This window comes from Spirosoma spitsbergense DSM 19989, assembly GCF_000374085.1.
Lineage (GTDB): Bacteria > Bacteroidota > Bacteroidia > Cytophagales > Spirosomataceae > Spirosoma > Spirosoma spitsbergense.
Genome location: NZ_KB893567.1, coordinates 1 through 56,531, shown reverse-complemented (window position 1 = coordinate 56,531; position 56,531 = coordinate 1). Strand labels below are relative to the sequence as shown.

Here is a 56,531-nt window from a genome sequence, read left to right as displayed (position 1 = left end):
CCCCGCCAGGGTATGCAGCCATCCACTTTACCTTTGGAAGCGAAACGGTGGGCCAAAAAGCGGGGCTTAATTGAAACCGTTATTGGTCAAAATAAGCAAGTTTGCAATCTGGATCACACGCGCCATCGGTCGGTCAGCAACTCATTTGTCAACATGTATGGCGCGCTAATCGCCTATTCATTTTACGAACGCAAGCCAACAGCACACGTCGACATAAGTAACCGTCTGCTCGCTTCCGGTGAATCTGAATGGGCCTTAGCTGCTTAAAAGATCTCATAGTTCGCGTTAATTTTAATTATTATACATCCATGGGCCTTAACTACACGTTTGGCTCAATTAATAACTCGGTCATCAACCCACGGTTTTCCAACGTGGATTAATGACTGATACATGTCGCTACAGAAGGGCATGACACCCTGATTAAAACAAATCAAAAATAAGAAGTGTCCTCTATAGACCATTGCTTTTTGCGCGTCAAATAAATACCTTTCTTCCCTAAAGAAAATCAACAGACAGGTATGAAAAAGCACTCTACTTTACTCAGTTTCGGGCTGGCGATGCTGGCCATATCCACGCAGGCGCAGGACATTACATCCAGTTTACCCACTGCGAAAAAGCCGCGCTCAACTGAGTCGACGCTCACATACCGGCTGGGTAGGCAGGGTGTCTCTATGGGGGGACTAAACCAACTTCTCGACCAGACGGGTTACCCTAACCTGGCCAATCAGTTCACGGTACTCGGTATTGCTCAGGAAATGAGCCGGGGGGATAAACCACTGACGTTTATAACGCAATTCGATTTTGGGCTGAAATCGGGTAATGCCGCCAATCAGACGGTAACGAACGGTGCCAATACCGTTCGGGCTACCTACTTTCAATACGGCATTGGCGTTGGGTACCGGCTGATACATACCACTAAGTTTACGCTTACGCCCAAAGTAATGATATCGCCGACGTTCTTCAGCCTGAACATCACCAGCAACGATGCGCCGACTCCATCCGTAGCAGCCGCTTTAGTCAATCCGGGCAGTCAGCAAACGGCTACGTTCAGAAGTAGCACCTTTGCCGGAGACCTCGGCCTGAGTGGGCAGTACCGGTTTCCGTACAGTTCCCGAACGAGGCAGATTGTCAGCGACTGTGGCACAACAACAATCACCCGCGAGCGGTCGCTGGTGCTGGGTTTCGACGCAGGGTACCGTCTTAGTGCCAACGCCCGGTTAAATCAATCAGTTAACGATCAGACAAGGAACGGTAGCGACAATCCTACCATCAACCTGTCGGGCTGGTATGTAACCGCCCGGTTCGGGTTCGGAACCCGCTACAGTCGTTAAACTCCTACGCCACAGAAAAGCCCGGCGCAGAAGTTGAACCGGGCTTTTTTTATTAAAAATAGACGCGCCTAAATAGCTGGGTCAGCGGGCGTACTGGTGTTGTTATTCCGCTCCGTTAGCGGATAGGGGAAGAAATTACGGTTACGTTCCGCATTGGCCGCACCCGGCCCCGGCCGATTGAACCGGCGACTGTCTTCCAGCCGGAATCCCTGATAGGCCAGTTCGATCTGGCGGTTTCGGTAAATTTCCGTCAGGATCGCATCAGCCGTCTGGGCACCGGCATAGGCGGGTAAACCAGCACCAACCCCAAACGCATCCTGAGCCGCTGTTTTAGTCAGCACTTTATTGAGGGCCGTTACCGCATTGACCAGATCTCCTTTTCGGGCGTAGGCTTCCGCCTGAATCAGCAGCATTTCGCCCGGCAGATAGACCGGAACAGGCGCACTGTTTGCCGTATAAAAAGCTGTAGCAATAACGGGAGCCACAGCCACGTTGGTGCTGGGCCTGGTCAGAAAACCGATTCGCTTGTCAGCCGCATCGGGTGCCAGTGCGCCCATCAGGCCGAGACTGGCGTTAGTCGGTTGAAATACGTTCAGGTTACCAAACGTAACTTCGAATAGGGGATTCCGGGTGTTGTCGTCAAAGTTAAAGACCGACTTTTTCGTCAGGTCAACCTTAGCGGTAGCCGCCAGGGCCTTATCATAATCGCCCGAAAACAGCGCATAGCGGGCAATCAATGCCTGAATGGTATTGGGAATGTCGATACCCGGCACGACTTTGCCCGTGAAGTTAGCCGACACTGGTGCGGCTGTTACCTGTGTTGCGGCAGATTCGAGCGTGCTGATGGCTTCTTTGAATACCTGTACTCTGGGTACAAACGGAACATTATCGCCGGTTGTAATGGGCGACTGTTCGAAAAACAAGCCTAACGTACCGAGTGCCAAGCCCCGAAAAATGGACGCGTAGCCAACAATCCCGCTTTTAGTACCGGCTTCGGCCACAACGCCCGTATTCGCCAGAATCAATTCAGCATTGGACCGCACCAGATGGCTCTGCGTCCACAGATTGCGGACCACGCTATTGATATTACTGACATTTGACGCCCCGAGGGCCAGATTGGCTTCGTCGAGGTTACCCACGTTGAGCACGAATTCTTCGCGGGTAGTCAGGCCCGCTCCTGCCGTTCGGGCGTAGAGTACGCTTAAGGCACCATTAGTTGTGTACCGGTACTGCAACCCGTTCGACAGGGTCATCAACCCATCCGGCGAGCTAACAGCCTGCGACTGACTGATGGTACTGGGGTTCAGGTATTCCTTGTTGCTACAGGCAATCTGCGTCAGTAGCAGGCCTGCTATGATGGCTATTGGTAGTTTTTTCATGGGTTCAGTTTTAGAAGGTGGCCGACAGTTTAAACTGGTAGGTGCGGGGGATGGGAACATTACCAAAGTCGATACCACGCAGCAGGTCATTATTACCACCCGCGTTTGTTTCCGGATCGAAACCGGTGTATTTATCCCACGAATACAGGTTGCGCCCTACCACGCCTACCGTCAGACGGCTGATGGCTTTAATGAATGTGGGCAAGGTATAATTCAGCGATACTTCGCGCAGTTTGGTGTACGAACCCGGATCGACGCGAAACTCCTGTGTGTTGTAAATACCGAAGATATACCCGCGTTTTAGTTCGCCCCGCAACTCCTGTTCAGCATAATCGCCCAGACCAACTCCCTGCCGGGTACGCTTATCGGCGTTGAACACGTCCGAGCCCTGGACCATATCCAGCAACACATGAAATGCCAGTTTTTTATACGTCAGATTCGTACTGAACGATCCCGTCCATTTCGGGTTTGGGTTACCGATAATGACGTTGGCCGTTGGCTTGGTTACGTCTACGGTACCATCCGAACTGCGTGCCGGCACGTAGTCGATAGCCCCGTTGGCCTGCGACGACGCGCGCTCGGACTGCGGAAAACCGGACGTTGTCAGCAGTAATGATCCATCTGGGTTACGGGCGTACGCGGTGCCATAGAAAACGCCTACCGGTTGCCCCACGATCAGATTGACCGGTGTGCCAGAGGCCGAAGAAGCATCGGGACTAATAATAGGCTGGCCACCCAGGTCAAGCACTTTGTTCCGGTTTTGGTTGTAAATGAAGGTAACATCCCAGCTCAGGTCATTGGTTTTGATGGGCGTTGCGTCAAGCACAACCTCAAATCCTTTGTTTTCCATCGCTCCCACGTTGTTTACGATGCTGGTTCCTCCGGTTGTGGGGGCCACCGTCCGGTTTACAACCAGGTTACTGATCTGCTGATTGTAGGTGGTTACACCCAGGCTTATCCGACCGTTCAGAAAGGCTAAATCGACACCGCCCTCCAGTTCGCGCATCCGTTCGGGCTGCACGTTGGGATTTGCCAGCTGCGTACCCGGCACGACCGTGTTTCTGCCCAGGAAGCCGACTGGACTGAACTGATAAAAACGGGCGTATGAACCAATACCGGACAGGTTACCCGCTTCGCCATAACTGGCCCGTAGTTTCAGGCTGTTAAATGCGTTACTGAACGAGAGATTTTTCCAGAAATCAAGATCCGATACGATGAATGACCCGCTTACTTTGGGGTAGTACTGGTTGGTTTGGGTAGGGGAGAATTTAGAGGACTGATCCCGCCGAACGGCACCCGTAAGGAAGGCCAGATTCTTATAGCCGAGGGTTGCCTGCGCAAATAGTCCACTCAGGCTAAAGCGGTCCAGATCATAGCGGACCTGATAGGTCGTGTTGCTGGTTCCGTTAACGGTTTCAATAAACGGCGACAGATTCTGCCCACTATTAGCCGAATAATCGGACTGGAAATATTGGTAGCTGTACCCGATAGCGGCATTCAGTTTGAATTTCTCACTAAACTGCCGCTCATACTGGGCATTCAGGTCATTGTTGAACTGCAACACCTGATTGGTGGCCGTAGCCGCAAATCCACCCGGATAGCGGGCTGCGGGCAAACCGGCAACCGCCTGATAGGGATAAGGCCGGATGTAGTTCTTACCAAACTGCGAGTACGCATCCACGCCTACGATGTAGTCAACTGTCAGCCCGCTGATTGGGGTCAGGTTCAACTGGAAACTGTTGATGGTGCGGCTCACCGACTGCGAAAACTTCATGTCTTCGATGGTGGATAGCGGATTCACCCGCGTTGGTTCCACCGCCTGTAAATTGCCTGCCGCATCGCGCTGGGTAATATCGTAGATGTTGTTGGTGATATTGACCGAGTTGATCGGGCTGTAGAACACGTTTCCGTTGGCTTTCTCGTTCGATAAACTATTCGAATAGCTCAATCCTACCGACAGTTTGGCCCAGTTCGTCAACCGCTGATCGACGCGGGCGCGGATGTTGTAGCGGGTAAAATCAGTATCTTTAATGATACCCTGATTTTTGAGGTAGCCGAGTGACACGTAATACTGCGTATTGTCGCGACCGCCCGAAATAGACAGGTTATTGTCCGTCCCATAGCTCGTTCTGAAAATCTGATCGAAGTAATTGTACCGCTGCACGTCCACCAGATTTGTGGCTAACGGTGTAGTAGCCCCATCCCGATAAATACCCGTTGTTGTCACGCCGGGATTAGCCGCAATCTGAGCCGCCGAGATACCGCCAATGGGATAAAGTCGAAGGGCGGCAAAGCCAAACTGTTTGCCATAGGTATTGACCGGTACGCCTTTCCGCAACTCATTGATGTTGAACGAGGTAGTGAAGGTGACCTGTGGCTTGCCGGTTTGCCCCCGTTTGGTGGTGATAATAACCACCCCGTTGGCCGCCCGCGACCCATATTGAGCAGCCGCAGCCGCCCCGTTCACTACGTTTATGGTAGCAATATCGTCCGGGTTAATATCCGACAAACGATTCTGACCTACGTTGGCATTACCTACATCGTTAGCCAGCGCAATCTGTGATACGTTAGTACTGGCATTACTCACAATCACCCCATCTATGACATACAGCGGGTCCGACGAACCCACGAGCGACTTAATACCCCGAAGCCGAATACTGATCCCTCCTGCCGGGTCGCCGGAGTTTTGGGTGATCTGCGCGCCCGGCACTTTGCCCTGCAACGAGTTAATCAGGTTACCGGAGCCTGTCTGTTTCAGAGCATCCGCTTTTATGGTGCTGATCGCGTTTCCTAGTTCACGTTTGGGAGCGGACAATGTGGACCCGGTTATAACCACCTCGTCAAGGTTAGTCGTTGCCGCCACCATTTCGGCATTAACGACGAGTTGTTCCACAGTACCAACGGTAATCACTTTTCGCAGCGTTTCGTACCCGATAGCCGTAAAGACTAGTGTAACCGGGCCGGGTTTGACCGAGAGTGGCAGTGTGTAGCTGCCATCGGCATCAGTAGTGGTACCGATCGTAGTGCCAACAACCACAACCGTAGTGCCCGGCAGGGACTGTTTTTCCGGGTCTGTCACTTGCCCCTTAATGATGTACTGGGTGCCTTGTGCCAGTACATCGGGGGTCAATATACATATCGACCAAAAAAGGCACAATTTCCGAATAATGAGTAAGTATTTATTTGACATAGGAGATAAAATTTTGTAAAAACCAGCAATAACTAACTTTCTCAATAATCGAAAGTTACGATTAAAACAGAAATAATTGTTGGGTCTTTGGCTGAGTTAGCCAGTAATAGAGAAACAGCAGCCAGAAACCGGCAGGCCTTGCTAGTCTAAATACGTTGGGTCTGATAACCAACAAATAAATAGGTATGAAGAATTGCCCAAAAGTAAGCGAAGTGACTAACCTCCTCACTTAACCTGTTGATAGATAAGCGATTTCACATAATCGCCCTATCTTTCAACAGGCAAACGGCGAAATCGAAAGAGCGTGATTTACGTAAATAGAAAGCAGATAGACCAGGATAGGCATCCACTAGCCCTGGAAAGCGTGTATGCAGACTACATTGAAAAATGAAGAAGAACAACCCCTTATCCATAAAGCCGCCATGCGTTACAGTTCAACCATGGCTTTGATAACACCATTGGCCGGGTCGAGCCAGCCCGCAAACTCGTCGCGTACCTGTCCAAAAGCTACCCGGTGAGTAATGTAGGTGGCTGGATCTATTTCACCACGCTTTATGGCCGCAATGACGTGGTCAAAATCAGCCCGTGTGGCGTTCCGGCTGCTCATCAGTGTCCCTTCCCGCTTGTGAAAATCGGGGTGACTAAACGAAACATCGCCTTTTTGCAAACCCACCAGAACATACCGCGCTCCGTGGGCCATGTACTGAAATGCCTTGTTGATGGCCCGCTGACTGCCCGTTGCGTCAATGACAACAGTGGGCATATCGCCACCGGTAATAGCAGCCAGTTGCTCGGCTACATCCGGAGCTATGGCTAAAACCGTATGCCTGACGTTTAGTTTATTTCGGCAGAAAGCTAACCGTGCTTCATTAATATCCAGCGCGATGACGTTTCCCCCGGCAATGCGGGCCAATTCCATTACCCCCAAACCAATTGGTCCTGCCCCCACAACAAGTACCCACTCGCCCGGTTGCACATTGGCCCGACGAACGCCGTGGGCACCAATGGATAACGGCTCTATCAGGGCTAGTTCATCAACGCTCAGCCCATTGCCATGCACCAGCGAGTAAGTGGGCACCGACAGATACTCCACCATCCCCCCGTCCATATGAATGCCGGACACCTGCAGGCTGACGCAGCAGTTTGTTTTGCCTGCCCGGCAGGCAACGCAGTGGCCGCAGTTGAAATACGGAATAAACGTTACCACTTCTCCGGGCTTGAAATCCGGAGCCGCAGCTTCATCAATTTCCACAATTTCACCCGCCAGCTCATGCCCCAGAATGCGGGGGTAGGTGAAGAAGGGTTGCGTTCCCTCGAATGCGTGGAGATCGGTGCCGCAAATGCCAATGCGCCGGATGCGCAGGATGGCATGGTTGGGCGTTAGCTCCGGTTTTATACCAGACTGATAATCGAACTGGCCCGGCGTTGTGCAGACTAACGTTTTCATAAATTTTGCGATAGGAAGGGTCAGGACGCGTTGGCTAAAGCGCGGTCGAGGTGTACGTAGCCACCATCCACATACAGGAGCTGGCCGGTAGTATGACTAGAGCGATCAGACAGTAAAAAGGCCGTAGTATTGGCAATTTCCTCCGCCGTTGTCATTCGGTTTTCGAGGGGAATGTGTGCCTCAATAGATGCCAGTTTTTCGTCTGGATTAGGTAACGTTTTAATCCAGCGTTCGTAGAGTGGTGTCCAGCACTCGGCCACCACAATGGCATTGACCCGAATACCGTATTTCAGTAACTCAACGGCCCACTCCCGGGTCAGGGCGTTGCGCCCGCCGTTGGCCGCTGCGTAGGCAGATGTGCCGCCCTGTCCGGTATCGGCAGTCTTGGAGGTTATATTGACAATAGCCCCTTTTGATTCTTTCAACGCGGGTAGTGCATAATGAACCATCAGGTAATAGTGGACCAGATTTTTATGCAGAGACGCGATAAACGCATCATAAGTACCTGTTTCAAGCCCTACCCCATCGTTCACTCCCGCGTTGTTCACAACCCCGTCAATCCGGCCATACTGCTGAAGTACAGCTTGAACAGCCTTTTCCGATTCTTCGGGTTGGGTGAGCTCCGCTACTACCTGAAATGCCTGTTGCCCGGCTGCTTTAATTTCATCGACAACTTTCTGATTATCGGCTTCATTTCGCCCGACAATGACGGGAATAGCGCCTTCGGCGGCCAGTACGTTCACGATACCTTCGCCAATTCCTTTGGCTCCACCAGTCACAATGATGACTTTATTCTGCAAGTGTAAATCCATACCTGTTTGTAACAAATTAGCCTCTGATAAAGAATAAAAAGCCCCCGCTCAAGCCGACGAGGGCTTTCCTAACTACTAACCTATGATAAAAATCATTATCTGTGTCCGTTAATTGCCTGTGCTGAACAAAACGATATTAATGAGAGGCCGTTAGCTGCACGTTTTTGACCGCGAAGTTCTTAACGGCAAAGTACAAAATCGGTAAAAAACAAATGGCGGGTACCAGGTAGGCCGTTTGCATGCTGCTCAGGTCAGATACCCGCCCCATAATCACCGGAAACACAGCCCCCCCAGCAATGGCCATAATAACCAGCGAAGAACCCAGCTTAGTTTTGGACCCCAACCCCCTAATGCTCAATGCGAAGATAGTGGGAAACATAATGGACATGAAAAACTCGACACCAATCAGCGCGTAAACCGGCACCATACCCTGTCCGAATACCGCTATAGCCAACAGGCCAATATTCATCAGGCTATACAGGGCCAAAAGCCGGGGTGGCGATACGTATTTCATCAAAAACGTACCGAAGAAGCGTCCAATCATAAAGCCCAGCAACGCACCAGACAACATATTGGCTGCGTCTTTCTCACCAATGTCGGCCACCTGCTCCAGAAAACGGATAAAGAAACTGCTTATGCAGACCTGAGCACCCACATAAAAAAACTGTGCCACTACGCCCACAACAAGATTCGTTTCCTTAAGAATAGAACCTGATGATTTGGTCGTCAGATTCAGATCCTCTTTTTCAATAATGGGCAGGGCCGTTCGGCTGATGAGCAGGGCTACCAACAGCACAATGCCCCCGATAATCAGAAAAGGAACCTGTACCGAAGAGGCTTCTTCCTGTAGATAGGCCTGGAATTGCCCGGTCGACATGGCTTGTTGCTCCGTAGCAGACACGTTCCGGCCCGACAATATGAAAGCCCCACCAGCAAGGGGGGCCAGAAACGCGGCCAGCCCATTGAACGACTGGGCAAAGTTGAGCCGTTGCGTAGCTGATTCCTCATCGCCCAGGACCGTGATGTACGGATTCGCGGCTGTTTCGAGTAATGTTAAACCCGTGGCAATAATGAACAGGGCTACCAGGAAAAAGTTGAACTGCCGTGTTTCAGCAGCCGGATAGAATAGAAAGGTGCCGCCCGCAAACAGGAGCAGCCCCAGCGTAATACCAGCTTTGTAGCCGTACCGCTTCATAAACAGTCCGGCCGGAAGGGCCATCAGGAAATAAGCAATGTAGGAAGCCGAATCAATCAGGGCAGATTGTACATCACTCAGTTGGCAAGCTTTTTTCAGGTGGGGAATCAGGATAGGGTTCAGATTCAGTGCAAATCCCCAAAGAAAAAATAGTACCGTAATTAAAATGACGGCGTATCGGGTAGTTGGTTTAGACACGTAAAGAAGTACAGTTTAGGAAGATAGTTTGCCAGTTGATGCAACCGTAACCAAGAAGTAAAACTTCGTCCTTATTTACCCGGCAACAGTATAATCTCCCAATCGTTCATCAATACCTGATCGATTATAATGGGATAGATAACCGACAAAAACCACTGGTGGATCTTGCGGACCGTTCCTCTATTTTGGGAATACCTGATTTAGCTGTTCACTATCATTGTGCTATCAAAATGATAGTGAATGACTGACAATAAACGTCTACGAACATGAAAGAAAAACCGCTTACTTCAATATCTGGCTATGGCGTTTTGTCTATGGCTGTCATATGCCTGTTACTAGCCGGTGGGGTGGCTGCTGCCCGATTTGGGATAGTGTTAGCCGTCTTACTTCTGTTGATATCGATTGTGCTGTTTATCGGCATAACTGTTATCAATCCAAATGAAGCCATAGTGTGTACGCTTTTTGGGGACTACGTTGGCACCATGAAGCAGGGTGGCCTACGCTGGGTAAATCCACTTTATAGCAAAGCCAGAATTAGTTTGCGTGCCCGTAACCTGAATGGGCAAACTATTAAAGTGAACGACAAAATGGGTAACCCCATCGAGATTGCAGCTGTGGTGGTTTGGCAGGTAACCGATACGGCCAAAGCGTTGTTTGATGTGGATAACTACGTAAATTTTGTGCAAATCCAGTCCGAGGCAGCCGTGCGTTTTCTGACCAGCTCCCATTCCTACGACAACATGGAAGATGAACATGAAGCCGTAACACTACGGGATAATACGGGCCAGATTAATAAGTTTCTGGAACAGGAACTGGACGAACGCCTTGGGCAGGCGGGGGTTCGGGTTATGGAGGCCCGCATCAGTCACCTGGCGTATGCGCCCGAAATTGCGGGAGCCATGCTACAGCGTCAGCAGGCAACGGCGGTTGTTTCGGCCCGAAAGCAGATTGTGGAGGGGGCCGTTGGCATGGTAGAGATGGCCCTGGCCCGACTGGCCGAGAAAGACGTGGTGCAACTGGATGAGGAACGAAAAGCCGCCATGGTCAGCAATCTGCTGGTTGTATTATGCGGAGAAAAATCCGTTAGCCCCGTAGTCAATGCCGGCACCTTGTATAATTAGTATTGGGAGTGGGGAGCGATTCGCTCCTCACTCCTCACTCCTTACAAAAATATGGCTGTTGAAAAAAAGGCATTTGCCTTGCGTATCCAACCCGAAACGCTGAAAGAACTGGAACGCTGGGCGCAGGAGGAATTTCGGAGTGTGAATGGGCAAATTGAATTTTTGCTCAACGACGCCCTTCGAAAACGAAAAAAACGCGGACAGGCTTCCAACTATGAGTCTCCTGAAAGCCCAGACATGGTATAACGAAAAATAAGAATCAGGGCGAAGGAACAAGGCCTTTAGCAGAAGCTGTCCTGGCATCCTGCTGAACCATCGTGTTATACCGGTCAATTAACACCAAACGTCCTAATAGTGTCCGGTCGTTTATATTATGTACCTGAGTATAGAGGTCCAGTTGCGTCTTATAAGCGGTCATCAGCGGTTCATACACATCGGTATAAAACTGGTCTATTGCCCGCAAACGCCCAGCGTCATACACGAAGTAGTCGAAGAAATCGATGTTTTGTGATAGAACTGGCTCATCCGTAAAATAAGCAGGATGGCTAAACAGGTGCTTCTGCAAGCCGCGTAATGGTTTAAGCTGCCTGACCACCGTTAGCGGACCATCCATACAGACCTCAAAAAATCCCGGGCTTGACCGGTTATCGGAATCTTGATGACTTAGTACCCGAAAGTCCCGATACGTGTTAGTTGAAAAATCGAACCAGCCAAACTGGCTAACCTGATTAGCGGAGAAAGACCGTATTCGTCCATCCGTCTGGCGAAATAATACGGTTTCCATTAACCAGTTGTAACACAGGTCTCCAGTCAAAATTGTTTTATCCCAGCCTGTTATCTGCCCCGACTGCCAGTTATGTTTGGGTAAAGCGGCTAAAACGGGAGAAACGTAAAAAAAGACAATTAAGCTCGAAAAAATAACTATAAAACGAAGTTTCATACCAATTGATGTAAAGTGAGAAACAGAACTTTAGGCATACCGGGTTCATAAAAACCAATAGCTTAACAGCACTAATACATCAATTTACAAACTGCATAATCAGCTTGTTTTCAGCGAATTCAGAGTCCTATTTATCGAATTTTGATTATAGGTAGAACAAATTGAACAAGCGCTGGAAAAGAACAGAAATTGTCTATTTTTTAACGGATAGATTAAATAGGACTTCCTCTAACTATTTATTAAACGGTCATAAAATTATTTGAACCAATCGGGGAAACTTGAAATAATACAACACAAATACTGAGTGGCCTGTATAATCTACTGGCTACCCGGCATTTTTCGATAGAAAATAAGGCATTAACTGATTAGGGGGTATTTAGCTGGCTCGTAACGAATTCGCCAATCAGGCGAACGCCTTCCAGTGTTAGCGATGGAACAATATCGACAAATATATTCCGCAGGGCTGGAATCCGACCCGATAAGCCACCTGTAGCCACAGCAATGCAGTCACCGCCCAATTCAGACTGAATCCGGTTAACCAGCGAGCGGACCAACCCTTCATAACCCAGAATTACCCCGGCCTGAATGGCATGCGTTGTACTCGTGCCAAGGGCCGACGCAGGAACCTCAATGGGTACTTCGGGTAGTTGGGCTGTGTTGGCAAACAGCGAACGAATAGCTGTTTTAAGGCCCGGTGCAATGGCAATACCCAGAATTTTACCCTCGGCAGAAACGGTTGTAAACGTGAGGGCGGTACCAAAATCCACCACCACGCAGGTTTGTTTGTAGCGCGTATGGGCAGCCAGAGCATTGGCAACCAGATCGGCCCCAATCTCGTGCGGACGCAGTACTTCGATGGGTAGCAACGGGTAAACACCCGGACCAACAACAATGGATTCGAAGCCAAATAGTTCGTTCAGCATCGCCCGCATAGTAGGCGTAAGATCAGGAACAACGCTGCTAAGAACCGTTGTATTAACGTCACTTAACGAAATATTGGCTTCCAGTAGCCAGAGCCTCAGTTTTCCTTCATACGACTCAGCGTGTTCATCTTTTCGGGCGGGAGTGCGCCAGATGTGTTGCCAGGTGTTTTGGTTGTAAAGCCCAAAAACGGCGTCTGTATTACCAATATCAACGATTATCTGCACAGTAGCAAGAATAGACGGTTGCCGGGGCGAAGTAAGGAGAAAAACCGCAGATTCCCGTATAATTACGCTTACTCAGCGAGACTTTTGACAGATATAACAATTACGGCTGCCATTTTTATGACACGTTCAAACCAGCTTCCTGGGTTGCGTGGTCATAAAATCTTTCAGATAGAAGGGTTCAAACGTAGCCAGATTCTCAAACTGCCCTTCGTTAAAGGCCAATGTCGCCAACTGCCCGATAGTGCGGGCCGAAGGAACTACGTTCTTACCGGGAAACAACGCGTTCTGGTGCCTGCCCAGCAAGACCTGGCATTTAGCGGCCCCATCGCCGAAGAAAACCACCGGCCCCCGTTCCAGCCAGTTACTGAATGAGTTTTCGTCGATAATCTGGGCCGACGTGGGCTGAACTTCCCGGCCGTCAGGCTGATAAAGAGCACAATACACTTCCATTCGGCGGGCATCGATCATGGGGCAAAGGAGGTACTCATCCGAAAAGAAAGCCTGTAGCTGGGCCGCCATTGCCTGTAGTGTATTGACGGCCAGCAGTGGCTTATCCAGGGCAAAACACAGCCCCTTGGCGGTCGAGACAGCAATACGCAGGCCCGTGTACGATCCCGGCCCTTTGGCTACAGCAATGGCATCGAGTTGTGTGAGCTCGGAACCCGCATGGGTAACAACATCCCGAATGAGTGTTGTGAGCATAGCCGCCGAGGTGCGCTCTGTAAAGAGTTCATAACAGCCTAGCAAAAGGCCATCCTGATGTAGCGCAACGGAACAACAGGCAGTAGAGGTGTCTATGGAGAGAATAAGCATTTTAATGATGAATGAGACTTGATGAAGGAGAGCTCAGTAGCGGTCATTCATCAAGTCTCATTCATACTTCATCATTATTTTGACCCCTTCAGAATGGTATTATACCGACCCATATCCTTGAACAGATCGAGGGCGGCTTTCATTTCAGGATCGGTAGCAAAGGAAGCTTCTTTGATACCGCGCTGCAGGTAATAATGCCCGGCAATTTCCTGTTCCAGCAGGGTTTTGAGTTCGGTTTTGAACGTATTCAGATCAGCATCTTTACTGTGCGACATTTTGGTCTTGAGCGACTTGAGCTGGTCCTGAATCTGATCGAAATATTTTTCTTTCTTGGCCGACGCTTCCAGTGTACCCAGGTCTTTCTCTACCTGCGTTGTGTAGTCGTATTCTTTATTGCTCAGCCACTTGGCAAACTCTGCGTACTCCGCATCAGTCAGGCGAAACTCGCGGGCAGGCTTAATGGTCGGGTGATCGTAGTGGTATTTTACGGCGTAATCGAAAATCAACCCTTTATTGGTCAAACTAAGCGCTACTGGTGCGGGAGGCAGGGATTCTACAATCACGTCGGGTAATACGCCACCACCGTCATACACGGTCCGGCCCGCTTTTGTTTTAAAAGCCGTTTTAAGCGAATCCGGAATTTTACCCACGCTGCCATCGGGGTTACGGTGGCTGTAGTCAATAGCCTGAATACACCGCCCGCTGGGAATGTAGTATTTGGCGGTAGTTATTTTCAGTTTGGTGTTGAATGACAATTCGCGGGTGGTTTGCACCAGCCCTTTGCCGTACGTCCGCTGCCCAACCAGCACCCCCCGGTCGTAATCCTGAATAACGCCCGACACAATTTCGGCGGCTGATGCGCTATGGCTGTTAGCCAGCACAATCATGGGCATTTCCAGGTCCATGGGCGGGTTCATGGCGGTGTACGTCTTATTCCATTCCGTTACTTTCCCTTTCGTGGTAACAACTTCAGAATCTTTCGGGATAAAAATATTGGAAATGTCGATGGCCATATTCAACAATCCGCCCGGATTCTCCCGAACGTCGAGAATGAGTTTTTTCATTCCCTTCGTTTTCAACTCCTGAAAAGCCGAACGGACCTCCCGGGAAGCCGTTGCCGTGAAATCTTTGAGGTCAATGTAGCCGACATCCTCCGAAATCATACCGTAGTAAGGAACGTTCGTCATCTTCACCACATCGCGGACAACACTAAGCTCGACGGGTGCTTTCTGGCCGTATCGCATCACCGTTAGTTTTACGGCGGTATTATTCTGTCCTTTCAGCAGCTTACCGGGGTCCAACGGTCCGCCGTCACGATCTTTGCGGGTTATATCGACTCCATCAATCTTGACAACCTCATCACCAATGCGCAGCCCTGATTTTTCGGCGGGTGTACCCTCATATACCATCAGCACGATATTCTTATCCTGGCGGTGACCAATGAGTGCTCCTATGCCGTTGTACCGACCAGTAGTCATGGTCATATAGTCCTCAATTTCGTCTTCCGCAAAAAAATTCGTGTACGGATCGAGGGCCTTCAGCATGGCATCGATGCTGGTTTTAACCATCCGGTTCGGGTTTACCTCATCGACATAATACAGGTTCAACTCCTTGAACAAGGTTGCGTAGATGTCGAGGTTACGCGCAATTTCAAAAAAACGGTCGTCGTTTTTAAACGAAAAGAAGCCGATACCACCCGCTATGATTGCTGATGAGGCCAGAAGGGTAAAGCGTTTAGAGAAGCGCATAGGCGGATTCAGAATGAAGAGTGAGGCATGTGCAGTGAAGAATGAAGCGCCGGAAAAAGGCATGCTTCACGGCATATTCTTCATTGCACACTTTGCTATTGCTAATTTCATACCTTTTTCTATCTCTTCAAACGAAATTATCTGTTTGGCCGTATAAAGAAAGGCGATAGACGCAGGCCCGGCTGCATTTATAGCAAACTGGTCTTTGTGGAGCCGGTACGCTTCCCGCACCCGCCGACGGATGAGATTCCGGTCGACAGCCCGTTTGAAGAGTCGTTTTGGTACCGTAATGACAATAGCAGGCAATGAGCCGTTGCTTTCGGGTTGAGGCAGGTAGAGAACCCGAAACGGAAAAAGGTAGAACGTCCCGACAGACGCACTACCCTTCTTAAATAAATCGCCAAGAATTTTTTTGCTGCAAAGCCGTTCCGATTTAGTGAAGGTTTGCGGCATAACGGTTGGTCAGTTGGGTAGTCGATGAATCAATCAGTAACTGATACCGGATGACTGACCGACGGGCTAACTGACTTCCTGATTAAACTTTAAAGCGTTCGCCTTTCTTCTCGTCCGAGACGGTCAGTTTATGGCGTCCTTTGGCACGACGGCGTGCCAACACCTGACGGCCGTTGGCAGTAGCCATCCGCTCGCGGAAACCGTGCTTGTTTTTCCGCTTCCGATTCGATGGTTGGTACGTTCTTTTCATGATCTATGTTGCCTAAAACCTGTATTTTTCCAAATGAGTCCGCAAAGATAAGGGAATGATACCAGTTTACCAAGTTGCGATTTTATAAAATCAAGACAAATGCACACACTGGCTGAATTAATTTACCAGACAAATTAATATCCACTTAAAAATCAGGCATTTACCTGAAACGTGGCCCGATTTTTGAACCCGTTAACACTTTTTTTCAACATTCCCCAGTCAGTGATCATTCATTGAATTCAATCATTGTTTACTTTTGCGCAGTGACAATCAGCCACCCCTATGAACCAGCCCTACCGATATAACCGCGACAATGCCACCCGTGTTGCCGGAACCACAACCCTGAAAGACGCTATCGGGCAACTACTAAAAACCTACCAGCTCCAGACCCGATTCAACGAAACGTATCTCGAAGCTTTTTGGGGGCGTATGATGGGGCCTGCTATTGCTTCCCGTACCAACCGGCTTTACGTTCGTGACCGTAAGTTATACATCGATATTGCATCGGCTCCGCTCCGTAATGAACTCGTTAATGCCAAACAGAAACTTGTCCAGCTGGTCAATAAGGACATGGGCACGGAGGTGATCGACGACGTAGTATTTATTTGAATTATCCTGTTGAAGCAGTTAGAACTGAATTAGTAAGTTCATTCGCTCCTGCTGCAATGTAAGTGGTTCATCCACAAAATGAGCCGCCACGCCCACCCGCCGGGTAATGTCCAGCCACTCCTGTCGGGAGAGAACAAGGAAGCCATTTTCTTTACGAACGGTATAGTAAGGAGAGAAGCGCAACCGAACCAGCAACCTAAGCATTGATAGCAGCTGGCCCTGCCTGAGCGAACGCCCCATGATGCTCAGAATATCACTGATGACACTGCCGCCCACCATCAAATCGCAGATGAGGGCTTTGGCACCGGGAGCCGCTACCTGTTTAATTGCCCTGATCAACGTTTCTACATCGGCCGCACTCTTATAGTACTGCACAACACTCATCACGATTATCACGTCGAACTGTTGGTTGGCGACTACGCCAAAATTCAGGTAGTCATCGGCTGGTAAATCATGGAAATAGATGCCCGGGTGCGCAGCATGTTTGCTACGCGCTATTTTATTATAGCGCGTAGAAATATCCAGTCCGTGTATTTCGACAACCCGGTCGAACCAGGCATCTTCCAGGTTACCGGGTCCTGATCCTATATCCAGTACTTTCTGGGTCTTCGACAACGGAATGTATTTTTCGACCCTCGCCAGAAAATAAGCATAGTTCATTGACATAGAGTCATCGAACTCATTTTCTTTCTGCCAGAAATCCAGCCAGGTTTGTTTGGCCATACCTATAGTTGGGTTTTTGATTTGTGTATTATTAAGCCGATTTTCCTACTTCCGTTAAAAGGTACTTCAGAGGACAATCTATGCATGAGGCAGGTAATCTTCGACCAGGTTAGTACCCACAGCAATGCTTCGGGTACGCAGGACTTTACTCAATACCCGCGCGGGCAAACTGGGAGAGTATCGCTCGGGAAGAATAGGTATAAAGAGGAAATCGCTGAAAAGTGGCTTTTTAAAGAAGGAAACCATTGGGCAAAGTAACGCAAAAGAAAATTAGGGCGTGTTTGTTTTGAGTTGCTGTACAAAAGTACCCATCGTGTCAAAATCCCCCATCGGCTTTAGATAACGCAACAGGTGCTCGACCCGGTCGAGTAATACATTCCGGGAATGCCGTCGTACGTAGGCAGGAATTTTCTCATAGGCCGATAAATCCGTAAACTCCCAGGGATGGACGTAAAGATTCAGAAAACCGGCGGCTTCCAGCGTTTGGCGGCAGAGTAACTTGTAATAGGAAAACGGAAAGTTTTTTAGACTCAGCCAGAACAAAGGTAGCCGCAGGGTAGGCGTTACCGAAGCCGGAATTTGCCAGACATCCAGCTCCCGAAACGGATGCCGGGGCTCACCCCAATGGTTGTAACGACCCGGAAGCCAGGTTGGATGAAGGGACGAATTGTAGGCATAGCCTGCCTGTTGTATATCATTGGGATCGACAAAGCCCATGCGTGCCCGACGGAATCCCGTTACCGGTCGGTTCAGCAACGCTTCCAGGGTCAGCCGGGATTTGAGCAGATCAGCGGGCTCGAACGTGGTATGAAAGTAGCCATGCGACGCAATTTCATGTTTCTGCGCCAACGCCCGTATCAGTTCGGGTTCATGCAGCGCGTAGTTGGCCGTTGTAAACAGCGTAACCGGGGTATCAAGCGCATCGAAGCGTTCGGCCAGTAATGACAGCCCCCTGGTTGAAACCGCCACTTGTTCGTCTAAAGAAATAGCATGCCCAAATTCAAGGGCCGTATCGAACTCTTCTACATCAACGGTGAATAAAATACTCCTTCTTCTTGTGCTGGAACTTACCATATCGTTACAGACTCTTCGATCTCGCTGGTATCGCTGATGATGTAGGCCGGTCGGCCTTTTACCTCAACAAATGTTTTCCCTAAATAAACACCAATGATACCAATCATAATAAACTGAACACCGCCAATCAGCACGGAGAGTACAACCAGTGTTGTCCAGCCCGATACCGTAGCGTTGGTGAAGAAATACTCAAACAGGGCTTCCGCACCAAAAAGAAGGGCAAACAAAGACATCCCGAAACCGAGCAGCACTGACAGGTAGAGGGGCCTGGTAGAGAACGAAGTAATACCCATTGCGGCCAGTTTGAGCATTTTACGAAACGAGTATTTAGACCGGCCTGCGTATCGGGCGGCTGGTTCGTACAGTATCCGGCACTGCCGATATCCGATCCAGGAGATGGCCCCCCGCAGGAATAGATCATTTTCTTTGAACTCCTTAAGTGTGTTTACCACTTTACGGTCCAGCAACCGAAAATCAGCCGCCCCATCTTCAATATTGAGATTTGATACTGTGCGAAGTAGTTTGTAAAAGTATCTGGACGTAGTGCGCTTATAGAGGGATAAGGTAGGGTCGGGTTGCCGAACGGTGTACACCACCTCGTACCCTTCATGCCACTTGTCAATCAATGCCGGAATTAATTCGGGAGGATGCTGCAAATCAGCATCCAGGCAGATAACCGCTTCCCCACGGGCATTATCGTAACCAGCCCGCAAGGCCATCTGATGACCAAAGTTCCGGGAAAATGACAAATAACGAATAACTGGATATTGATGACTCAATTGCCGAAGAACAAAACGTGTCTCATCAGAGCTGCCATCATCAACAATCAAGATTTCATACGAGTCATATTGATCCATTACGACCATAAGCCGGTGGACAAGGGTGGGCAGGTTTTCCTCTTCGTTAAATGCTGGTATTACCAAACTAATCATACCCGAATGAACATTCATGTGCCGTTACGGTAATAGCGGAGCTAATAAGTGAAAAATCCTTTAATTGGGGATAAATATAAGTATATTTACTTATTAGCCACCTAGAAATTATCCAATAATATTGCTTTTGCATATCGCTTACGACTCCCGGCTAGTACTAAGAAAAAGGTAAGATATGGCAATAATAATATAGATAAGGTTTTACTCGACATGAACCAATGAAAGACGGGCCGATTCGAGATCCAGTTCCTGTTCCATTTTTCGGAGTCTTTCACCATCCAGTAAGCTACTCCTGCGTTCCTCATTCAGCACCATTCGCTCAACGCTAATCAATTCTAACTGAAGCTGTATTGCCTGTTTGTAGAGTTCAGCGGGTTGATGGCTATTGCTGGATGCCCGTAGCATTCCGTTCAATTCATTGATCCGTAATTCGTACGTGTTTTTTACGTAGCTCAGCACATCGTCCTGAACCGACCCCGCCGAATGGTTGGCTTCCAGGTGCGTGATTACCTGTTGAGCCATTTTTCGGCGCAACTTCCGTTCCTCCTGTTTTTCGTCAATCTGCTCCCGCACATCGAGTAGTTCAATCAGTACAGGTAACGTCAGTCCCTGCAAAACCAGCGTAACCAGAATAACGATGAACGTAATAAATAATATCAGGTCACGGGCCGGAAACGGCTGACCATTGAGTAGGGTATTGGGTAGGGCCAGTGCTCCAGCCAGAGATACAATGCCCCGCATACCAGCCCAGCCGAGTATAGTTACCTGTTGCCAACTCGGTTTCGGTTCCCTTTTTCGGATGTCTGCACTAAACCAACGGGGCAAATAAGCCCCCGGAAATACCCAAACCAGTCGACAAATGATGGCCACGGCACTGACCATCAACGCATATCCAACTGCCTGAGGCAGGGTATAGCCATTCAAATTAGCAACAATCATGGGCAATTGCAGGCCAATCAGGATAAAAACTAACCCATTGAACAGAAAAATAACAACCTCCCAAACGGCATTTGTCTGCAGCCGAATTTGGTCTGTAAAAAGCTCCGAAATACGAACCGACAGGAAAAGGCCGGTTGTGACAACGGCCAGCACACCTGAAAGGTGAAAATTTTCGGCTATCAAATAAGAGCCGTAGGGTGTAAGCAGGGTAACGGCGGTGCTGGTAACGGTATCTTTGCCGATGGCCCGGTGTACCCAAAGCATAAGCCAGCCAATGGCCAGTCCGATACTGACGCTCACCAGCGCAATCCCAATAAACTGCAGACCTGCTTCCCACAAAACAAACTGACTGGTCAGAATGGCCGCCAGCCCATAGCGGTAAATAATCAGGCTACTGGCATCGTTGATTAAGCTTTCACCTTCCAGAACCGTCATGATCCGTTTAGGTACGTTGAGTCCCCGCGTAACCGACGAGGCCGCTACCGCATCGGGTGGCGCGACAATAGCACCCAGCAGGTAACCCTGGGCCAGCGAAAATCCGGGGATGAACGCATGAGCAATCAGCGCCACGACCGTAGCCGTGAATAAAACCAGACCAACCGCCAGCAAAGAAACCGGTCGACTGTATAATTTCAGTTCCCTGTTATCTATTTGCCAGGCTGCAGCGTACAGTAAAGGCGGTAAAAAAATCAGAAAAACGGTGTCCGGAGAAAGCACAACGGGGGGCAGACCGGGTATCCAGCCGATAAACAACCCAACAATCACCAGCAGGATTGGGTATGATATGCGGGTTTGCCGGGCCACTGCCGCCAGTAGTGTCGTTACGCCCAGTAAGCCCGTTACAATTTCGGTTGGATTCATCAGGAAACGGAATGGAGGGCGAATCGGGTTACCGACCAAACAGCCCGACAAATTTGATATAACTTTGTAATCTGACCTATCATTGACACCTAATTAATTGTTAAGCATCCTGCTATGAATACTAAAAAGCCTCGTCTGTTCAATCATGCTCCCAAGAATAGTCAGTTAGTTGAGCAGGAAAAACAGCGCAACGACCTCGGTTTCGGCACCACGCTCACCAACGCCCAGTCGCGGCTGGTTAATCAGGATGGCAGTTTCAACCTGGTTCGGGTTAACGGTTCCCTTTGGGATCGGCTAAATATCTACAATCGGCTGATTACGATGCGCTGGAGTCCGTTTTTTGCCTGGCTCCTGAGCGCTTATATCATTACCAACACGTTGTTCGCGGGTATTTACATGCTGGCCGACGCCCGTTCGCTGACGGGTATTGATGATAAAGTTCTGAACGGTCCTTTCTGGAAGTGCTTCTTTTTCAGTGCCCAAACGCTCACCACGGTTGGCTACGGCCATATTTCGCCCGGTAGTTTTCTGACCAGTTGCATTGCCGCTTTTGAATCCATGATTGGCTTACTGGCCTTTGCACTGGCCACCGGACTATTGTACGGCCGATTTTCGCGACCGGTAGCACACATCCGTTTCTCAAAGAATGCGGTCTTCGCCCCCTATCTGGACGTTAATGCCTGGATGTTTCGCATCATTAACACCCGCGCCAATCAACTGATAAACATTGAGGTAACCACAACCCTCTCCCGGCTGGAACCCAAGCCAGACGGTACGCTCACCCGAAAATACTACGGCCTGAATCTGGAACGTAATAAAGTTGCTTTCTTCCCGGCAAACTGGACGCTGGTACATCCCATTACGGACAAAAGCCCGCTCTATGGCTGCACTCCCGAAGAACTCGAACAGTCTGATGCGGAGATATTAATTTCCCTACAGGCACTGGACGACACGTTTGTACAAATGGTACATACGCGTTTTTCGTATCGCTACAGCGAGATACGCTGGGGTCATAAGTTCAGACCCATGTTTGACCGTGAACAACAAACCGAGCTCGACCTGAATAAACTCGACGAAACTGAAGAGGCTGAACTGAATTAAGGAACAAACTAAAAAGGCGATCCTGAACGACAGAAGACCGCAGGACGCAAGAGAAAAGACGAAAGCGTATTTTTGCGATTTACGCTTCTTTCTACGTAGTCCGTGTACATAAACCTTATACCAAAAATTGCCTCGTGATTATGCCCCCCTTCCTACGCCCCGGCGATACCGTTGGCGTAGTAGCCCCCGCCAGTTGGTTCCCGTTCGAAGAACTTGCCGAAGGGCTTCGTATTCTGCGCGAAGACTGGCACCTGAATGTCATTGAAGGTGATAGCCTGCACGCTGTCGACGGCCCTTTTGCCGGTTCCGATGACCTGCGCCGGGCCGACATCCAGCGACTTTTCGACAATCCCGATGTGCGGGCGGTCCTGGCAGCACGGGGAGGTTATGGCTGTTACCGACTTGTTGACGGACTTGATTTGACCGGCATTCGGGCCAGTCCGAAGTGGCTGGTAGGCTTCAGTGATGTAACGGTGCTATTGAGCCTGCTGCAAAAAAACGATATTGTCAGTCTGCACGGCCTGATGCCCCGGCAGTTTGGCGATCCCGACCGGGCTGCTTCCCTGGAGTCTGTCCGGCAATGGTTATTCGGTGAATTACCCACGCATTATGCAGTGGCCGTTCATCCCTTCAACCGGCCGGGCCGGGCCGAAGGGCAATTAGTGGGCGGCAACCTGACCCTGCTGGTCAACTCAGTAGGAACCCCAACCGATCTGGATTTTGGCGGAAAAATTCTGTTCATCGAAGACATAGACGAAACGCTCTTTTCCCTCGACCGGATGATGACTCAACTCCGGCGTGCCGGGCATCTGCGGGATCTGGCCGGTTTGGTTGTCGGGCAATTTACCGACATGCGCACCAGCAGTTCGCTGCCGTTTAACAAAGATTCGTTTGAGATTATTGCCGATACGGTAGCTGATTATTCGTACCCTATCCTATTCGATTTCCCGGCGGGTCACGTCGAGGTCAATCTGGCACTGCCCATCGGAAAATCGGTTGAGTTGGTGGTACAGCCAGAAACCGCCCGTATCAACTTCTAGCTCTTCCTGTACCGTATGGATTTGAACGATTCCGTTATCTGGATTACCGGTGCCTCGTCTGGTATTGGAGAAGCACTGGCCCTCGAATTAGCCAAATCGAAGCGGGTCCGGCTGGTCTTGTCAGCCCGACGTGAAACGGAACTGCAACGGGTGGCTACCCAAACCGGCTTACCGGTTTCGCAGTTGTTGATTCTTCCCATGGACATGACGGAGACAGATGGTTTTTCGGCCCATGTGGATACTGTAAAGCAGCGATTCGGCCGCATTGATTATCTGTTCCATAACGCGGGTATCAGCCAGCGAAGCACCGTTGTCGATACCGACTTGTCGGTTTACCGACAGATTATGGCTGTCAATTTCTTTGGTGTTGTTGCCCTAACGAAAGCCGTTCTGCCTGTCATGCTGGCCCAGGGTAATGGCTATTTTGTGGTTACGAGCAGTGTGGCGGGTAAGTTAGCCACCAAACAGCGCTCGGGCTACTGCGCCAGCAAACACGCCCTGCACGGTTTTTTCGATGCCCTGAGGGCCGAAGTGTATAAGGAAGGCATCCAGGTAACGCTGGTTTGCCCAGGCTATGTCAAAACCGCCATTTCGGTCAATGCACTGACAGCCAGTGGTCAGACATATGGCAAAATGGATGACAATCAGGAAAAAGGAATGCCCGCCGATGTCTTCGCAAAGCGACTCGTGCGGGCAATAGAGAAAGAAAAAGAAGAAGTTTACATTGGGGGTTCCGAAATCTATGGCATTTACCTCAAACGATTCATGCCCGGCTTACTGTCGCGCATTGTCCGCAGACGAAAGGAGATTTGACAGAATATCCGATTTCAGACATATTGCCTGAAACCGGATAATGCAGTCTAGTTTCCGGTCGAAACCGTTAGTTGTTTAACGGCAATGCCCTTATTGGCAAATTCCATATAGTCGGTGGTCAGGTGGCAAAGTGATTTCATGCCCAGTACAAAACCGCCTTCATCAATCTGAAAATCGGGCGTATGGTGCGAACCGACATCTTCTGCTTTCTTCCCTTTGGGCATGCCACCTAGGAAGAAAAAGAAGCCCGGTACTTTCTGCTGAAAGAACGAGAAATCTTCAGCACCCGTCTGAGCGGGCGTGATAATGATATTGCTTTTACCTGCTACCGTCTGCAACGATGGCAGCATCTGCTCGGTTAGTTTTGGGTCATTGTACGTAACGGGATACATGATATCAATTTTAACATCAGCTTTGGCCCCCGCACTCTCGGCGATATTGGTGGCAATCTCATTGATACGCCGGTGAACCAGTTTCTGGGCTTCGGGACTGAACGTGCGGATGGTGCCAATCATGTTTGCTTCTTCGGGAATGATATTCTGGCGAATGCCGCTGTGCAGGGCACCCACCGTTACCACGGCCGCATTATCAGTCAGGATTACGTTCCGGCTAACGATGGTTTGCAGACCCATTACCACCTGAGCCGACGTAACAATCGGGTCAACGCTCGACCAGGGAGCAGCCCCGTGTGCCTGACGGCCTTTGATTTTTATGGAATACTGGTCAACGGCGGCCATCGTGGCACCAGACCGGTATTTGATGGTTCCTACTTCGGTTTGCGAATTGATGTGCAGACCAAAAATGGCGTCTACTTTCGGGTTGTCCAGTACCCCCTCTTTTACCATCAATTCGGCACCGCCTTCTTCCCCTTCGGGGGCACCTTCTTCGGCAGGCTGGAAGATAAACTTCACGGTGCCGCGCAGATCACTTTTTACGGAGCTCAATACTTCGGCTACACCCATCAGCATGGCCACGTGCGAATCATGGCCACAGGCGTGCATAACGCCCGTTTGTTGCCCATTATACTCGGTTCTTACGTCTGATTTGAAAGCCAAATCATTGCGCTCGGTCACGGGCAGGCCATCCATATCGGCCCGTAGTGCTACCACTGGCCCTTCTTTACCACCTTTGAGCAAACCAACGACGCCCGTTTTGCCCACGCCTGTTTTCACTTCCATCCCCAGCGACTGCAAGTGAGCGGCAATCTTGGCTGCGGTCTGAAACTCCCGGTTACCCAACTCCGGATGCTGGTGAATCTCTCTGCGCCAGGTTATCACCTTTTTTTCAAGGCTCTCGGCCGTTTTATCCATGCGGGCGTTCAGGGTATTTGCCTGTCCCAATGCAGCCTGAGAAAGTAGGCCGCTAAGAGCCAGTGACGAAGCGAGTAAAATCTGTTTTTTCATCAAAATATAATTTTCTATACTGATTAAACCAGTGCTAAAGTTACGAATAAGTCGGGCAGTTGATACGTATTTTCCGATGAGAACCGATAATACATCTATGAATATAGGCTAGTTGCCACTTTATATTCTCCGTTTTTAGCATCAAACCAAATGAAAGCCATTTTCTTCCTGCTGTAAAAGTCCGTTACCTTTGTACATTGGTGCGCTGTCTTTACAAGAAACGTTAGCTTACAAATCCCCTTTTCATGAAGTTCTCCGACCGTTTACTCTGGTTGCTTTTCCTGCTGATTTCCCCGCCTTTGTCAGCCAAAGATATACAGGTCGAATCGCCCAACGGCCGGATTGTTTTCGTGTTTAACCTGACTAAAACATCGCCCACCTACCGGGTTCTTTTCGACAAAAAGATACTGGTTGACCAGTCAGAACTAAACCTGACGTTTCAGGAAAGCGGACCGTTCGGCGCAAATCTGAAACAGGGAAAACCCATTTTCCGGGAGATTGACGAAACGTACGACTTAGTGGTGGGAAAAGTAAAAACGGCCCGTAACCATTGTCGGGAAGCTATTTTCCCATTGAGCGAAAAGTCGGGCAGCAAACGGCTGATTAATCTGGTCGTGCGGGTATTCGACGACGGTGTGGCCTTTCGATATGAATTCCCCAAACAAACCAACTGGTCAGACTACGTATTGACCGACGAGAAATCGACCTTTCAACTGGCGTGGAACCCAACGGCTCACGTTCTTTTCCGGCTCAACTTCCTGACCTCGCACGAGGGACTGTACACCACTATTCCGCTGGATAGTATCCGAAATGATACGCTCATGGACATGCCAGCTCTGTTTGAATATCCAGACAAAACCTGCATGGCCATCACCGAAGCAGCGCTGACCGATTACGCTGGTATGTATTTGATTAAAAAGAACGGCCTCCTGACCAGCCAGCTTTCGCCCCTGCCAAACCAATCAGGACCGGTTGATGGAATGACCAAAGTAAAAGCCGTTCTGCCCCATCAAACGCCCTGGCGGGTAATGCTCATCGGCGACCGGGTGGGCACGCTCATCGAATCCAATATCCTGACGAGTCTCAGTCCGCCCTGCAAAATCCCGGATGTATCTTGGATCAAGCCCGGCAAAACGACTTTCCCGTGGTGGAACGGCACCATCGTACCCGATACGGTTTTTGCCCCGGGAAATAATTTCGAGACCCAGAAGTACTATATCGACTTCTGCGCCGATAACCACATCGATTACCATTCGGTGGTAGAATACGGAGGGCACGAATGGTACGTGAGCGATGGCACTAACTATGTGCCCGGACCAAATGCCAACGCGGCCCAGGCCATTCCGGGCCTGGATATGCAGAAAGTGTGCGACTACGCTAAAAGTAGGGACGTGGGTATTCGGGTTTGGGTATACTGGTCGGCACTCTACCCCCGCATCGACTCGATACTTGCCCAGTATGAACGCTGGGGTATCAAAGGCATGATGGTCGATTTTATGGACCGCGACGACCAGGAAATGGTCAACATCCAGGAGCGGATGCTCCAGAAGGCGGCCGAACACAAGATTCACATTCAGTTTCACGGGGCGTATAAACCCACGGGTATGCATCGCACCTACCCCAACGAATTCACCCGGGAAGGCACCCTCAACTACGAGGTGAACAAGTGGGACTCGCTCGTCACCCCCGACCACGACATCAACTTTCCCTTCACCCGGATGCTGGCGGGTGCCACCGATTTACACCTCGGCGGCTTCCGGGCCGTACCAGCCAGTCAGTTTAAGGTACATTATATCCGTCCTATGATGTTTGGCACCCGATGCCATCAGTTAGCGATGTATGTAGTGCTGGAAAGTTACCTCGGCATGGTAGCCGACTACCCCGATGCCTACAAAGGCCAACCGGGTTTCGACTTGCTGACGCAGATACCCACCACCTGGGACGAAGTGCGGGTGCTGGCGGCTGAAGTCGGACAACACATCACCCTTGCCCGGCGCAAGGGCGACGACTGGTTTGTAGGGAGCATTACTAACTCAAAAGCCCGTGAAATTCCGGTAAAAATGGACTTTTTATCGGATGGCGTTTATACGGCCGAAGTCTACGCAGATGCCCCCGACGTAGCTCAGAACCCGAACCATCTAACCCAGCAGACGCGCACCGTCCGCAAAACGGATGCGGTTATGCTCAAACTGGCTGCTGGTGGCGGACAGGTTATCCGGCTGCGGAAGCAGAACTGAACAAACGTATCGGATAGACTCGGGAAGCGTTTTTGTCAGCTCATGCTGCAAGATAAAAAGCGTAAACAGGCTCAACGTCTAACGTGCGGTTGTTTCATAGTAATACCGTTGGATAAATAGAGCACTCAGTAAAAAAATTCACCCTGTAAAAAAATTTCGTTTGTGCTTACTTTCATGACCAATTTATCCATACACAATCCTATGATTAGTAGAGTTATGTAACTCATATCAGGGTACTTACAGTGCTTTTAAAGCGTACAACATATACTACTTTCAACCAATATCCCTATGACTACTACCCGTTTATTTCGAGGCCTTGTTTGCCTACTAGTTATTGTTGAGTTTTGGGGTTGCACGGATCACCGCTTACCAGTCGTTACGCCCGGCGCAAATCGGTTACGGGTAAAGACGATTACTCAGCAATTGACCAGCAGTGCCAGCGTGAGTATAGTCAATGCCTTTTCCTACGATGGACAGGGGCGACTAAGCTCGATAATTGCTTATCAGACCCCCGACAGTGTGTTAGCCCCCGTTGAGAACACGCTTTACCAATATGATGGGCAGAATCGCCTGACGCAGGTTCAACACGCTCAAATCCGCAGGGGATCGGCCTCAGAAAGCTACGGCCTTACTTACAATTCAGTCGGTCAGTTGTCGGGGTTATCAAATTCGCCGTCCAGCTTCTTTGTATCCCCTCGCTACAATTCAGACAATAAAGTGTCAACCTATGGCAAAAGCATCAGTATTAGTGGTCTACGGTCCAGTGGAGGAGGCTCATTTACTTTTACGGCAAACAACCTAACGTCTGCAAATGAAGCTTTTTCAGTAAGTGCTTCAGTAGGGCCTCCATCGGCTCCTCCCGTTTATAGCCGTTCGATAAACGCCAGCTACACATTCGACAATAAAGTGAATCCTTTTTATGGCGTATTTATCATTCCTGCTCCGGGTGTTTTTTTGCCATTTGCCAGTTCATCACCCGCGTTTGGCCCATTTTATACACTGTACGGTGGTATTGATAACCCCTATAATTTAAGTGAGAACAACGTCTTGTCGGTCGCGGGTTCCAATGGAGTCAGTCCTTTAGCTATCACGTATAGCTACACCTACAACTCGGCCAACCTACCAACCAGCCGCACGACAATGACGAATTCAGTGGTGACCGAAACCTTAATCTTCACGTATGAAGCGTATTGATCAGTTGACCATAGATATTAAGATCACGTAAATACAGGCTTAGATTTAAGATGCTGAAGGGGCAATAGGGGCAGTGTATGGCCGGCACCAACTGGCGCCGTAGTCGGGGCAGTGGGCGCGGTTGCCGGTTCATTTGCCTTCTTCCAGTTACGCCGTTGGCTTACGCACGAAAAAGACATCCCCGACCTTTGGGTTGCCCTGGCCGAAGATGCATTAACCATTGGCGCAGGCTGGCTGATTGTACATCAAGATTGATTGAACAATCAAGGTTTCAGCAATTTTTAGCAGATTCTCCGCCACAGAAAAGGCACGTCCCGGACGTGCCTTTTCTATTGAAGTCACCCTAAAGTCTTTGTCCCTTGCTATCTTTGCTAACCCAAAACGACCATCAACAACACCTTCCTGATTTATTTTTGATCGAGTGAAAACCGCGCTTGACAAGCCATTCACTCCATCGCTCATTTATTCATTTACTCATTAAAAATGCAGGTTTTAAAATTTGGCGGCACGTCGGTTGGCTCCGTAGAGAGCATCAGGCAGGTTATCGAAATCATTGATACCCACCGCCGGAATGGCGATCAGATAGCGGTTGTTTTCTCGGCAATGGGTGATATTACCAACCAGCTTATTGAAATCGGCCGCATGGCTATTTCCGGCGAACCCGATTATATGGAACTGGTCCGACGTATTGAAGACCGGCATTTTAACATCGTGAAAGCCCTTATTCCGGTAAAGGAACAAGGCAAAGTGGTGGCGCACGTTCGGGGGATTGTGAATGAACTGGAAGACCTGCTCCGGGGCGTATCCCTCATTCGCGAACTCACTCCCCGCACCCATGATCTGATTACCAGTTTTGGCGAACGCTTATCGACGACTGTCATTACCGAATGCGTACGAAGCCGGGGTATTCCGGCGCAGTTCTGCGATGCCCGTCAACTCATCAAAACCGATACCCAGTTTGGTCACGCCGAAGTAAACTACACCCTCACCAACGAACTGATTCGGGATTATTTCGCCAAAAATTCAGACCGTCCCGGCACGGCCATTCAGATGGTTACGGGCTTTATCGGCTCAACCGAAAAGAACGAAACAACCACCCTCGGCCGGGGCGGTTCGGACTATACGGCAAGCATCCTTGGCGCTGCCCTCAACGCCGACATTATTGATATCTGGACGGATGTTGACGGAATGATGACCGCCGACCCGCGCAAAGTCCCCAACGCGTTCAATATCCCGACCATCACCTACGCCGAAGCAATGGAACTCAGCCATTTCGGGGCCAAAGTGATTTACCCACCCAGCCTGCAACCGGCTTTTGCCCAAAACATTCCGGTTCGGGTGCTGAACACGTTCAACCCAACGCACGAGGGCACGGTGGTGAGCCGCACCGCCGAACGGCGGCAGTATACCATTACGGGTATTTCGAGTATTGACGACATTGCCCTTGTCAACTTGCAGGGGTCAGGCATGATTGGGGTGGCGGGTGTATCGGCAAAACTATTTGGTGTACTGGCCGCGCACAAAATCAGCGTTATTCTCATCTCTCAGGCTTCATCGGAACACTCCATCTGTTTCGCTATCGACCCCCGTGGGGCAGACGATGTGAAAGCCATTTTAGACGCAGAATTCGCCACTGAGATTGAACAGGGCCATATTGACAGCGTCGCTATCGAGCGGGATTTATCGGTCATTGCTACCGTTGGCGAAGGCATGAAGAAAAGCTCGGGTATTGCCGGAAAACTTTTCTCGGTACTGGGCAAAAACGGGGTCAATATTGTTGCCGTTGCACAGGGTTCTTCGGAGATAAATATCTCGGTCGTTATCAACCGAAATAACCTGTCCAAGGCACTCAACGCGTTGCACAACATCTTTTTCCAGTCCGAAGCGCGGGTGCTGAACCTGTATCTGGTTGGCACCGGACTGATTGGAAAAACGCTGTTGAAACAAATCTTCGACCAATCAGAATTTCTACGGTCGGAGAAGCTACTGAAAGTGTGCGTAGTGGGCATGACAAACACTAAAAAGATGGTGCTCGACCCGCAGGGTATCTCGCTGAACAACTGGCACGACCGGTTGCTGACCGAGGGTGTCACGACATCCCTCCCGGCCTTTGTGGAGAAGATAAAAGATTACAACCTGCCCAACTCAGTATTCATCGACTGTACGTCGGACAAGGATATTGTTCAGTTCTACGAGTCATTACTGGACGCCAACATTTCTGTAGTTACGCCCAATAAAGTAGCAAATTCCGGCCCCTACAGTGAGTATCGCCGGTTGCAGCGCACCGCCCTGAACCGGGGTGTTAAGTTCCTTTACGAAACCAACGTGGGTGCCGGTCTTCCAATCATTAACACCGTGCAGGGCCTAATCACGTCCGGCGACCGTTTCCTGAAAATTGAAGCCATTTTATCGGGTACGCTTTCCTTCATTTTCAACACCTTCAAACCCGGTATATCCTTCGCCGATGTGGTGCGGGAAGCAAAGGAGAAGGGCTATACCGAACCAGACCCGCGCGACGACCTGAGTGGGCAGGATGTGGCCCGTAAGATTCTAATTCTGGCCCGGGAAGCCGGTTTCCCACTGGAACCAGACGATGTAACGGTCACGAATATGCTACCAGCATCCTGCCTGTTGGCCCCAACAATTCCCGACTTTTTCAATGAACTGGAACGTAATAACGATTATTTTGAAAACCTGCTCAGCGAGGCAGAAGCCAACAGCGAAAAACTGCGTTTTGTAGCCAGTTTCGAGCATGGCAAAGCCACTATCGGTCTGCGGTCGGTGGGGCCGGAGCATCCATTTTATCAGCTGACCGGTGCCGACAACATCGTTTCTTTCACAACGGAGCGGTACAAAGACAGGCCTCTTGTGGTAAAAGGGCCGGGAGCAGGCGCGGAAGTGACAGCCTCCGGTGTATTTGCCGATGTGGTCAGTATTGGTAGTTATTTAGCGTAAACGTTCTATATTAGTGCTCTGAAATCAGACTAATATGAGCCGACGACAACTGGTAGAGCAGGTTTTACAGACCGTTGAGCAACTTCCCGAAGAGAAAATCAGTGAGGTGGTCGATTTCGCTTCCTTCATACTAAAGAAGCATGAGGAACGTGTTTTGCAAGGGGGTATTCAGCAATTGGTTGAAAACTCAAGTGCGTTTGCGTTTCTCAAGGATGAGGAGGATTTATATACGCTGGACGATTTGAAGGAAAGGTACAGGTGAAGCAGGGCGATCTGATTGTAGTGCCGTTTCCATTTACGGATTTATCGGGCAGTAAAATAAGGCCCGCCTTGGTTCTTTTGGCAACTCCATTTGACGTTACGCTTGCTTTTATTACAACGCAGCTTCAGTGGCAGGAACCAACCGATCTGGTAATTACACCTACCCGTTTAAACGGTTTGAAAAAACTATCGCTGGTTCGACTTAGTAAATTAGCTACCATTGATGCGAATCTGGCTCAGGGGCTGTTAGGCACTTTAGATGCGGCTCAATTACAAAGTGTTCATCAGAATTTGCGTCTGTTGCTACAACTCTGAATAGGTTTGCCGATGTGGTGAGTATTGGTATTTATTTAGCATAAAAAGCCACCATCATCGCTCGTCCTGATTAGCCAGAACCCAGGCCGTTTGAAACACTAATGTGGCCCGTTTAGCCAGGGCTTCGTAGTTTATTCGGTCTGCCGTATCGGTAATCTTGTGGTAGTCGATATGACTGCCGTTAGTAAAGAACAGGGCCGGAACCCCCTTTTTAGCAAAGTTGTAGTGATCAGACCGGTAAAAGAACTGCTCCGGATCGCTTACGGTATCGTATCCCCCTTCATTGATGGCTAACTTCACCGATTGCGCATTAGCCTGTTCGGCTATCTGCCGAAGTTTTTGCCCTTCCTTGTTTGTCAGCAGGTAGCAATAGTCCGGCTTTTTCCGGTGGGCATCATCCACCCTACCCACCATGTCTACATTCAGGTCGCCGACAAGCTGGGGAAGTGGAATCGGGGAATTGTAAACGAAGTACGATGACCCGAGTAGTCCCCCTTCTTCGCCCGAAAAAAGCACGAACAACATACTCCGTCGGGTTTTAACACCCGCCTGCCGTAACGAATCGAATACCGCCGATACACTCAGAATAGTGGCCGTACCCGACGCATTATCATCAGCGCCGTAAAAAACACGTTTGCCCTCGGCCCCCAGATGATCGTAGTGCGCCGAAATGACAACTACCTCCTGTTTCAGATCCGTGCCAATAAGTCAGACCTCCGATGTTCTGACCAAACAGGCTTCGGCTACTATCTTTTGCTGTCTGAGGCAAGGGCACCAGTTCATTCCGTTTGTAGGTAGACATTCCAGAACCGTACGAGCGGTAACCCCCAAACGGAGCCACTTCTATAGAGGTAAAGGCAAACGTTTGCCGGAATGACCCGGCAACCGAATCGAGCCGGAAAGGAGCCAGTAAATGACTTTGCCTGAACACCTGGGTACAATAAGTGGCGGCCTGTAGCTGCCCATCGGTGCCTGTTTTGCGGCCCTGAAAACGATCCGAAGCCAATGCAAAGACGTGCTGCTTCAGGTTATCGGCAGACACGGTAATTTGGGTAACGCTTTCCTGTGCATACACAGGTCCGATACTAATCACAGCCGCAAAAAACAGCAGCCGCATTAGTCCTGAAAAATCATTCATCATTGAAAAGCATCATTCTACAATTTGAAACGTCGCTTTGGCCCGCTCCCGCGAGAGGGCGTTGAAGTGCCACCACTCGTATTCGATTCGAGTAAAACCGCCCTGAAGCATGGCGGTTCGTAAAATCAGGCGATTATCGAGCTGGGCTTTGGTTAACTTCCCCGCTTTTAACAGTGCTGCCTCCCGCGAGGGGTAGGCCAGTTCACCAAAGAAGTCATACTTTGTGCCCATGTCCAGCGGTTCCGCTCCATCTTTCGTAGCCACGGTTAAATCGACCGCACAGCCGTAGTTATGGATGGAACCCAGACGGGGGTCGGCCACGTATTTTCGGCGTTCCCGTTCGGGCACGTCAGGAAGCGCATTCCAAAGGTTCCACTGAGCCTGCCGGGGCCGGGCAGCATCATACACCAGCAGTCGCAGGTCGGGATGGTGCTCCTGTAGGTACTGACTCGCCCTGGCAAGTTTCCGGGCGGCCATCGGCTGCATGTAGGCGCGGGTAAGTTCACCGTACACATCTTTGCCCACAAAGTTATCAGTCGTTGAGTATTTGAGTTCGACCAGAATACTGGGGTCTATTTTTTGCACATCCACCAGCCCCTGTTTCTGCATAGCCGATTCAAAGGATTGTGAAAGAGCGAAAGAGTGAAAGAGCGAAAGAGCGGCCGTTGAAAGAGCAACGATAGCAGTGGTTAAGCTTATCTTTATCAAGAATGTTAAGTCAAAATTGGTTCGAGCAAAATGTTCCTGTAAACTTACGGTATTCTGCTAAAACCCATATAAATGATTAGGTGGAGAGCCATTCACTCTTTCACTCTTTTGCTCATTCACTCATTCATTAGTACCGATGGCACTAAACTACATCTGGGTTGCTTTTTTTATCATCGCGTTTCTGGTGGCTCTGGCCAAACTGATTTTTCTGGGCGACACTGAAATTTTCAAACTTATCGTCGAGGGGCTGTTCGATTCGTCCAAAGTAGCTGTCATGGATATCGCCCTGCCACTGGCGGGGGTAATGGCCTTTTTCCTGGGACTGCTCAACATTGGCGAAAAAGCGGGGGCCATTAACTTTCTGGCCCGTATCATTGGCCCGTTCTTTCATAAGCTCTTCCCCGAAGTTCCGCAAAACCATCCTGCCAATGGCCAGATGATTATGAATTTCTCGGCTAATATGCTGGGGCTGGACAATGCCGCCACGCCCTTTGGGTTGAAAGCTATGCAGAGTTTACAGGAACTGAATCCTGAAAAGGAAACGGCCTCCAATGCTCAGATCATGTTTCTGGTGTTGCATACGTCTGGCCTGACCATCATTCCACTTAGCATTATGGCACAACGGGCTATTTTGGGCGCGAAAGATCCATCCGATATTTTTATCCCCTGCCTTATTGCCACCTACGTAGCCACCGTGGTGAGTATGATTGCCGTAGCTGTCAAACAGCGCATTAACCTCATCAACGGTACGGTACTGGGATGGCTGGGTGGTATTACGAGCCTGATAGGCCTGGCTTTGTGGTATCTATCTACCAAGAGTAAAGAAGAAATCGAGGTTATTTCCAAAGTAACGGGCAACCTTGTTCTCATGCTTATCGTAGTGTCGTTTCTGCTGGGAGCGATGCGCAAGAAAGTAGACATCTTCGACGCGTTTATTGAAGGAGCAAAGGGTGGTTTTGAGACATCCGTCCGCATTATTCCCTATCTGGTTGGGATGCTGGTTGCCATCGGCGCCTTTCGCAATTCGGGGGCTATGGACTATGTCATCGACGGGTTGAAATACCTGTTTAGTTTTACAGGGCTGAACACCGAGTTTACCGACGCGTTGCCCGTGGCACTGATGCGGCCGCTGAGCGGGTCGGGGTCGCGGGCGTTGATGATTGATGCGATGAAACAGTTTGGCCCCGATTCGTTCGTCGGGCGGTTAGCGTGCATGTTTCAGGGGGCTGCCGATACGACTTTTTATATTGTAGCCTTATACTTCGGTTCGGTCGGTATCCGTAACTCTCGCTATGCTATTCCTTTCGGATTGTTTGCCGATTTGATGGGCGTAATTGCCGGCATTGCGCTCGGCTACTTCTTCTTTCATTGACAAATAAAAGAAAAGTACAATTTCAGATTCCAGGAACCGCGCAAAAAGTGGCAACCTTACGGTTATCACTTTTTTTGTGCTATGTCGCTATTAGTCAGCTAGATAAACCTGTTACCTTAAATAATTTTTAAACTATTTCCACAAAAATTATAAAATAATTAATATTAAAAAAATGTTAATTATTTAGCCTTTATAGATTAAAGTGTATTAATGCAGACCGTATATTTGTGGCTTGTTTTTGATTATTTCATTATTAATCTAATCACTTCTCACAAATGCGTAAAATTTTATTTGGAGGTTGGTTGCTTTCATTGCTCTTCTGTTTGCCGGCGCTGGCGCAGGATGTAGCCGTAAGTGGCCGTGTTACTTCATCCGATGATGGTTCCGGTTTGCCGGGTGTAAACGTACAGGTAAAGGGTACAACCCGTGGGGCCACGACCGATGCGCAGGGCAACTATCAGATAACTGTCCCGACGAATGCCCGCCTTGTGTACAGCTTTGTGGGCTACATTCCGCAGGAGGTTGCGGTGGGAAATAAGTCAACGATTAATATCAATCTGGCACCCGACGCTACCAATCTGGATGAAGTGGTCGTTACCACCTTTGGTAGTGCCAAACGGTCGGCCTTTACAGGTTCGGCCGGGACGATTGATGCCAGCAAGATTGCTGACCGACCCGTCAACAACCTGGTTCAGGCTATTGCAGGGGCAACGTCGGGGGTGCAGACAACGGCAGGCAGTGGTCAGCCAGGATCGGCACCGGATATCCGGATTCGGGGATTTGGCTCGATTTCGTCGGGAAACAGCCCGCTCTATGTAGTGGATGGTATTCCATACACAGCGGATATTGCTACGCTTAGCCCGAACGACATTGAAACGATTACAGTCCTGAAAGATGCCGCTTCAACGGCTCTGTACGGTGCCCGGGCTGCCAACGGCGTGGTGATTGTGACGACAAAAAAAGGGCAAAAGAACCGCAACGTCATCAACGTTCGGTACACCAAAGGCTTCAGTTCGCGTGGTTTGCCCGAGTATGACCGCGTTGGACCAGCCGAATACTACCCACTCATGTGGGAAACCTACCGCAACAGCGTTGCCTACCGGGCTACCAACCCATTATCGCTAGCTGCCGCTAATACCGATGCCAGCAACCGTCTGGTCAGTCTGACTGGGTATAATGTATATAATGTACCTGACGCTCAGTTGGTGGGTACGGATGGTAAGCTGAACCCCAGCGCCCAGCTTCTGTATTCGCCCGACGATCTGAACTGGGAAAAACCCCTGGTTCGGCAAGGCAACCGCGACGAGATGAACGCTACCTTCTCGGGTGGTCAGGATAAGTCAGATTACCTGTTATCGCTCTCCTACCTGGGCGATAAAGGGTATCTGATCCGGTCCGATTACGAGCGTTATGCGGGCCGTCTGAATGTCAATTCTCAACTAAAATCCTGGTTTAAGACGGGGGCTAACCTATCGGCAACGGTGATCAAGTCGAATCAGGCCGATGTACCGGCTGATGGGGGCACTACGTTTGTTAACCCGTTCTTCTTCTCGCGGAATATGGGGCCGATTTATCCGGTCTACGCCTTCGACCCTGCCAATCCAGGCCAGTTCCTGACGCTGCCCAACGGCAACCGCCGGTACGATTATGGTAACCTGAACGCTCTGGGCCTACCCAACCGGCCTCAGTTTGGTGGACGTCATGCCATTGCCGAAACGGAGTTGAACCAGAACTATTTTCGCCGGAATGTACTGAGTGGCCGGGTGTACGGTGAGATTACGTTCCTGAAAGATTTCAAATTCACGACCAACTTCGGTACCGACATCACCAACACCGATTACACCACCTACGGCAACCCAGAGATTGGCGACGGTGCCCCCGCAGGTCGTTCGACGCATTACTTTCAGAACATTTCGGGCTACAACCTCAATCAGTTGCTGAACTATAACAAAACGTACGGCAAACACACATTCGATGCGCTGATAGGTCATGAGAATTTCCATACGACCGACAATATCCTGACCGGTTCACGCTCGCAGCAGATTCTGGACGGCAACGTCGAATTGGTTAACTTCACCACAACGACTAACCTGTCATCCGAGTACAACATTCGGCGGATTGAGGGGTACTTCTCCCGCTTCAATTACGATTACGACCAGAAGTATTTTGCGTCTTTCTCCGTACGCCGGGATGGAACCAGTAAGTTTTACAAGGACTCCCGCTGGGGAACGTTCTATTCCGTGAGTGGTGCCTGGCGGCTGGATCAAGAAGCTTTCCTGAAAAACATTCCGACCATCAATACATTCAAGCTGAGAGCTTCGTATGGCCAGACGGGTAACGACGGCGGTGGTACTACCGCCGATAATGCCAGTATCAGCTATTACGCCTGGCAGCCACTGTACAATCTGGGCTTTAACAACGCGTCGGAAGCGGGGATTCTGCAATCGAGCCTGGGCAACCGGGATCTAGCCTGGGAATCGAGCAATTCCTTTGATGCGGCTTTAGAATTCGGTTTGTTCAAGAACCGCCTTACCGGTACGGTCGAATACTTCGACCGCCGGTCATCGAACCTGATATTCGCGGTACCACTCCCTTTGTCATCAGGAATTCAAACCGTTACGCGTAACATTGGTACGATGTACAACCGGGGCGTTGAAGTAGAATTGGGCCTTGATGTCGTTCGAACCAAAGATTTCACCTGGCACCTCGATGTGAATGCGACGCATATAAAAAACAAGATCACGAAGATGCCGGCTGAGAATCCCGAAATCATCGATGGTACCAAGAAACTCAAAGAGGGCTCATCGCTTTACGATTACTGGCTTCGTGACTATCAGGGAGTTAACCCCGCTACGGGCGAAGTACAGTACCGGGCAGCCAGTTTCGTAGCTGCCAACTCACGGGTGACCGAAACGGGCGACACGCTTACCACGAGTGCCAACAACGCCCGTTATCACTACAACGGCACGTCTATTCCGACCGTTTCGGGTGGATTTACCAACTCCTTCAGTTTCAAAGGACTTACCCTTTCGGCCCTGTTCGTGTATCAGTTGGGTGGTAAAGTGTACGACGGAGCCTATGCTGCCCTGATGAGTTCGGGCGGGTACGGTAGTGCCAAACACGTGGATATGCTGCAACGCTGGCAGAACCCCGGCGACGTAACTAACGTGCCCCGCATGGATGCCGCCCGTACCTCTGATTTCGATGCGGCATCGGATCGCTGGCTCATTGATGCCAGTTACCTGAACATGCGCAACGTTACGTTATCGTACGCTTTACCGAAGACAGTCTCCACCCGGTTGTTCCTGAACAACGCACAAGTATATGTGAGTGCGGAGAACTTCCTGATTCTTTCCCGTCGGAAGGGCATGAACGTTCAGCAGAATTTTGCCGGTACCACCGGCAACGTGTTCAGCGTAGCCAAGAGTGTAGTACTGGGGGTTTCTTTATCACTTTAAGCATCAAACTACCAATGAAAACAAGATTTATAACTGCCTGTTTAGCCATAGGATTCTTCGTGGCTTCGTGCAAACCGGAATATTTAGAAACCGCTCCTACGGGTAGCGTGGATGCGGGCGCGGCTTATGCCACCACCAAAAATGCATCGGCTGCCATCAATGGCATTTACCGGGCCATGGTCGTACGCTACCTGAGTTCGCAGGGGCACTTTGGCCATCCGGCTATGATGATTATCATGGACGTAATGGGAGAAGACCTGGTGTTTGGCAATTCGGCAAACAACTGGCACTTTGCCGAGCAACGCTGGACCAGTCACCGGTCGGAGAATGGCACTATGTCGGAGTTTCCATTCCAGCTCTATTACCGGCTTATTGGCAACGCCAACATCGCTGTTACCAGTATTGACAATGCCACGGGCACCAAGGCGGAGCGCGACCAGATAAAAGGGGAAGCGCTGGGCTTACGCGCTTTTTCGTACTTCAATCTGGTGCAGCTTTATGGCAAGCGATATGATGCGGCTGCCAAACCCAACAGTCAACTGGGCGTACCGCTGGTGCTGACCCCCACCACCGAAGGATTACCCCGCGCCACGGTCGAAGATATTTATACGCAGATCAATAAAGACCTGACCGATGCCGCTGCGTTACTGACTACCACACGCACGTATAAATCCCATATCAACCTCGATGTGGTAAAGGGTTTACAGGCCCGCGTGGCACTGGTACAGCAAAACTGGGCTGCTGCCGCCACCTTTGCTGCCGATGCCCGCAAAAACTATAGCCTGATGTCGGATACACAGTATCTGGACGGGTTTGCCGATGTAACGAACCCGGAATGGATATGGGGCTTCGATCACCTCGAAGACCAGTCGGAGTTTTTCGGCGCGTATCATTCCTATATCTCGGACAACTTCAATTCGTCTAACATTCGCCAGACACCCAAGGCCCTCAACAGTCTGCTCTATAACCAGATTCCGGCTACCGATGTACGGTCAAAATTATGGGTTAAAACGCCCACGGCAACTAATGCAATTACCCCTCCGGGGGGTGTTCGGGTTCCATATATGAACCAGAAATTCCGCCTGCCGGGTACACCCTCTACCAGTACGATGGGTGATATCCCCTACATGCGTGCCGCCGAGATGTACCTCATCGAAGCTGAAGCACAGGCCCGGCTGGGTAAAAACACCGAAGCAGCTAAGTTGCTTTTTGACCTGACAACCAAGCGGGATGCAGCCTACAAACTCTCGACCAGCACCAGTACCAAACTGATTGACGAAATCCTGCTCAGCCGTCGGGTCGAGCTTTGGGGTGAAGGCCATCGCTTCCTGGATCTAAAGCGCATGAATCTGCCGCTGAACCGGAACGGAGCCAATCACAACCCGGCCGTAGCGGTATTGTTCGACGTAGCTCCCGGTGATAACCAGTGGGAGTTCCTGATTCCGCGCCGGGAGATAAACGCCAACCCGGCCATTGTTCAGAATCCGTTGTAGTATTTCTTTTTGTGCAGGGCCAACGCGCCTTACTCATAATGGGTAAGGCGCGTTGCTCTTTTATGGGTATCGCTTCCGTTTATACTGTTCTCCTCCAGCCCTTCCAATTTCGCTTAACTGCCTTTAAAAATTCACACTTTCTACCTGAAAAAAGTCTCAGTAAACAGGCATACAATATTGATGTCCCTACATGTAAATACAACTAAACGGGAGGTATCCTCGTAAAAATTCTTGGGAAAAGTGCGAACTATGTATTGAACCACAACGTATATTTGTTGTCCATTTTGGATTTATTTACTTTCAATTTAATATCAACCAACTAATGCGGAAAATTTTATTGGGCAGTTGGTTACTTTCGCTACTTTTCTGTTTGCCGGTGCTGGCGCAGGATGTAACCGTTAGTGGCCGCGTCACTTCATCAGACGACGGCTCCGCCTTACCAGGTGTGAGCGTACAGGTAAAAGGAACAACACGGGGCACCATAACGGATGCCAATGGAAATTACCAGATTGGTATACCTGCCAATTCACGGCTGATTTTCAGTTTTATCGGGTTTGCGGGGCAGGAAGCTGCAGTTGGTACCAGGACAACGGTCAACGTAACCTTAGTACCAGGCCAACAGAGCTTGGACGAAATAGTCGTGACTGCTCAGGGTATCGAACGCGATAAGCGGTCATTAGGTTACGCTACGCAGGAGCTTGGTGGAGATAAGTTATCCCAGCGATCTACGCCCGACGTGCTTACTGCCCTACAGGGTAAAACTGCGGGTCTGAGCATTACGGGTTCCAGCGGTGCGCCGGGTGCCTCTACCAACATCAACATCCGGGGTATTACGTCGTTCAACGGCAGTAACCAGCCGCTGATCGTGGTAGATGGTATCATCTTCAGCAACGATGTCAACAACACCCAGAACACCTTGTTTGGCACACAGCCGTCCAACCGCCTGGCCGACATCAACCCCGAAACGATTGAGTCGATCAACATCCTGAAAGGCCCTGCAGCTGCCGTGCTCTACGGATCACGGGCTTCGGCGGGTGCTATCGTCATTACAACCAAGTCGGGACGTAACAACAACAACAAAACGGAGGTAACGGTCAACTCGTCGTATAACGTACAGAATGTGTACGGTATTCCTACCTTCCAGAATACCTACGGACAGGGGGCCAACAACATTTTCAACCCAACCTCGAACAACTCCTGGGGTCCTGCTTTTTCGGACGTAACATCGGTTACGAACTTTCAGGGCAACGTAGTACCGTATCAGGCATATCCCAATAACGTGCGTGATTTCTACCGGCAGGGTAGTCTCATCCAAAACTCGGTCAACATTGCTTCGGGCGATGCTACCCGTAACTACGTTATTGCCCTGGGGAATACGCTCCAGAATGGTATCATCCAGAACTCGAAGTTCAACCGGACAAACGTTCAGATCGGTGGAGAGTCCAAGTTGAAAAATGGGTTGAAAGTAAGCGGAACCGGTACGTATGTACAAACCGTGTCGAGGGGTATTCCGGGCGGTAACGGAGCCAGTACGTTTGGTCAGATTACCCGTGTACCCCGTAGCTATGACCTTACTAATGAGCCGTATCAGGACCTTAATGGCAAGAGTATCTATTTTACGCCATCGTCAATCAACCCGCAGTGGGGCGTTAACAACGAGTTTCTCGACAGTCAGATCGACCGTTTCTTCGGCAATTTCCAGTTGAGCTATGATGTTGCTCCCTGGCTGAACGTAGCGTATCGCGTAACGGGGGATACCTACGCCGACCGGCGCAAATTGACGCTGCCAATCGGTTCAGGTCGTTCCCCATTGGGTCAGGTTCAGCAGGATAACTTCTTCCGCAATGAGTTGAACGGCGACCTGCTGATAACGGCCCGGAAAGACGATATTTTCCTGAAAGGGCTGAATGCAAACCTTTTGCTGGGCAATAACATCAACCAGCGAAAAAATCAGGAAGCCTATGTAGACGCTGCTTCGCTGACAATTCCCGGTTTTTACAATGTGAGCAACGGTACGGTATTTACGGGTAGCGGTGAGAACACTACCCTTCGCCGGTTAGTGGGTTATTACGGCCAGCTGTCGCTGAACTACAATAACTACCTGTTCCTCGAGCTATCTGGCCGGGCTGATCAGTCCTCTACCCTGCCTGCTGCCAACAGTACCTATTTCTACCCGTCGGCTTCGGTTAGCTTTGTGCCAACGGATGCCTTCAAGGTCAATTCGGATGTACTATCTTATATTAAAGTTAGGGCCAGTGCCGCCCGTGTTGGCCGCGATGCAGACCCGTACCTGCTGAACTCAGTGTATGTAACGTCAGGCTACGGTAACAACCTGGCGAGTATCAATTTCCCATTGTCTATTGGAGGTTCCAGTATTCCAGGCTTTGGGATCAGCACCCGGATTGGCAACAACAACCTCACACCTGAGTTTGTTACGTCGTACGAAGGAGGAATCAACGTAGGCTTATTCAAAAACCGCCTGAGTATAGACGCTACCTACTTCGATTCACGCAGTACGAACCAGATTTTCAACGTGGCTATTTCCAACTCGTCGGGTTATAATACCCGTACGACCAACGTTGGTGAGTTGCGGAACCAGGGGGTTGAAGTGGTATTGAACGCAACACCAGTTCGGGTAGGTGGTTTCAAATGGGACATGACCCTGAACTACACACTTATTCGTAACAACGTAGTGTCTATTGCACCGGGTGTGAAGTCAGCTACTATTTCGGGTAACTCGTTCATCGGTATTGCACCATCTATTAGTGAAGGGTCACCCTATGGTGTGGTTATCAGTACGGCCAACCCCCGGGTGCAGAATTCTAATCCAAACGGACAATATTACGATGCAACGGGGCAGTTTGCCGGTCAGTACGTAGTAAATGGCGTAACCGGCGCGTTTGCACCGGGTGTTCCCAACTCGGTTATATCGAATCCGCAGGCTAATTACACGGCTGGTTTAAACAACACCTTCTCGTACAAAGGCCTTTCTTTGAACGTTCTGGTCGATACGCGCCAGGGTGGTCAGCTTTTCTCCTTTGGTGCCGTAGATGCCAGATCGAATGGCTCCATGTACGTAACGGGTATCGACCGTGATCAGCCCCGCATTCTGCCCGGTGTGATCCAGAATTCGGATGGTACATTCCGGCCTAACAACATCCAGTTACCTGCCCAGACTTACTGGGGTGCCTTGGGTGGTTTAGCGTCCGAAGCGGCTGTATTCGATGCTACGGTTTATCGTCTGCGCGAAGTAGCGCTGAACTACTCGCTGCCTAAGAGCCTACTGGGTAAAACCCCATTTGGTGCTATCTCGGTAGGGGTGAGCGGTCGTAACCTCCTGTTCTACGCTCCTTACTTCCCGTCTGATCCGGAAATCAATACGCAGGGAGCCGGTAACATTCAGGGGCTCGACCTGAACGGACCACCTAATACACGGAACTTCGGCGGTAACGTACGGCTTACGTTCTAATCACTCAATTCATTCGACTTACTCATGAAATCTATAGTGTCAAAAAGCTATCTGCTCATCCCCTTCTTTCTGGGGCTGGGAGCGTGTAGCAAGTATTTAGACGTTAACGTTACGCCTAACAACCCCACCTCAGTAACACCGGCGGTGTTGCTGCCAGGTGCTCAGGCTGGTACAGCCTTTGCCAATGCCAACGAACTAAACCGGTTCACCTCCGTATTGACGCAGCAGTTAGCCGGGGCAGGTAACAGCCCAGCTGCCTATGATACCTACAATACCAATGGAGCCGATTTTGGCAACCAGTGGAGTGGTGAGATTTATGACGGTGCGCTGGTCAACTACCAGAAACTGATCCAACTGGCCGATGCCAACAATGCGAAAGCGTATTCAGGTATTGCCAAAATTCTTAAGGCTTACACATTTAGTATCGCTACCGATGTATGGGGGGATGTTCCTTACTCGCAGGCATTACAGGGCGAAGCCTTTACGGCCCCCCGGCTTGACAAGCAGGAGGATATTTACAAAGGAAACGCTACGTTGGGGATTCAGAGTCTGTTTGACCTGGTTCGCGAAGGAATCAAAGACCTCGATTCTCCCTCAAGCGTTACGCCCGGTTCTGATGATATTATCTTTAAAGGTGACCTGAACAAGTGGAAACAGGCTGGCAACACGATCATGCTGAAGTTCGCCATGACCATCAGCCGGAAAGAACCCGCATTGGCTACATCTGTCATCAATGAAGTGTTAACGGGTAACAACTACATCAAAACCAACGCTGGTGACATGAATTTCACCTTCGGTGCCAGTGTAGGTAGCCAGGATCCACGGTATACGTATGTGTACGTAAGCACGTTTTTGAACGACCTGATTATGAGTACTCGTTACCTAAACCTGCTCACGAGCCTGAACGACCCACGTCTGCCCATTTTCTTCACCAAACCGGGTGCCAACTACGTAACTATTGACAATGGTTTCCGGGGTACACTGCCTACACCAACGGCCAACTGGTCGCGTTATAACAAGTATGTAGTAGGTAACGCTGGCGAAGGCCCTGTCCGGTTTATTACCAACTTCCAGCGCGCATTTTCGTTGGCAGAAGCCGCCCTTCGCCTGGGTACTCCCGGCGATCCGCAGGCGCTGTATACCGAAGGGGTTACTGCCTCCATGACACTGGCCGGATTGACCCCCGCCCAGATCACGGCGTACCTTACAGCTAACCCAACTGTGGCTACGCTGACGGGCACAAATGAGCAGAAGATTGCGCAGATCATTACCCAGAAGTACATCGCCTTCACGGGTAATGGCCTTGAAACCTGGAACAACTACCGCCGGACGGGGTATCCCGCTTTGCAACTGTCGCAGAATGCTACCGGTATTGATGGTACGTTACCCGTTCGGGCAGTATATATCAACGACGAACTCCAGCGTAATCCTAACTTCCCCAACCCGGCACCTCAATCGAACGTTCGCGTTTGGTGGGATATCGATTAATAAATGAGGACTTCAACCAAGCAATTCAATGAAAAATAAAATCATACGCATGTTGCTGCTTGCCTTGTTGGCCGGTGGCGGTTTCTCCTGCAAAGACGATCTGGTTTATAGCGATCTGGTGCAGGACCGGCGTCCAGCCGTTCCGGTGACGTTTCCAGGCACCACTACGTTTGGCTTCAACCCATACATCACCAGTTCGCTGGCGGCTGGCGGTGCTATTCAATTCACGCTGTCGATTCCGGCGTCGAGTGGTCGTACAATCAAAGAGATCACCAAAGTGGTGGGTGGTGCTACGGGTATTAACGTTGGTACGCTAAACACAGCTACAGCCACGACGGCCTTCAATACGGCACCCATTCCGGGCAACGGTACCACAGCGGTTTTTACAACAACCATTGCGGCTGTCAAGACGAAGTATCCAACGGTATCTATCGTACCGGCTGCGCTACCGAACTTTACCGAAATTCAGTTTCTCTTCCTGGTAACGCTGGATGATGGTACGCAAATCGTACCTGAGCCAGTTCGGGTACGGGTTGTAGCCTGATTTACTGATTAATATTTTACAAAAAGCCCTCCCAACCCGGAGGGCTTTTTGTTTTTATAGTACGCCAGATAACAGAGAGCCTATCATCAATTCGTTAGGTAAGTGGTTTCTGTAGTACACGAAAGAACATCAATCCTGGTTTAGATGACCGTTACCCGACTTTAGTATGAACCTCCATAAATCCGTCTTGCTGACGTTTTCCTGTTTTTTCTTCCTGCTTACGAATGCGCAAGCACAGCTTTCCCTACGAAACACGCGCTGGCAACACACCACTCTTTCTCCAGATTCGGCAACGATAACAGTCCGTTTCCGGGACGATACGTTGCTCATCTCCGCCGGAACAAATAAGGTTCCGACCGATGTAATGCTGTATCAGCAAACAGGCGACAGTCTGCTGGTCAAAAAGATAAATGGGGGAAATACCTGCAACCTAACCAGTATCGGGCTTTATCGGCTCCTGTACATCAACAATGGGGAAGAATTTCATTTGCAGCCCCTCAGTGACGCCTGCCCGGAACGCCAAAAACTGTTTGGTACATCAACAACCTTCATTCGCCAGCGGGCAAATCCCAGTACACCTCCTTTCAACTGGCCCTATCTTGACCCCGTGGCCGATTCGGTGGCGGGTATCAGTCTGTACCGGGCTTACACCCTACTGGCCGGTCGGACAGCGGTTCCGGTGGTAGTGGGTGTGCTGGATTCGGGTGTTGACATTACCCACGAAGACCTGCGTGACGTAATCTGGACCAACCCAACCGAAATAGCCGATAATAATCTTGACGACGATAAAAATGGCTATATCGACGACCGCAACGGCTGGAACTTTATGGGTGCCCCGGACGGCACAACATCAGCGTACGGTCAGCCAGAGATAACCCAAACGTATGTATTGCTGAAAAAGAAATACGATACCATTGATCCCGGGAAAATCACGGCCCGCAACAAGCGTCAGTACGATACCTACCAAATCGCCAAAAAACAGTTTCTACAACGCTATCAGGCAAACCGGTCTATCTATAAAGCTTTCGCCGATACGACAAATTTCTGGCGGGTGGCCCGTCAACTACAGGCCCGTTTACCCGATACTACGACATCGACTACTGCCATTCAGCGTGCTAACGTGGGAACCGATACGGTAGCTATGACCGTACGAACACTGCTGGCCGATGCTTATCTCCCGCAATACGGCTCATTCGGCAACTATATGGCACTTGTTCGTAAAAACTGGACGCGTTTTTCCCAACTATTGGGTGGCGAAGCAATGATTGGGTATAACCCCGATTACCAACCCAGCAAAGCTATTGGCGACAATCCTGCTGATGTGAATGAACGCTACTACGGAAGTCCGCGTATGCTGATCGGACAATCGCAGGAACTGGCCATGCACGGCAGTCATGTGGCGGGTATCATTGCGGCCAGTCGGGATAACGGACGGGGTATGGATGGCGTGGCCGACAACGTTCGGATCATGCCCGTATCGGTCGTGCCAGCCAATGGGGATGAGCGCGATAAAGACATAGCCAATGGCATCCGGTACGCTGTAGAGAACGGTGCGAAAGTACTCAACATGAGTTTTGGCAAGCGGCTTTCGCCCTTTAAGGAAGAGATCGATGCGGCCATCCAATTCGCCGAAGCACACGATGTGCTGATTGTTCATGCGGCAGGCAACAACGGCGAGAACTACGATTCGCTGCCCGCTTACCCATCGGCCCGATATGCCAACGGACAAACCGCACAAAATGTACTGACTGTGGGCAACAGCACCTGGCAATTGAATGAAAACCTGCCCAGCCGTTCCTCCAACTATGGAATACAGACTGTCGATTTGTTTGCACCCGGCACCGCCATTCTTTCTACGCTGCCCAATAATCGCTACGCCAGTCTGTCGGGTACCAGTATGGCCGCCCCCATGACGGCGGGCGTAGCGGCTCTGCTCCGCTCCTACTTCCCGAAACTAACGGCGGTGCAGGTGAAAGAAATTCTTATGAAGAGTGCATACAAGCCCTCTATCACCGTTCGCAGGCCCGGCCGTTCGGGTCAAACCGTCCCATTCAGCCAGCTAAGCCGATCGGGAGGGGTATTGAATGCGTACGAAGCGGTGAAGATGATACTGTCTGAACCGCCGGGCGGCCCCGCCCAACGGTTCAGATAATCTACCAGTCTACTTCCTGCTTATCGTGCCAGAACTTCCCCGTTTCGGATTGGGAAGCATCGGCGGCTAGCCAAACAATGGTTTCGGCGCCCTTTTCAACAGAGCGGCTGGCATTCGGGCCACCCATATCGGTACGAACCCAGCCCGGATCAACGCAGTTAACGGCAATATTCTGCTCCGTCAATGCACCGGCAAACTGCTTCGTCACAGCATTCAGGGCTGTCTTGGAAATGCTGTATGCGGGCGCGTAAGTCGTCATATCGGTCAGGGCACCGGCTCCACTAGACACGTTGATTATTCGGCCACCTGATTCGCTTTTCTGTAGGTATGCCAGAAAATCCTGAATGACCAGAATTGGACCGGTTACGTTGGCCTTCAGGGTTCGGTCGAGCATTTCGGCGTTTAGTTTAAGAATCGTTTCGCCATGATCCTCCAGAACCCCCGCATTATTGATCAATACATCCAGGTGATCTGCCTTCTGCGAAAACGTACCACAAGCCGTCCGGATACTGACCGGGTCAGTAACGTCGAGTTGAATACAGGTGGCTTCGTACCCGGCCTGACAAAATTCCTCAGACACTTCGCGTCCTTTGGCCATGTCGCGGGAGCCAATAAATACGGCAAATCCGCGTTTTGCAAGTTGCCGGGCTATTTCCTTTCCAATGCCTTTATTAGCTCCAGTAATCAGAGCGATGCGTTGGTTGTTGGTTATCATAGTCAGTTAATTCAGTTAGTTAGTCGGTGAGTAGGGTAGTAAATAAGTTGTTGAAACATACACAACGCTCACGTCAGCAACTCACCGACTACCTAACTGACTAATTCACCAACTGTTTGGTTGACCAACCGGCGAACGGACGTTTTTTCTGAAATGTCCGCAAAAAATAGCCGTATACTCAACCAATTATCCGTTTACTCAGTCCTACTATGAAATTTATTAGATTCATCTTAACCTTACCGAACCGATTTGCTAATCGGGTACACATGAAACCCTATTATTATGTATTGCTGCTGCTTCTCCCCCTGCGCACCTGTCTGGCACAGGCCCCTGCGACGCAGACGCCCAATAGACGGCAGGAGTTGTACGATCAATACAATAGTTATTCAACAAAACCAGTTAGTACGGCTGGTGTACCGGTTTCAGTCAAAACTGACTCGATAATGGAAGCGCAACAGTCGTCAGTCAGCAACCCGGTTTTGCCGCCAACGGGTGCGCCAGACGGAAATCAACGGCAACCCAATACGATTGTGGGCAGGTCTGGCATTCGCATCGGCTTTCGGGGGGGCATTACCTACCCCGCCTTTACGGATACACGCCCTACCAGCACGCCCGGCCTTGGTTTTGTGGGGGGGATAACACTCACGATGGGGAAGGGTATCGTTTCGTTTCAGCCCGAGGTCAACTACACTCGCTATACGGTCAGGAATAATTCGGTGTTTGGGGCCAATACGCAGGCTGTCGATAATGTTGAAGTGCCGTTATTTCTAAAAATAGCCACGGGTACTTACGCCGGAAACCGGTTCTTTGTCAACATTGGCCCTTATGCCAGTTATATGGCCAGTACCAGCATCGATGGCAAGAAAATGGATGTCAGCAATACGAAAGGGCGATTTGGCTTCGGCGCAGCCGCCGGTGTCGGCGTTGCACTGAAAGCAGGACCAGGGCACCTTACCATCGAGGGGCGTGGACTGTATCTATTAGGCAATACAGACAGCGGTTTCACCACCGATTCCAATACAATTTTGGGACAGGCAACGCTCGGTTATATATTACCATTAGGGAGCCGTTAACAAGTTTTTTCTCATAGAGTGGGTTTAAAATGGCGGTAGCCCCTGGGTATCGTCATTTTTGTATCCCCTGTACTGGATACGTGCTGTTTTGCCGGTTTCTCACACAAAAGGCAACGACTTTTCCCAAAGCCAGTCGGCGTTTTCATCCGTTACATCGCGGTTACTGACTGCTTTCGACTGGCTATCGGCGAAATAGCCTCCGTTGTTCCCGTCACCAATCGACTTCAGGGGAGATGCTGCCAGGAAAATCGAGGTCTTTGCTCCCTTTTCGGGCGAGCGCATCAGTGGACTCGCCACTTTGAGTAGCTGCCCAACAAAACCCGGCGTATCACTCCCAAAATTTGTGCTCACAGCTCCCGGATGTACGGAATAAGAACGTATTCCTGTTCCGTCCAGTTGCCGGGCAAGTCCTTTCGTGAAAAGGATATTAGCCAGTTTATCATCCCCATAAGCCGACCACGTAGAGAGGTTATCGATATGCCGAAAAAAGCGGGCTTTCTTACCCATAAAGTGCGCAGCCGACGACAGGTTAATAATCCGGACATCGCCCGTTTCAGCGGCTGTTTTTTTGAGCAAATCCAGCAGGTGCCAGGTCAGTACAAAATGGCCAACGTGGCTGGCATAAAATGATTTTTCGATCCCATCGGGCGTAAACTCAATGGTCGCCGGGGTGTAGCCGGCGTTGTTGATCAGCACATCTAACCGGGAATATTGCTGGCTTATCTTTCTGGCAACATCCCGAACGGAGTCAAGATCGGCGAGATCGGCCGTTACCAAATTGACTTTGACCGTTGGCGTGTCGCGCTGAATATCGGCCATAGCATCCTGACCTTTTTTTTCACTGCGACACAGCAGAATCAGGTCGAACGATTTTTTTGCCAGTGCTTTGGCAGTAGCCAGCCCTAATCCTGAGTTAGCCCCTGTGATGAGTACGGTTTTATCTTTCATACACTAGTATACTCGCTGTAGCTGCAAACTGTTCATACAAAGCCCACGGCTGGACTTACCGAAAACAGATGCCACAAGGCCCTCCTGCCTTGTAATGATACATTGCCAGTGCAGGTCGTGCGTCAAATACACCAGCGACCAGCCTGCCTGATCATGACGGCTCATATTTGTGCGTAATGTATAGCCCCGGTATATCTGGACGCTGACTGCCTTTTTTGTGTTTATGCTGCTTTTCTGCTCTGGTATTCAGCATCAGCGGCTCTACTATGAATATTCTGCTTGCTTTCGACTCCTTCAAAGACGCCCTGCCTGCTTCGGCTGTGTGCCAGAGCCTGCAACGTGGCCTGGCGCAAACGTTTCCCGAGGCAACCTACGAAGTAGTGCCCCTGGCCGACGGGGGCGAGGGTACACTTGATGTGCTTCATGCAACAGTGCCGTCGGAGTGGATTTCCTGCCCGGTAGCTGATCCATTAGGACGCCCTATAACGGCGCGGTATCTGTGGCTGACCGGTACGCAGACTGCCATCGTCGAACTGGCGCAGGCATCGGGGCTGGAACGACTTACCCTATCCGAACGCAACTGCCTTTACACCAGCACGGGTGGAACAGGTCAACTCATGGCCGATGCATTGAACCGGGGCTATACCGACCTGATTCTGACTGTTGGGGGGAGTGCCACCAATGATGCCGGGCTGGGTATTGCGGCTGCGCTGGGATATGCTATTCTGGACGCTGCCGGGCAGCCCGTGTCGCCAACGGGCGAGAACCTGTCGACTGTGCATACCCTCGTGCCGCCAACCTGGCTAACCGAAAAGTCACCTGTCAGGCTGCGTATCCTGACCGACGTTACCAATCCATTTTGTGGCCCTGCCGGAGCCGCCCACGTTTTCGGCGAACAGAAAGGGGCCGATTCCGCCACCCGCCATTACCTCGATGAAGGAATGGAGCATCTGGCAACTGTGTTTGAGCAGACACTTGGTAAAAACATTCGTCAGGTGCCGGGGGCGGGTGCCGCCGGGGGCGTAGCGGGCGGGATGGCGGCCCTGTTCGATGCATCCATCATACCTGCTACCAACTACCTGTTTGCGGTACTGAACATGCGGGACAAACTGCGCCAGGCTGACCTCCTCATCACGGGCGAGGGGCGGGTTGATGCTCAAAGCTGGCAGGGCAAACTAGTATCGGGTTTGCTGGCACTGGCGCGGGAAGAGAACGTTCCGACGATACTAGTGTGTGGCACATTGCAGGACACGCGGCAGGTGTTGGCCCAGCCGGGTGTGTTATACGCCACGTCCATTTCACCGGGGCCAATGTCCCTCGAAACAGCCCTGGCCCAGACGGGTCAACTACTGGAAGAACAGGGTTTACGACTAGGCTCTTTACTGTCTTGCGTGAAGATGACGCGATAGCGTAAACGATTGGATAGAGTAATGGTATTGCATTTTTGAGTTGCCCCGTGAGCTTTAGCAGATATACCACCTTATAGGCATCATCTCCAGCAGAAAACCCGCTTGTCCCCAATAGAATCACCGTATAATAAATTGAATTACAGCGGGGTTGGAAGTATAAAGAGAGAATCGTTCCTTTATTTTTCATTGACGATGCAGTAAACACCTTTCAAGATAGTTGCGGAACTAAAAATGCCTGATTCTCAGGCATTTTTAGTTCCGCAATTTAGCGTACTTGTATATGTTGTGCGTATATAAAAACTAGAAAGACCGGTTCGTCAAATATCACGCTACAGGATGCACCTTACCAGCAGAGATATTTAGAGCTCGGTTGTCTGCTTTTTTATGTACTTACTTGATATTCTGAAAATTTACTGGTGCTGACCGGCACTTTTACCTCATAAAGTGTTCCTTCTGCGTACATAAATAGCTAACCTTCTAACCCTTCAAATTCCGTCGATGAATACCGTAACCAAATGGGCACCCCTGGTTTTACTAGTAGTTGCCAGTTCGTGTAATAAAGGGGATCAATCAGAGAAAAGTACGTCATCCGGCAATCCGTTTGCGGCACCCAGTACACTGCCTTATCAAACGATTGCCTTTGATAAACTGAAAGAAACTGATTTTAAGCCTGCATTGGTGGATGGGTTAAACCAGCAGCAGGAAGAAATCACGACGATTGCCGAAAATACAGAAGCCCCCACGTTCGACAATACCCTGGTAGCTATTGAAAAAAGTGGCCAACTATACACCCGTGTCAACAATGTATTTAACCTGCTGACGGGGGCCAATACAACCCCCGAACTGCAAAAGCTACAGGAGGAAATAGCGCCAAAGCAGGCGGCTATGCTGGATGCTATTTTCCTGAATACGAACCTATTCAAACGGGTCGAAGCAGTTTACACCAAACGGGCCGACCTGAAGCTCGATGCAGAATCGAACCGGTTGGTGGAGTACTATTATCAGCAGTTCGTATTAGCGGGTGCCAAACTATCCGATGCCGACAAAGTGACCATGAAAACATTCAACGGCGAAGAGGCAACCTTAACCGCTAAATTCACTAACCAGTTACTGGCCGCTAATAAAGCGGGGAGTGTTGTGGTTGATGACACAACCCAGCTAGCCGGACTGGCATTGAGCGATAGAGAGGTCCTGGCGCAGAATGCCAGGTCGAACAAATTGGCGAGCAAATGGCTCATCCTGTTACAAAATACAACCCAGCAACCGCTGCTTCAATCGCTTGCCAATCGGAGTTTGCGGGAGAAATTATTTAATTCCTCGTGGACCCGCGCGGAAAAAAGTGATAGCAACGATACCCGTAAAACCATTATCAGACTGGTACAGATACGTGCCGACAAAGCCAAACTCCTGGGCTACCCCAACTACGCTGCCTGGAAACTTCAGGACCAGATGGCCGCAACGCCCAAAGCGGTTGACCAGTTCCTGAGCAAGTTAGCACCGGCAACCACCGCGAAAGCCAACGCAGAAGCAGCTGACATACAGCGTTTAATCGATCAGCAGAAGGGCGGTTTCCAGCTACAGCCGTGGGATTGGAATTTCTACGCCGAGCAGGTACGCAAACAGAAATACAATCTGGATAATAGCGAGGTGAAGCCTTATTTTGAATTGAACAATGTGCTGGTGAACGGGGTCTTTTATGCCGCTACGCAACTGTACGGCATCACGTTTAAGGAACGTAAAGACCTGCCGGTCTACCAGAAGGATGTCCGCGTATTTGAGGTGTTCGATAAAGATGGAAGCCAGTTGGGCCTGTTCTATTGCGACTATTTCGAGCGGGAGAATAAACAGGGCGGTGCGTGGATGAGCAATCTGGTAGGACAGTCGAAACTACTGGGGACCAAGCCGGTAGTTTATAACGTCTGTAATTTCCCCAAACCGGCGGACGGACAGCCTGCACTTATCAGCTTTACGGACGTAACAACCATGTTTCATGAATTTGGTCATGCCCTGCACGGTTTGTTTGCCAACCAGCAGTATCCTGCGCTCTCTGGTACGAACGTAGCGCGCGATTATGTCGAGTTCCCCTCGCAGTTCAATGAGAACTGGGCGCTGTATTCGGATGTGTTCAAACACTATGCCGTACACTACCAGACTAACCTGCCAATGCCCCAGGCCCTGGTCGATAAAATCAAGAAAGCCGCCACCTTCAATCAGGGTTACGCGCTTACCGAAGCCCTGGCTGCTGCCTCCCTCGATATGCAGTGGCATACCTTACCAGCCGATGCCGCCGTTCAGGATGTGGACAAATTTGAACTGGACGCCCTGAAAAAAACAGGTTTCTATCTACCGCAGGTACCTCCGCGCTATCGGTCGAGTTATTTTCTGCATATCTGGAGCAATGGCTACGCCGGGGGTTATTATGCGTATGCCTGGACAGAAGTACTGGCGCAGGATGGGTTTGCCTGGTTCCAGGAAAACGGCGGACTGAGCCGGGCCAATGGTCAGCGTTTCCGGGATATGATCCTATCGCGCGGGAACACAATCGAGTACGGTAAGATGTTTCGCGATTTCAGGGGCCATGACCCCATCAGTGATCCGATGCTTAAAAAGCGGGGACTGCTGTGAGATGATCAGCTTCCTGTCGACAAAATGCCCTTCTGTCGATAGGAAGTGCGTCGCGCAAGAAAGCGGCTAACCAGTAAGTCAGGGGTGGAAAGGCTCAACCCGTTTATCCGGTTCCAATGCGTTCGTACATGATCAGTCCTTGTGGCTGTTGGGATATGTATCTGAAACCGGATTCCGTGAAACGTGGGCAGTTTTAGTTCATACAAACATAACTACAATCGGGATTGTGGTTATCCTTGTGCGCCAAAAGCAGGGGCAAATTCATTTTTGGCGAAATCCTCCAATTTTGTGTTCCCGTAGGCGGGTTTATTTTTGAAGAAATCAGCCTGCATAGTGCCCTCCCGGATTGATTTTCCCATTGTGGTGTATGAAACGGCCATTTCTTCGCTCATCCCGACTCCTTTCATCCCCTCCAGGCTTTGGGCATCAGAAAACACAATCCAGGGTGTTTCGGGCTTGCCGATGGCTTCGCCCAGAACCTGCGCAATCTCGGCCCCGGTCCGTTCGTCGCTGGCGATGTAACGTACCTGATGACCCGTGAAACCCAGCGTCAGGAGTTCATGAAGGGCAACTTCGGCAATATCATCGGTATGGGTGAGCACCAGGGTATCGGCGCCAAAGTTACTGCCCATGATACCCATATTTTTTATCATCCCGATCATACCAAACAGATTGTACATAAAGTAAGAGGGGCGTAGAAACTTGCTGTTTAGTCCCGGCACGTTCGCTAGTTTTTGTTCGGCATCGTATAAGCCGTCAACGGGTCCAACGCCCTGGCCCAAATCGGCGCCTACGCTGCTCAGCAGTACCGCAAACCGAATATCGTTGGCTTCGAGGGCTGCAATGTAGTTGTCAATAATCTGGTTTTGAAAGGCCCGCCAGCCCGAAACATTCCCCTTGGGTGGAATAATCAGGTAAGCCGCATCAGCCTCAGCAAAAGCCTCCGTCAAAAAGTCTGCGTCCTCCACACTACCAACAGCGGCTTTGGCACCCAGAGCCTCAATCGCTTCGGCATTGGTTGGGTTACTGGTAATGACGGTAACACGATTGCCTGCTTTAATGAGGCCTTCCACAATGGGTTTGCTGGTGTGGCCCAGTGAGCCAGTAATGAGGTAGTTCATAGTTGGTCAGTCAATTAGTTGATACGTTGTCCGGGGTTTTCTACACTAGAGTTGGTGTAATTTGACTTTCAGTCAGTTAGGGTCTTTTAGGGANCCCGCCGATTTGAACCTAAGTTACTCATTCATGCTTAGCTACCAACATATTTGTAATGACCGCCAGTGGAAAGCGACTACCGGCTTGACCAGTCAGCAGTTTCACTTGCTGGCTTACCATTTTGGCGAATCCTATGAGTTTATTCATGGACTCTCCATCAACGAGTTAGCCGATAATATTGAGGTAGAACTCAAGCTAGCTACTTACCCGGACTGCCTGTTTTTCATCCTGTTTCAGCTGAA

General features: G+C 50.2%; 47 protein-coding genes. 24 read left to right on the top strand and 23 right to left on the bottom strand.

The window, feature by feature from the left end; all coding sequences use genetic code 11:
• Together B157_RS35890 and B157_RS0122650 are read left to right on the top strand one after the other, a co-directional pair.
• Positions 1–267, top strand: a 267-nt coding sequence (locus tag B157_RS35890) for a transposase (protein WP_020605599.1), incomplete at its 5' end; no start/stop codon positions are given.
• Between the two features lie 251 nt (positions 268–518).
• Positions 519–1,331, top strand: a complete 813-nt coding sequence (locus B157_RS0122650; RefSeq protein ID WP_020605598.1) for a hypothetical protein — start codon at positions 519–521, stop codon at positions 1,329–1,331.
• A gap of 68 nt (positions 1,332–1,399) precedes the next feature.
• Here B157_RS0122650 and B157_RS0122645 read toward each other — a convergent pair whose 3' ends face one another.
• From B157_RS0122645 to fucP, 5 genes are all read right to left on the bottom strand, one after another.
• The gene (locus B157_RS0122645; protein WP_020605597.1) at positions 1,400–2,710 is read right to left on the bottom strand and encodes a RagB/SusD family nutrient uptake outer membrane protein; all 1,311 of its coding nucleotides are present in this window, start codon (positions 2,708–2,710) and stop codon (positions 1,400–1,402) included.
• A gap of 10 nt (positions 2,711–2,720) precedes the next feature.
• A complete protein-coding gene (locus tag B157_RS0122640; protein WP_041952247.1) occupies positions 2,721–5,900 on the bottom strand; it encodes a SusC/RagA family TonB-linked outer membrane protein in 3,180 nt (1,059 codons plus the stop codon).
• Positions 5,901–6,327: 427 nt separating this feature from the next.
• The gene (locus tag B157_RS0122635) at positions 6,328–7,347 is read right to left on the bottom strand and encodes a zinc-binding alcohol dehydrogenase family protein (RefSeq protein ID WP_020605595.1); all 1,020 of its coding nucleotides are present in this window, start codon (positions 7,345–7,347) and stop codon (positions 6,328–6,330) included.
• Positions 7,348–7,367: 20 nt separating this feature from the next.
• Positions 7,368–8,159: an L-fucose dehydrogenase gene (locus B157_RS0122630; protein WP_020605594.1), complete on the bottom strand. Its 792-nt coding sequence runs from the start codon at positions 8,157–8,159 to the stop codon at positions 7,368–7,370.
• Between the two features lie 136 nt (positions 8,160–8,295).
• Positions 8,296–9,552, bottom strand: a complete 1,257-nt coding sequence (fucP, locus tag B157_RS0122625; RefSeq protein WP_020605593.1) for an L-fucose:H+ symporter permease — start codon at positions 9,550–9,552, stop codon at positions 8,296–8,298.
• A 314-nt stretch (positions 9,553–9,866) separates the two neighbouring features.
• Here fucP and B157_RS0122620 point away from each other — a divergent pair, with 314 nt between their 5' ends.
• Together B157_RS0122620 and B157_RS0122615 are read left to right on the top strand one after the other, a co-directional pair.
• Positions 9,867–10,673, top strand: a complete 807-nt coding sequence (locus tag B157_RS0122620; protein ID WP_020605592.1) for an SPFH domain-containing protein — start codon at positions 9,867–9,869, stop codon at positions 10,671–10,673.
• 51 nt (positions 10,674–10,724) lie between these two features.
• The gene (locus tag B157_RS0122615) at positions 10,725–10,919 is read left to right on the top strand and encodes a type II toxin-antitoxin system antitoxin (RefSeq protein WP_020605591.1); all 195 of its coding nucleotides are present in this window, start codon (positions 10,725–10,727) and stop codon (positions 10,917–10,919) included.
• 13 nt (positions 10,920–10,932) lie between these two features.
• Here B157_RS0122615 and B157_RS0122610 read toward each other — a convergent pair whose 3' ends face one another.
• From B157_RS0122610 to rpmH, 6 genes are all read right to left on the bottom strand, one after another.
• A complete protein-coding gene (locus B157_RS0122610; protein ID WP_020605590.1) occupies positions 10,933–11,613 on the bottom strand; it encodes a hypothetical protein in 681 nt (226 codons plus the stop codon).
• 365 nt (positions 11,614–11,978) lie between these two features.
• Positions 11,979–12,761, bottom strand: coding sequence for a type III pantothenate kinase (locus B157_RS0122605; protein ID WP_020605589.1), 783 nt, complete (start codon positions 12,759–12,761; stop codon positions 11,979–11,981).
• 126 nt (positions 12,762–12,887) lie between these two features.
• Positions 12,888–13,574, bottom strand: coding sequence for a tRNA (adenosine(37)-N6)-threonylcarbamoyltransferase complex dimerization subunit type 1 TsaB (gene tsaB, locus B157_RS0122600; protein WP_026308900.1), 687 nt, complete (start codon positions 13,572–13,574; stop codon positions 12,888–12,890).
• Between the two features lie 74 nt (positions 13,575–13,648).
• Entirely contained in the window at positions 13,649–15,322 is a 1,674-nt protein-coding gene (locus B157_RS0122595; protein ID WP_020605587.1) for a S41 family peptidase, read from the bottom strand.
• A 66-nt stretch (positions 15,323–15,388) separates the two neighbouring features.
• The gene (locus B157_RS0122590) at positions 15,389–15,775 is read right to left on the bottom strand and encodes a ribonuclease P protein component (RefSeq protein ID WP_020605586.1); all 387 of its coding nucleotides are present in this window, start codon (positions 15,773–15,775) and stop codon (positions 15,389–15,391) included.
• Positions 15,776–15,857: 82 nt separating this feature from the next.
• Positions 15,858–16,025 (bottom strand): 50S ribosomal protein L34, encoded by a 168-nt coding sequence (gene rpmH, locus B157_RS0122585; RefSeq protein WP_018622936.1) that lies wholly within the window; start codon positions 16,023–16,025, stop codon positions 15,858–15,860.
• A gap of 282 nt (positions 16,026–16,307) precedes the next feature.
• Between rpmH and B157_RS0122580 the strand changes: the two genes are divergently transcribed.
• Positions 16,308–16,634, top strand: coding sequence for a DciA family protein (locus tag B157_RS0122580; protein WP_020605585.1), 327 nt, complete (start codon positions 16,308–16,310; stop codon positions 16,632–16,634).
• Positions 16,635–16,652: 18 nt separating this feature from the next.
• Here the strand turns inward: B157_RS0122580 and B157_RS0122575 are convergent, their stop codons facing one another.
• From B157_RS0122575 to B157_RS0122555, 4 genes are all read right to left on the bottom strand, one after another.
• Positions 16,653–17,357, bottom strand: a complete 705-nt coding sequence (locus B157_RS0122575; protein WP_020605584.1) for a class I SAM-dependent methyltransferase — start codon at positions 17,355–17,357, stop codon at positions 16,653–16,655.
• A gap of 270 nt (positions 17,358–17,627) precedes the next feature.
• Positions 17,628–18,431 carry a polysaccharide deacetylase family protein gene (locus B157_RS0122565; RefSeq protein ID WP_020605582.1) on the bottom strand — a complete coding sequence of 268 codons (804 nt, stop codon included), beginning with the start codon at positions 18,429–18,431 and terminating at the stop codon, positions 17,628–17,630.
• Positions 18,425–19,381, bottom strand: coding sequence for a glycosyltransferase family 2 protein (locus tag B157_RS0122560; protein WP_020605581.1), 957 nt, complete (start codon positions 19,379–19,381; stop codon positions 18,425–18,427). The genes B157_RS0122565 and B157_RS0122560 overlap by 7 nt, the downstream gene beginning before the upstream one ends.
• A 183-nt stretch (positions 19,382–19,564) precedes the next feature.
• Positions 19,565–21,163, bottom strand: a complete 1,599-nt coding sequence (locus B157_RS0122555; protein WP_020605580.1) for a Na+/H+ antiporter — start codon at positions 21,161–21,163, stop codon at positions 19,565–19,567.
• Between the two features lie 114 nt (positions 21,164–21,277).
• Here B157_RS0122555 and B157_RS0122550 point away from each other — a divergent pair, with 114 nt between their 5' ends.
• The 3 genes from B157_RS0122550 to B157_RS0122540 all read left to right on the top strand — a co-directional run bounded on the left by B157_RS0122550 (position 21,278) and on the right by B157_RS0122540 (position 24,117).
• Complete coding sequence (locus B157_RS0122550) at positions 21,278–22,264, top strand: ion channel (RefSeq protein WP_020605579.1); 987 nt, start codon at positions 21,278–21,280, stop codon at positions 22,262–22,264.
• A 140-nt stretch (positions 22,265–22,404) separates the two neighbouring features.
• Positions 22,405–23,304: an LD-carboxypeptidase gene (locus B157_RS0122545; protein ID WP_020605578.1), complete on the top strand. Its 900-nt coding sequence runs from the start codon at positions 22,405–22,407 to the stop codon at positions 23,302–23,304.
• A gap of 15 nt (positions 23,305–23,319) precedes the next feature.
• On the top strand, positions 23,320–24,117 hold the full coding sequence (locus B157_RS0122540; protein ID WP_020605577.1) for an SDR family oxidoreductase: 798 nt from the start codon (positions 23,320–23,322) through the stop codon (positions 24,115–24,117).
• A 47-nt stretch (positions 24,118–24,164) separates the two neighbouring features.
• On the opposite strand, the gene B157_RS0122535 is transcribed toward B157_RS0122540, so the two are convergent.
• Positions 24,165–25,520, bottom strand: coding sequence for an amidohydrolase (locus B157_RS0122535; protein WP_020605576.1), 1,356 nt, complete (start codon positions 25,518–25,520; stop codon positions 24,165–24,167).
• A gap of 245 nt (positions 25,521–25,765) precedes the next feature.
• On the opposite strand from B157_RS0122535, the gene B157_RS0122530 reads away from it, so the two are divergent.
• Together B157_RS0122530 and B157_RS0122525 are read left to right on the top strand one after the other, a co-directional pair.
• On the top strand, positions 25,766–27,757 hold the full coding sequence (locus B157_RS0122530) for a glycoside hydrolase family 97 protein (protein WP_020605575.1): 1,992 nt from the start codon (positions 25,766–25,768) through the stop codon (positions 27,755–27,757).
• 288 nt (positions 27,758–28,045) lie between these two features.
• Complete coding sequence (locus B157_RS0122525; protein WP_063881402.1) at positions 28,046–28,951, top strand: hypothetical protein; 906 nt, start codon at positions 28,046–28,048, stop codon at positions 28,949–28,951.
• 213 nt (positions 28,952–29,164) lie between these two features.
• Here the strand turns inward: B157_RS0122525 and B157_RS38455 are convergent, their stop codons facing one another.
• A complete protein-coding gene (locus B157_RS38455) occupies positions 29,165–29,413 on the bottom strand; it encodes a hypothetical protein (RefSeq protein WP_157618547.1) in 249 nt (82 codons plus the stop codon).
• A 21-nt stretch (positions 29,414–29,434) separates the two neighbouring features.
• Here B157_RS38455 and thrA point away from each other — a divergent pair, with 21 nt between their 5' ends.
• The 3 genes from thrA to B157_RS0122505 are packed head-to-tail and all read left to right on the top strand — an operon-like array spanning position 29,435 to position 32,482.
• Positions 29,435–31,906, top strand: a complete 2,472-nt coding sequence (thrA, locus tag B157_RS0122515; protein ID WP_020605572.1) for a bifunctional aspartate kinase/homoserine dehydrogenase I — start codon at positions 29,435–29,437, stop codon at positions 31,904–31,906.
• Between the two features lie 34 nt (positions 31,907–31,940).
• Positions 31,941–32,168 carry a DUF2281 domain-containing protein gene (locus tag B157_RS0122510; RefSeq protein ID WP_020605571.1) on the top strand — a complete coding sequence of 76 codons (228 nt, stop codon included), beginning with the start codon at positions 31,941–31,943 and terminating at the stop codon, positions 32,166–32,168.
• Entirely contained in the window at positions 32,165–32,482 is a 318-nt protein-coding gene (locus tag B157_RS0122505) for a type II toxin-antitoxin system PemK/MazF family toxin (RefSeq protein ID WP_020605570.1), read from the top strand. The genes B157_RS0122510 and B157_RS0122505 overlap by 4 nt, the downstream gene beginning before the upstream one ends.
• A 54-nt stretch (positions 32,483–32,536) precedes the next feature.
• On the opposite strand, the gene B157_RS35885 is transcribed toward B157_RS0122505, so the two are convergent.
• Genes B157_RS35885 through B157_RS0122490 form a run of 3 tightly spaced genes read right to left on the bottom strand, consistent with a single transcriptional unit; the run spans position 32,537 to position 34,328 of the window.
• Complete coding sequence (locus tag B157_RS35885) at positions 32,537–33,133, bottom strand: M28 family peptidase (RefSeq protein WP_063881401.1); 597 nt, start codon at positions 33,131–33,133, stop codon at positions 32,537–32,539.
• The gene (locus tag B157_RS0122495) at positions 33,096–33,623 is read right to left on the bottom strand and encodes a zinc-binding metallopeptidase family protein (RefSeq protein ID WP_157618546.1); all 528 of its coding nucleotides are present in this window, start codon (positions 33,621–33,623) and stop codon (positions 33,096–33,098) included. The genes B157_RS35885 and B157_RS0122495 overlap by 38 nt, the downstream gene beginning before the upstream one ends.
• A gap of 9 nt (positions 33,624–33,632) precedes the next feature.
• The gene (locus tag B157_RS0122490) at positions 33,633–34,328 is read right to left on the bottom strand and encodes a M15 family metallopeptidase (protein ID WP_425423214.1); all 696 of its coding nucleotides are present in this window, start codon (positions 34,326–34,328) and stop codon (positions 33,633–33,635) included.
• A gap of 136 nt (positions 34,329–34,464) precedes the next feature.
• Here B157_RS0122490 and B157_RS0122485 point away from each other — a divergent pair, with 136 nt between their 5' ends.
• The 7 genes from B157_RS0122485 to B157_RS0122455 all read left to right on the top strand — a co-directional run bounded on the left by B157_RS0122485 (position 34,465) and on the right by B157_RS0122455 (position 48,304).
• A complete protein-coding gene (locus B157_RS0122485; protein ID WP_020605566.1) occupies positions 34,465–35,700 on the top strand; it encodes a nucleoside recognition domain-containing protein in 1,236 nt (411 codons plus the stop codon).
• Between the two features lie 275 nt (positions 35,701–35,975).
• Positions 35,976–39,158: a SusC/RagA family TonB-linked outer membrane protein gene (locus B157_RS0122480; protein ID WP_020605565.1), complete on the top strand. Its 3,183-nt coding sequence runs from the start codon at positions 35,976–35,978 to the stop codon at positions 39,156–39,158.
• Between the two features lie 14 nt (positions 39,159–39,172).
• Positions 39,173–40,651 carry a RagB/SusD family nutrient uptake outer membrane protein gene (locus B157_RS0122475; RefSeq protein WP_020605564.1) on the top strand — a complete coding sequence of 493 codons (1,479 nt, stop codon included), beginning with the start codon at positions 39,173–39,175 and terminating at the stop codon, positions 40,649–40,651.
• Positions 40,652–40,973: 322 nt separating this feature from the next.
• A complete protein-coding gene (locus B157_RS0122470; RefSeq protein WP_020605563.1) occupies positions 40,974–44,120 on the top strand; it encodes a SusC/RagA family TonB-linked outer membrane protein in 3,147 nt (1,048 codons plus the stop codon).
• 24 nt (positions 44,121–44,144) lie between these two features.
• Positions 44,145–45,608: a SusD/RagB family nutrient-binding outer membrane lipoprotein gene (locus tag B157_RS0122465; RefSeq protein WP_020605562.1), complete on the top strand. Its 1,464-nt coding sequence runs from the start codon at positions 44,145–44,147 to the stop codon at positions 45,606–45,608.
• 28 nt (positions 45,609–45,636) lie between these two features.
• On the top strand, positions 45,637–46,152 hold the full coding sequence (locus B157_RS0122460) for a hypothetical protein (protein WP_020605561.1): 516 nt from the start codon (positions 45,637–45,639) through the stop codon (positions 46,150–46,152).
• A gap of 166 nt (positions 46,153–46,318) precedes the next feature.
• Positions 46,319–48,304: a S8 family peptidase gene (locus B157_RS0122455; RefSeq protein WP_041952246.1), complete on the top strand. Its 1,986-nt coding sequence runs from the start codon at positions 46,319–46,321 to the stop codon at positions 48,302–48,304.
• Between the two features lies 1 nt (position 48,305).
• Here the strand turns inward: B157_RS0122455 and B157_RS0122450 are convergent, their stop codons facing one another.
• The gene (locus B157_RS0122450; RefSeq protein ID WP_020605559.1) at positions 48,306–49,019 is read right to left on the bottom strand and encodes an SDR family oxidoreductase; all 714 of its coding nucleotides are present in this window, start codon (positions 49,017–49,019) and stop codon (positions 48,306–48,308) included.
• A 209-nt stretch (positions 49,020–49,228) separates the two neighbouring features.
• Here B157_RS0122450 and B157_RS0122445 point away from each other — a divergent pair, with 209 nt between their 5' ends.
• A complete protein-coding gene (locus tag B157_RS0122445) occupies positions 49,229–50,092 on the top strand; it encodes a porin family protein (RefSeq protein ID WP_020605558.1) in 864 nt (287 codons plus the stop codon).
• Between the two features lie 99 nt (positions 50,093–50,191).
• On the opposite strand, the gene B157_RS0122440 is transcribed toward B157_RS0122445, so the two are convergent.
• Positions 50,192–51,040 carry an SDR family oxidoreductase gene (locus tag B157_RS0122440; RefSeq protein ID WP_020605557.1) on the bottom strand — a complete coding sequence of 283 codons (849 nt, stop codon included), beginning with the start codon at positions 51,038–51,040 and terminating at the stop codon, positions 50,192–50,194.
• A 266-nt stretch (positions 51,041–51,306) separates the two neighbouring features.
• Here B157_RS0122440 and B157_RS0122435 point away from each other — a divergent pair, with 266 nt between their 5' ends.
• The gene (locus tag B157_RS0122435; RefSeq protein ID WP_020605556.1) at positions 51,307–52,449 is read left to right on the top strand and encodes a glycerate kinase; all 1,143 of its coding nucleotides are present in this window, start codon (positions 51,307–51,309) and stop codon (positions 52,447–52,449) included.
• Positions 52,450–52,947: 498 nt separating this feature from the next.
• On the top strand, positions 52,948–55,074 hold the full coding sequence (gene dcp, locus B157_RS0122430; protein WP_020605555.1) for a peptidyl-dipeptidase Dcp: 2,127 nt from the start codon (positions 52,948–52,950) through the stop codon (positions 55,072–55,074).
• Between the two features lie 230 nt (positions 55,075–55,304).
• Here the strand turns inward: dcp and B157_RS0122425 are convergent, their stop codons facing one another.
• Entirely contained in the window at positions 55,305–56,195 is an 891-nt protein-coding gene (locus B157_RS0122425) for an NAD(P)H-binding protein (protein WP_020605554.1), read from the bottom strand.
• A gap of 124 nt (positions 56,196–56,319) precedes the next feature.
• Between B157_RS0122425 and B157_RS35880 the strand changes: the two genes are divergently transcribed.
• Positions 56,320–56,531, top strand: a 212-nt coding sequence (locus tag B157_RS35880) for a hypothetical protein (protein WP_041952245.1), incomplete at its 3' end; no start/stop codon positions are given.

Bases quoted from the DNA above. Each gene is read 5' to 3' on its own strand.
- B157_RS0122560 (WP_020605581.1), bottom strand. From the start codon at position 19,381: ATGAATGTTCATTCGGGTATGATTAGTTTGGTAATACCAGCATTTAAC.
- B157_RS38455 (WP_157618547.1), bottom strand. From the start codon at position 29,413: ATGAGCGATGGAGTGAATGGCTTGTCAAGCGCGGTTTTCACTCGATCA.
- B157_RS0122545 (WP_020605578.1), top strand. From the start codon at position 22,405: ATGCCCCCCTTCCTACGCCCCGGCGATACCGTTGGCGTAGTAGCCCCC.
- B157_RS0122565 (WP_020605582.1), bottom strand. From the start codon at position 18,431: ATGGTAAGTTCCAGCACAAGAAGAAGGAGTATTTTATTCACCGTTGAT.
- B157_RS0122455 (WP_041952246.1), top strand. From the start codon at position 46,319: ATGAACCTCCATAAATCCGTCTTGCTGACGTTTTCCTGTTTTTTCTTC.
- B157_RS0122445 (WP_020605558.1), top strand. From the start codon at position 49,229: ATGAAATTTATTAGATTCATCTTAACCTTACCGAACCGATTTGCTAAT.
- B157_RS0122550 (WP_020605579.1), top strand. From the start codon at position 21,278: ATGAATACTAAAAAGCCTCGTCTGTTCAATCATGCTCCCAAGAATAGT.
- B157_RS0122635 (WP_020605595.1), bottom strand. From the start codon at position 7,347: ATGAAAACGTTAGTCTGCACAACGCCGGGCCAGTTCGATTATCAGTCT.
- tsaB (WP_026308900.1), bottom strand. From the start codon at position 13,574: ATGCTTATTCTCTCCATAGACACCTCTACTGCCTGTTGTTCCGTTGCG.
- B157_RS0122595 (WP_020605587.1), bottom strand. From the start codon at position 15,322: ATGCGCTTCTCTAAACGCTTTACCCTTCTGGCCTCATCAGCAATCATA.
- B157_RS0122495 (WP_157618546.1), bottom strand. From the start codon at position 33,623: ATGATGAATGATTTTTCAGGACTAATGCGGCTGCTGTTTTTTGCGGCT.
- B157_RS0122465 (WP_020605562.1), top strand. From the start codon at position 44,145: ATGAAATCTATAGTGTCAAAAAGCTATCTGCTCATCCCCTTCTTTCTG.
- B157_RS0122470 (WP_020605563.1), top strand. From the start codon at position 40,974: ATGCGGAAAATTTTATTGGGCAGTTGGTTACTTTCGCTACTTTTCTGT.
- B157_RS0122615 (WP_020605591.1), top strand. From the start codon at position 10,725: ATGGCTGTTGAAAAAAAGGCATTTGCCTTGCGTATCCAACCCGAAACG.
- B157_RS0122460 (WP_020605561.1), top strand. From the start codon at position 45,637: ATGAAAAATAAAATCATACGCATGTTGCTGCTTGCCTTGTTGGCCGGT.
- B157_RS0122440 (WP_020605557.1), bottom strand. From the start codon at position 51,040: ATGAAAGATAAAACCGTACTCATCACAGGGGCTAACTCAGGATTAGGG.
- B157_RS0122480 (WP_020605565.1), top strand. From the start codon at position 35,976: ATGCGTAAAATTTTATTTGGAGGTTGGTTGCTTTCATTGCTCTTCTGT.
- B157_RS0122575 (WP_020605584.1), bottom strand. From the start codon at position 17,357: ATGGCCAAACAAACCTGGCTGGATTTCTGGCAGAAAGAAAATGAGTTC.
- B157_RS0122525 (WP_063881402.1), top strand. From the start codon at position 28,046: ATGACTACTACCCGTTTATTTCGAGGCCTTGTTTGCCTACTAGTTATT.
- B157_RS0122610 (WP_020605590.1), bottom strand. From the start codon at position 11,613: ATGAAACTTCGTTTTATAGTTATTTTTTCGAGCTTAATTGTCTTTTTT.
- rpmH (WP_018622936.1), bottom strand. From the start codon at position 16,025: ATGAAAAGAACGTACCAACCATCGAATCGGAAGCGGAAAAACAAGCAC.
- B157_RS0122535 (WP_020605576.1), bottom strand. From the start codon at position 25,520: ATGAAAAAACAGATTTTACTCGCTTCGTCACTGGCTCTTAGCGGCCTA.
- B157_RS0122435 (WP_020605556.1), top strand. From the start codon at position 51,307: ATGAATATTCTGCTTGCTTTCGACTCCTTCAAAGACGCCCTGCCTGCT.
- B157_RS0122650 (WP_020605598.1), top strand. From the start codon at position 519: ATGAAAAAGCACTCTACTTTACTCAGTTTCGGGCTGGCGATGCTGGCC.
- B157_RS0122645 (WP_020605597.1), bottom strand. From the start codon at position 2,710: ATGAAAAAACTACCAATAGCCATCATAGCAGGCCTGCTACTGACGCAG.
- B157_RS0122530 (WP_020605575.1), top strand. From the start codon at position 25,766: ATGAAGTTCTCCGACCGTTTACTCTGGTTGCTTTTCCTGCTGATTTCC.
- B157_RS0122590 (WP_020605586.1), bottom strand. From the start codon at position 15,775: ATGCCGCAAACCTTCACTAAATCGGAACGGCTTTGCAGCAAAAAAATT.
- B157_RS0122425 (WP_020605554.1), bottom strand. From the start codon at position 56,195: ATGAACTACCTCATTACTGGCTCACTGGGCCACACCAGCAAACCCATT.
- B157_RS0122450 (WP_020605559.1), bottom strand. From the start codon at position 49,019: ATGATAACCAACAACCAACGCATCGCTCTGATTACTGGAGCTAATAAA.
- B157_RS0122485 (WP_020605566.1), top strand. From the start codon at position 34,465: ATGGCACTAAACTACATCTGGGTTGCTTTTTTTATCATCGCGTTTCTG.
- thrA (WP_020605572.1), top strand. From the start codon at position 29,435: ATGCAGGTTTTAAAATTTGGCGGCACGTCGGTTGGCTCCGTAGAGAGC.
- B157_RS0122630 (WP_020605594.1), bottom strand. From the start codon at position 8,159: ATGGATTTACACTTGCAGAATAAAGTCATCATTGTGACTGGTGGAGCC.
- dcp (WP_020605555.1), top strand. From the start codon at position 52,948: ATGAATACCGTAACCAAATGGGCACCCCTGGTTTTACTAGTAGTTGCC.
- B157_RS0122540 (WP_020605577.1), top strand. From the start codon at position 23,320: ATGGATTTGAACGATTCCGTTATCTGGATTACCGGTGCCTCGTCTGGT.
- B157_RS0122640 (WP_041952247.1), bottom strand. From the start codon at position 5,900: ATGTCAAATAAATACTTACTCATTATTCGGAAATTGTGCCTTTTTTGG.
- B157_RS0122555 (WP_020605580.1), bottom strand. From the start codon at position 21,163: ATGAATCCAACCGAAATTGTAACGGGCTTACTGGGCGTAACGACACTA.
- B157_RS0122580 (WP_020605585.1), top strand. From the start codon at position 16,308: ATGAACCAGCCCTACCGATATAACCGCGACAATGCCACCCGTGTTGCC.
- B157_RS0122620 (WP_020605592.1), top strand. From the start codon at position 9,867: ATGGCTGTCATATGCCTGTTACTAGCCGGTGGGGTGGCTGCTGCCCGA.
- B157_RS0122510 (WP_020605571.1), top strand. From the start codon at position 31,941: ATGAGCCGACGACAACTGGTAGAGCAGGTTTTACAGACCGTTGAGCAA.
- B157_RS0122475 (WP_020605564.1), top strand. From the start codon at position 39,173: ATGAAAACAAGATTTATAACTGCCTGTTTAGCCATAGGATTCTTCGTG.